This is a genomic window from Halotalea alkalilenta DSM 17697 (assembly GCF_000621205.1).
In the GTDB taxonomy this organism is placed as follows: domain Bacteria; phylum Pseudomonadota; class Gammaproteobacteria; order Pseudomonadales; family Halomonadaceae; genus Halotalea; species Halotalea alkalilenta.
Genome location: NZ_KK211235.1, coordinates 37870 through 92886, shown reverse-complemented (window position 1 = coordinate 92886; position 55017 = coordinate 37870). Strand labels below are relative to the sequence as shown.

At 64.7% G+C, this 55017-nt stretch carries 58 protein-coding genes (1 of these 58 only partly in view); 30 read left to right on the top strand and 28 right to left on the bottom strand.

Annotated features, from left to right (window positions below; genetic code table 11):
* Together mtgA and pcsA are read left to right on the top strand one after the other, a co-directional pair.
* A protein-coding gene (gene mtgA, locus Q376_RS0120365; RefSeq protein ID WP_043449148.1) for a monofunctional biosynthetic peptidoglycan transglycosylase crosses the window boundary here: on the top strand, window positions 1–537 show its 3' portion. The gene continues 195 nt to the left of window position 1, outside the view; only the last 537 of its 732 coding nucleotides appear in the window; the start codon falls outside the window, past its left edge; the stop codon is at window positions 535–537.
* A 125-nt stretch (window positions 538–662) separates the two neighbouring features.
* Entirely contained in the window at window positions 663–1388 is a 726-nt protein-coding gene (gene pcsA / locus Q376_RS0120360; protein WP_245599014.1) for a phosphatidylcholine synthase, read from the top strand.
* Window positions 1389–1598: 210 nt separating this feature from the next.
* Here pcsA and Q376_RS0120355 read toward each other — a convergent pair whose 3' ends face one another.
* The 3 genes from Q376_RS0120355 to pyrB form a co-directional block, all read right to left on the bottom strand.
* A complete protein-coding gene (locus Q376_RS0120355) occupies window positions 1599–2003 on the bottom strand; it encodes a pyridoxamine 5'-phosphate oxidase family protein (RefSeq protein ID WP_027351852.1) in 405 nt (134 codons plus the stop codon).
* Window positions 2004–2161: 158 nt separating this feature from the next.
* Entirely contained in the window at window positions 2162–2941 is a 780-nt protein-coding gene (locus Q376_RS0120350; protein ID WP_027351851.1) for a TSUP family transporter, read from the bottom strand.
* Between the two features lie 56 nt (window positions 2942–2997).
* On the bottom strand, window positions 2998–4029 hold the full coding sequence (gene pyrB, locus Q376_RS0120345; protein WP_027351850.1) for an aspartate carbamoyltransferase: 1032 nt from the start codon (window positions 4027–4029) through the stop codon (window positions 2998–3000).
* A 360-nt stretch (window positions 4030–4389) separates the two neighbouring features.
* Here pyrB and Q376_RS0120340 point away from each other — a divergent pair, with 360 nt between their 5' ends.
* The 3 genes from Q376_RS0120340 (at window position 4390) to tusA (ending at window position 6402) form a co-directional block, all read left to right on the top strand.
* Entirely contained in the window at window positions 4390–4782 is a 393-nt protein-coding gene (locus Q376_RS0120340) for a DUF4168 domain-containing protein (protein ID WP_027351849.1), read from the top strand.
* Window positions 4783–5027: 245 nt separating this feature from the next.
* The gene (gene rlmM, locus Q376_RS0120335) at window positions 5028–6107 is read left to right on the top strand and encodes a 23S rRNA (cytidine(2498)-2'-O)-methyltransferase RlmM (protein ID WP_043449196.1); all 1080 of its coding nucleotides are present in this window, start codon (window positions 5028–5030) and stop codon (window positions 6105–6107) included.
* A 55-nt stretch (window positions 6108–6162) separates the two neighbouring features.
* Window positions 6163–6402: a sulfurtransferase TusA gene (gene tusA, locus Q376_RS0120330; RefSeq protein ID WP_027351847.1), complete on the top strand. Its 240-nt coding sequence runs from the start codon at window positions 6163–6165 to the stop codon at window positions 6400–6402.
* Window positions 6403–6487: 85 nt separating this feature from the next.
* Here tusA and Q376_RS0120325 read toward each other — a convergent pair whose 3' ends face one another.
* Together Q376_RS0120325 and Q376_RS23790 are read right to left on the bottom strand one after the other, a co-directional pair.
* Entirely contained in the window at window positions 6488–7186 is a 699-nt protein-coding gene (locus tag Q376_RS0120325) for a hypothetical protein (protein WP_027351846.1), read from the bottom strand.
* Between the two features lie 503 nt (window positions 7187–7689).
* Complete coding sequence (locus Q376_RS23790) at window positions 7690–9123, bottom strand: MATE family efflux transporter (RefSeq protein ID WP_052365612.1); 1434 nt, start codon at window positions 9121–9123, stop codon at window positions 7690–7692.
* Between the two features lie 191 nt (window positions 9124–9314).
* Between Q376_RS23790 and Q376_RS0120315 the strand changes: the two genes are divergently transcribed.
* Window positions 9315–9911 carry an elongation factor P hydroxylase gene (locus Q376_RS0120315; protein ID WP_052365603.1) on the top strand — a complete coding sequence of 199 codons (597 nt, stop codon included), beginning with the start codon at window positions 9315–9317 and terminating at the stop codon, window positions 9909–9911.
* Between the two features lie 2 nt (window positions 9912–9913).
* On the opposite strand, the gene rutR is transcribed toward Q376_RS0120315, so the two are convergent.
* The gene (rutR, locus tag Q376_RS0120310; RefSeq protein ID WP_027351844.1) at window positions 9914–10567 is read right to left on the bottom strand and encodes an HTH-type transcriptional regulator RutR; all 654 of its coding nucleotides are present in this window, start codon (window positions 10565–10567) and stop codon (window positions 9914–9916) included.
* Window positions 10568–10908: 341 nt separating this feature from the next.
* Between rutR and rutA the strand changes: the two genes are divergently transcribed.
* From rutA to Q376_RS0120280, 6 genes are all read left to right on the top strand, one after another.
* On the top strand, window positions 10909–12021 hold the full coding sequence (gene rutA / locus Q376_RS23785; protein ID WP_052365601.1) for a pyrimidine utilization protein A: 1113 nt from the start codon (window positions 10909–10911) through the stop codon (window positions 12019–12021).
* The gene (gene rutB, locus Q376_RS0120300) at window positions 12018–12758 is read left to right on the top strand and encodes a pyrimidine utilization protein B (RefSeq protein ID WP_043449141.1); all 741 of its coding nucleotides are present in this window, start codon (window positions 12018–12020) and stop codon (window positions 12756–12758) included. The genes rutA and rutB overlap by 4 nt, the downstream gene beginning before the upstream one ends.
* 38 nt (window positions 12759–12796) lie before the next feature.
* Window positions 12797–13198, top strand: coding sequence for a pyrimidine utilization protein C (gene rutC / locus Q376_RS0120295; protein ID WP_027351842.1), 402 nt, complete (start codon window positions 12797–12799; stop codon window positions 13196–13198).
* Window positions 13198–13974 (top strand): pyrimidine utilization protein D, encoded by a 777-nt coding sequence (gene rutD, locus Q376_RS0120290; protein WP_027351841.1) that lies wholly within the window; start codon window positions 13198–13200, stop codon window positions 13972–13974. The genes rutC and rutD overlap by 1 nt, the downstream gene beginning before the upstream one ends.
* Window positions 13975–14016: 42 nt before the next feature.
* Window positions 14017–14544 carry a flavin reductase gene (locus tag Q376_RS0120285; protein WP_052365599.1) on the top strand — a complete coding sequence of 176 codons (528 nt, stop codon included), beginning with the start codon at window positions 14017–14019 and terminating at the stop codon, window positions 14542–14544.
* Window positions 14545–14626: 82 nt separating this feature from the next.
* A complete protein-coding gene (locus Q376_RS0120280) occupies window positions 14627–16132 on the top strand; it encodes an NCS1 family nucleobase:cation symporter-1 (RefSeq protein WP_043449138.1) in 1506 nt (501 codons plus the stop codon).
* 21 nt (window positions 16133–16153) lie between these two features.
* Here the strand turns inward: Q376_RS0120280 and Q376_RS23780 are convergent, their stop codons facing one another.
* Together Q376_RS23780 and Q376_RS0120270 are read right to left on the bottom strand one after the other, a co-directional pair.
* Entirely contained in the window at window positions 16154–16678 is a 525-nt protein-coding gene (locus Q376_RS23780) for a hypothetical protein (RefSeq protein ID WP_052365597.1), read from the bottom strand.
* Window positions 16675–17547, bottom strand: a complete 873-nt coding sequence (locus Q376_RS0120270; protein WP_027351838.1) for a TatD family hydrolase — start codon at window positions 17545–17547, stop codon at window positions 16675–16677. The genes Q376_RS23780 and Q376_RS0120270 overlap by 4 nt, the downstream gene beginning before the upstream one ends.
* Before the next feature lie 171 nt (window positions 17548–17718).
* Here Q376_RS0120270 and Q376_RS0120265 point away from each other — a divergent pair, with 171 nt between their 5' ends.
* The 3 genes from Q376_RS0120265 (at window position 17719) to Q376_RS0120255 (ending at window position 20351) form a co-directional block, all read left to right on the top strand.
* A complete protein-coding gene (locus Q376_RS0120265) occupies window positions 17719–19647 on the top strand; it encodes an ATP-binding cassette domain-containing protein (RefSeq protein WP_027351837.1) in 1929 nt (642 codons plus the stop codon).
* Window positions 19648–19797: 150 nt separating this feature from the next.
* Window positions 19798–20034, top strand: coding sequence for a type II toxin-antitoxin system ParD family antitoxin (locus Q376_RS0120260; protein ID WP_027351836.1), 237 nt, complete (start codon window positions 19798–19800; stop codon window positions 20032–20034).
* Window positions 20031–20351, top strand: a complete 321-nt coding sequence (locus tag Q376_RS0120255) for a type II toxin-antitoxin system RelE/ParE family toxin (protein ID WP_027351835.1) — start codon at window positions 20031–20033, stop codon at window positions 20349–20351. The genes Q376_RS0120260 and Q376_RS0120255 overlap by 4 nt, the downstream gene beginning before the upstream one ends.
* Window positions 20352–20646: 295 nt before the next feature.
* Here the strand turns inward: Q376_RS0120255 and Q376_RS0120245 are convergent, their stop codons facing one another.
* The 5 genes from Q376_RS0120245 to leuS form a co-directional block, all read right to left on the bottom strand.
* Window positions 20647–21105 (bottom strand): universal stress protein, encoded by a 459-nt coding sequence (locus Q376_RS0120245; protein WP_027351833.1) that lies wholly within the window; start codon window positions 21103–21105, stop codon window positions 20647–20649.
* Between the two features lie 165 nt (window positions 21106–21270).
* The gene (gene slyA, locus Q376_RS0120240; protein WP_043449133.1) at window positions 21271–21699 is read right to left on the bottom strand and encodes a transcriptional regulator SlyA; all 429 of its coding nucleotides are present in this window, start codon (window positions 21697–21699) and stop codon (window positions 21271–21273) included.
* Between the two features lie 108 nt (window positions 21700–21807).
* Window positions 21808–22872 (bottom strand): DNA polymerase III subunit delta, encoded by a 1065-nt coding sequence (holA, locus tag Q376_RS0120235; RefSeq protein ID WP_027351831.1) that lies wholly within the window; start codon window positions 22870–22872, stop codon window positions 21808–21810.
* A gap of 7 nt (window positions 22873–22879) precedes the next feature.
* Complete coding sequence (locus Q376_RS0120230) at window positions 22880–23437, bottom strand: LPS-assembly lipoprotein LptE (RefSeq protein WP_052365594.1); 558 nt, start codon at window positions 23435–23437, stop codon at window positions 22880–22882.
* A gap of 111 nt (window positions 23438–23548) precedes the next feature.
* Window positions 23549–26128 (bottom strand): leucine--tRNA ligase, encoded by a 2580-nt coding sequence (leuS, locus tag Q376_RS0120225; protein WP_027351829.1) that lies wholly within the window; start codon window positions 26126–26128, stop codon window positions 23549–23551.
* A gap of 282 nt (window positions 26129–26410) precedes the next feature.
* Between leuS and Q376_RS23775 the strand changes: the two genes are divergently transcribed.
* Window positions 26411–26977 (top strand): zinc ribbon-containing protein, encoded by a 567-nt coding sequence (locus Q376_RS23775; protein ID WP_043449130.1) that lies wholly within the window; start codon window positions 26411–26413, stop codon window positions 26975–26977.
* Window positions 26978–27061: 84 nt separating this feature from the next.
* On the opposite strand, the gene Q376_RS23770 is transcribed toward Q376_RS23775, so the two are convergent.
* From Q376_RS23770 to miaB, 6 genes are all read right to left on the bottom strand, one after another.
* A complete protein-coding gene (locus Q376_RS23770; RefSeq protein ID WP_043449127.1) occupies window positions 27062–27799 on the bottom strand; it encodes a YdcF family protein in 738 nt (245 codons plus the stop codon).
* Entirely contained in the window at window positions 27796–29301 is a 1506-nt protein-coding gene (gene lnt, locus Q376_RS0120210) for an apolipoprotein N-acyltransferase (RefSeq protein WP_052365591.1), read from the bottom strand. Before lnt ends, Q376_RS23770 begins: the two co-directional genes overlap by 4 nt.
* 93 nt (window positions 29302–29394) lie before the next feature.
* The gene (locus Q376_RS0120205) at window positions 29395–30264 is read right to left on the bottom strand and encodes a CorC family transporter (protein WP_027351827.1); all 870 of its coding nucleotides are present in this window, start codon (window positions 30262–30264) and stop codon (window positions 29395–29397) included.
* Window positions 30265–30369: 105 nt separating this feature from the next.
* Entirely contained in the window at window positions 30370–30855 is a 486-nt protein-coding gene (gene ybeY / locus Q376_RS0120200) for an rRNA maturation RNase YbeY (protein WP_027351826.1), read from the bottom strand.
* Window positions 30852–31850 carry a PhoH family protein gene (locus Q376_RS23765; RefSeq protein WP_043449121.1) on the bottom strand — a complete coding sequence of 333 codons (999 nt, stop codon included), beginning with the start codon at window positions 31848–31850 and terminating at the stop codon, window positions 30852–30854. The genes ybeY and Q376_RS23765 overlap by 4 nt, the downstream gene beginning before the upstream one ends.
* A gap of 192 nt (window positions 31851–32042) precedes the next feature.
* On the bottom strand, window positions 32043–33386 hold the full coding sequence (gene miaB / locus Q376_RS0120190) for a tRNA (N6-isopentenyl adenosine(37)-C2)-methylthiotransferase MiaB (RefSeq protein WP_027351825.1): 1344 nt from the start codon (window positions 33384–33386) through the stop codon (window positions 32043–32045).
* A 440-nt stretch (window positions 33387–33826) separates the two neighbouring features.
* Between miaB and Q376_RS0120185 the strand changes: the two genes are divergently transcribed.
* The 3 genes from Q376_RS0120185 to Q376_RS0120175 all read left to right on the top strand — a co-directional run bounded on the left by Q376_RS0120185 (window position 33827) and on the right by Q376_RS0120175 (window position 35696).
* Window positions 33827–34156, top strand: coding sequence for a DUF1820 family protein (locus Q376_RS0120185; protein WP_027351824.1), 330 nt, complete (start codon window positions 33827–33829; stop codon window positions 34154–34156).
* Window positions 34157–34380: 224 nt separating this feature from the next.
* Window positions 34381–35055, top strand: coding sequence for a TIGR04211 family SH3 domain-containing protein (locus tag Q376_RS0120180; protein WP_027351823.1), 675 nt, complete (start codon window positions 34381–34383; stop codon window positions 35053–35055).
* Window positions 35056–35057: 2 nt separating this feature from the next.
* The gene (locus Q376_RS0120175) at window positions 35058–35696 is read left to right on the top strand and encodes a class I SAM-dependent methyltransferase (protein ID WP_043449118.1); all 639 of its coding nucleotides are present in this window, start codon (window positions 35058–35060) and stop codon (window positions 35694–35696) included.
* Here Q376_RS0120175 and Q376_RS23760 read toward each other — a convergent pair.
* The 4 genes from Q376_RS23760 to cysP are packed head-to-tail and all read right to left on the bottom strand — an operon-like array spanning window position 35693 to window position 39590.
* Window positions 35693–36799, bottom strand: a complete 1107-nt coding sequence (locus Q376_RS23760) for a sulfate/molybdate ABC transporter ATP-binding protein (protein ID WP_052365589.1) — start codon at window positions 36797–36799, stop codon at window positions 35693–35695. The two genes, Q376_RS0120175 and Q376_RS23760, sit on opposite strands and share 4 nt — an antisense overlap.
* A 49-nt stretch (window positions 36800–36848) precedes the next feature.
* A complete protein-coding gene (gene cysW / locus Q376_RS0120165; RefSeq protein ID WP_027351821.1) occupies window positions 36849–37673 on the bottom strand; it encodes a sulfate ABC transporter permease subunit CysW in 825 nt (274 codons plus the stop codon).
* A 52-nt stretch (window positions 37674–37725) separates the two neighbouring features.
* Window positions 37726–38559: a sulfate ABC transporter permease subunit CysT gene (gene cysT / locus Q376_RS0120160; protein ID WP_027351820.1), complete on the bottom strand. Its 834-nt coding sequence runs from the start codon at window positions 38557–38559 to the stop codon at window positions 37726–37728.
* Window positions 38556–39590: a thiosulfate ABC transporter substrate-binding protein CysP gene (gene cysP, locus Q376_RS0120155; protein ID WP_052365587.1), complete on the bottom strand. Its 1035-nt coding sequence runs from the start codon at window positions 39588–39590 to the stop codon at window positions 38556–38558. Before cysP ends, cysT begins: the two co-directional genes overlap by 4 nt.
* 392 nt (window positions 39591–39982) lie before the next feature.
* Between cysP and Q376_RS23755 the strand changes: the two genes are divergently transcribed.
* Genes Q376_RS23755 through Q376_RS0120140 form a run of 3 tightly spaced genes read left to right on the top strand, consistent with a single transcriptional unit; the run spans window position 39983 to window position 42052 of the window.
* Window positions 39983–41005 (top strand): asparaginase, encoded by a 1023-nt coding sequence (locus Q376_RS23755; protein WP_052365585.1) that lies wholly within the window; start codon window positions 39983–39985, stop codon window positions 41003–41005.
* A gap of 53 nt (window positions 41006–41058) precedes the next feature.
* Window positions 41059–41772, top strand: a complete 714-nt coding sequence (gene rpe / locus Q376_RS0120145; protein WP_027351818.1) for a ribulose-phosphate 3-epimerase — start codon at window positions 41059–41061, stop codon at window positions 41770–41772.
* Entirely contained in the window at window positions 41762–42052 is a 291-nt protein-coding gene (locus tag Q376_RS0120140) for a GIY-YIG nuclease family protein (RefSeq protein ID WP_043449114.1), read from the top strand. Before rpe ends, Q376_RS0120140 begins: the two co-directional genes overlap by 11 nt.
* A gap of 409 nt (window positions 42053–42461) precedes the next feature.
* Here Q376_RS0120140 and Q376_RS0120130 read toward each other — a convergent pair whose 3' ends face one another.
* The 3 genes from Q376_RS0120130 to Q376_RS0120120 all read right to left on the bottom strand — a co-directional run bounded on the left by Q376_RS0120130 (window position 42462) and on the right by Q376_RS0120120 (window position 45839).
* Window positions 42462–43964, bottom strand: coding sequence for a fumarate hydratase (locus tag Q376_RS0120130; protein ID WP_027351815.1), 1503 nt, complete (start codon window positions 43962–43964; stop codon window positions 42462–42464).
* Window positions 43965–44176: 212 nt separating this feature from the next.
* Entirely contained in the window at window positions 44177–44923 is a 747-nt protein-coding gene (locus Q376_RS0120125; protein WP_027351814.1) for an aspartate/glutamate racemase family protein, read from the bottom strand.
* 187 nt (window positions 44924–45110) lie between these two features.
* Window positions 45111–45839 (bottom strand): GntR family transcriptional regulator, encoded by a 729-nt coding sequence (locus tag Q376_RS0120120; RefSeq protein WP_081803682.1) that lies wholly within the window; start codon window positions 45837–45839, stop codon window positions 45111–45113.
* 357 nt (window positions 45840–46196) lie between these two features.
* On the opposite strand from Q376_RS0120120, the gene Q376_RS0120115 reads away from it, so the two are divergent.
* From Q376_RS0120115 to hydA, 7 genes are all read left to right on the top strand, one after another.
* Window positions 46197–47225, top strand: a complete 1029-nt coding sequence (locus tag Q376_RS0120115; RefSeq protein ID WP_027351812.1) for an ABC transporter substrate-binding protein — start codon at window positions 46197–46199, stop codon at window positions 47223–47225.
* A 9-nt stretch (window positions 47226–47234) separates the two neighbouring features.
* Window positions 47235–48062 (top strand): ABC transporter permease, encoded by an 828-nt coding sequence (locus Q376_RS0120110; protein ID WP_027351811.1) that lies wholly within the window; start codon window positions 47235–47237, stop codon window positions 48060–48062.
* 4 nt (window positions 48063–48066) lie between these two features.
* The gene (locus tag Q376_RS0120105; protein ID WP_027351810.1) at window positions 48067–48837 is read left to right on the top strand and encodes an ABC transporter ATP-binding protein; all 771 of its coding nucleotides are present in this window, start codon (window positions 48067–48069) and stop codon (window positions 48835–48837) included.
* A 1-nt stretch (window position 48838) separates the two neighbouring features.
* A complete protein-coding gene (locus Q376_RS23750; RefSeq protein WP_052365582.1) occupies window positions 48839–49843 on the top strand; it encodes an NAD-dependent epimerase/dehydratase family protein in 1005 nt (334 codons plus the stop codon).
* Window positions 49840–50649, top strand: a complete 810-nt coding sequence (locus tag Q376_RS0120095; RefSeq protein WP_211266740.1) for an SDR family NAD(P)-dependent oxidoreductase — start codon at window positions 49840–49842, stop codon at window positions 50647–50649. The genes Q376_RS23750 and Q376_RS0120095 overlap by 4 nt, the downstream gene beginning before the upstream one ends.
* A gap of 184 nt (window positions 50650–50833) precedes the next feature.
* Entirely contained in the window at window positions 50834–51559 is a 726-nt protein-coding gene (locus Q376_RS0120090; protein WP_027351808.1) for a maleate cis-trans isomerase family protein, read from the top strand.
* A gap of 2 nt (window positions 51560–51561) precedes the next feature.
* On the top strand, window positions 51562–52998 hold the full coding sequence (hydA, locus tag Q376_RS0120085) for a dihydropyrimidinase (RefSeq protein WP_027351807.1): 1437 nt from the start codon (window positions 51562–51564) through the stop codon (window positions 52996–52998).
* 31 nt (window positions 52999–53029) lie between these two features.
* Here hydA and Q376_RS0120080 read toward each other — a convergent pair whose 3' ends face one another.
* Together Q376_RS0120080 and Q376_RS0120075 are read right to left on the bottom strand one after the other, a co-directional pair.
* Entirely contained in the window at window positions 53030–53851 is an 822-nt protein-coding gene (locus Q376_RS0120080) for an alpha/beta fold hydrolase (protein ID WP_027351806.1), read from the bottom strand.
* Window positions 53852–53872: 21 nt separating this feature from the next.
* A complete protein-coding gene (locus Q376_RS0120075) occupies window positions 53873–54724 on the bottom strand; it encodes an alpha/beta fold hydrolase (protein ID WP_027351805.1) in 852 nt (283 codons plus the stop codon).
* A 92-nt stretch (window positions 54725–54816) separates the two neighbouring features.
* Between Q376_RS0120075 and Q376_RS25275 the strand changes: the two genes are divergently transcribed.
* On the top strand, window positions 54817–55017 hold a 201-nt coding region (locus Q376_RS25275; protein WP_027351804.1), incomplete at its 3' end, for a hypothetical protein.

Sequence of the window (55017 nt, the reverse complement as noted above, 5' to 3'; positions counted from 1 at the left end):
TACGACTATCGCTGGGTCGACTACGCCGATATTTCCCCGCAGCTCAAGCTTGCAGTGATCGCCGCCGAAGACCAGCGTTTCCCCGTTCACCATGGTTTCGACCAGCAGCAGATCCAGCAGGCGCTGAGCGCCTGGCGCAGCGGGGGCTCGCTGCGCGGTGCCAGTACGATAAGCCAGCAGACCGCCAAGAACCTATGGCTTTGGAGCGACTCGAGCTGGTCTCGCAAAGCGATCGAAGCCTGGTTCACCCTGCTGATAGAGTTCCTGTGGCCGAAGCAACGGATTCTCGAGGTCTACCTCAATCTCGCTGAGTGGGACGTCGGGGTGTTCGGTGCCGAAGCCGCGGCCAGGCACTACTTCGGGATCGGCGCCGCCGAGCTCGGCACAGGGCAGGCCGCGCGGCTGGCGGCGGTGCTGCCGGCGCCAAGAGTGTGGGACCCGCTGCGGCCTAACGCCCGCGTGGCCCAGCGCATCCAATGGGTGGAGAGGCAGATGCGCCAGCTCGGTGGGGTAGGCTATCTTCAACGTCTGCAATGATGGTGGCTCGGTATCGGATTTCCCTCTCGCCACCGACCTGTAGTAGCGTGCGCGCCCAGTGCAAGCGTTCGCCGCGCTCGCGCAGACCAAACCAAAGGGGGCAAGGCGCCTCCACAGGAGTGAACGTGACTCAATCCCTTTCTCCCGACACCGGGTCCCGCGTCTCGATCTGGAAAGCCTGGAGCGTGCATGCGATCACCGCCAGCGGGGTGGTGCTGGGGATGATGGCGCTGCTTGCGCTGGTCGACGGCAACCCGGTTGCCTGCCTGCTATGGCTGGGTGCCGCGATGATGGTCGACGGCCTGGATGGCACGCTGGCGCGGAAGTACGAGGTCAAGACGGTGCTGCCGCACTTCGATGGCTCGACCCTCGACATGGTGATCGATTACCTCACCTGGGCGTTCATCCCGGCGATCTTCATCTACTACTTCGTGCCGCTGCCGGCCTATCTCGAGCTGCTCTCGGTGGTGATCATCCTGCTCTCGTCGATGTTCTGCTTCTGCAACGTCAATATGAAGAGCCAGGACAATTACTTCGTCGGTTTTCCCGCCGCCTGGAACATCATCGCCGCCTACTTCTACATCCTCGACTTCCCGCCCTACGTCACTTTCGCGATCATCGTGGTACTCGCTGCGCTGACCCTCACCCGGATGAAGTTCCTGCATCCCTTCCGAGTGCGCCAGTTCATGCCGCTCAACATCGCCGTCACCCTGCTCTGGTGCGTATGCGCCACTTCGCTTGTGCTGTCGAGCCCGGTGCACGCCAGCTGGGCGCTGTGGGGATGGGCTGCGACCTCGGTCTACTTCATCGCGATGTGCGTCTGGCGCACCGCGCGTGAATGGGGCGCTTGAGTCAGGGGGAATCTCTCGTTTCCCAGGCACGGACGATCAAGATCCGAGGTGGGTGGAGGTGTGGCTCGGCGCATGCCTACTGGTCTTTTGGGCATTCGCGGCTGATAGGGTTGGGGAAGGCGCTGAGCAAAGGGGAGGCGTGGCTTTTCACCGCGGATGACGCCTCCCCATGTCGCTCGTTCAGGTCAGGTAAGACCGAGCTAGTTCTGCTCAGCCGGCCTGGAGCAGCTTGCCCGCGTCAGGCCCCGAGCGCAGGGTATGAATTTGTTCGATACGGATCAGCACCGCGAACTTGGGCTTTTTCATTCCTGCCATTGCAGCGAAAGCGAGCGCGTCGTCGTAAGGCGCTCCGCTGTCATATATTTCGGCCTGCCCGATGAAGCGATAGCCATCCAGCGCCTCGCGGTCAATCACGGCTACCGCGATCCGCGAGCCAGCGCGCAGATTCTCCAGTGTTTGCCCTCCCGTATTCTCGTTGTAGATCAACGTGTGGTCGTCATATATCCGCAGCGAGCGCTTTGGCCCGATGTCGGGCAGGCCCTCACGGGATACGGTCGACTGAATTGGCAGCTGGGTGGCGAGCATGTGCTTCATTGCTTGGTCGAGCGTCGGCATCTTCAAAGGCTCCTTGGCATGATGATTTGACTGTAGAGAGCCTATTTAAACCAAAACAAAACAAATTAACCATGGTTGTTTTGGCTTTAGTGATGTCGCCGCGCTCTGCCCGATGAAGAGCGACCCGCTGCATCGAGTATGGCCGTGACGCCAAGGATTTAGAACCAGGTCGGTAGCAGGCCGTTCTGCCAGGCGTAGCGGCCGAGCATGGCGAGACAGACCAGTACGATCACCGGGCGGATCAGCCGCGCACCGCCGGAGACCACCGCGCGGGCACCGAGGTAGGCACCGACGAACTGGCCGACCACCATGACGGCGCCGACCAGCCACAGCACTTTGCCGCCGAGGATGAAGATCGCAAGCGATGCCAGGTTGCTGGCGAGGTTGAGCGCCTTGGCGGTAGCGGTGGCGGTGACCAGGTCGCGGCCGCGCAGGGCGACTTCGGAGAGTGAGAAGAACGAGCCGGTGCCAGGGCCGAAGAAGCCGTCGTAGAACCCGATCAGCGGGATCACCAGTCGCCGATGCAGGCGCTCGCCGATGCGCGGCTTGCGTTCGATACTGCCGGCGCCGGGGGCGAGCAGGAAGTAGAGCGCGATCAGCGTGAGCACCACCGGCACCAGGATCTCCAAGGCGCTGGCGTCGACCCACTGCACCAGCACCGCGCCTATCGCCGAGCCCGCCAGCGACCAGATGAACGGGCGCTTGAGCTTGGCGGGATCGATGTGCCCGCGTCGCCACAAGGTCAGGGTGGAGATCAGCGTGCCGAAACTGCCCTGCAGCTTGTTGGTGGCGATCGCGTTGATCGGCGGTACCTGCATGAGCATCAGCGTGGGCACGGTGATCAGCCCGCCGCCGCCGGCGAGTGTGTCGATGAAGCCGGCGACCAGCGCGACGCCGCCGAGCAGTAGGATCAGGTGCCAGTCGAGGGCCAGTTCCATGCAGGGTTCTCAAGGCCGAGGAAAAGGAGACCCGCCATGGCAGGCGGGCCTGTGAGTCAGAACCGCGCGTCGTCCACGCCGATGGCCTCGGGAACCCGCCAGCCGACATCGCGCAGGTCGCGGTCGAAATCGGCTTCGATTCCCATCAGCTTGGCGAAGATCGCCATCCGCACCGGGATGCCATTGTCGGTCTGGCGGAAGATCGCCAGGCGCGGGTCGCCGTTGAGATCGGTGCTGAGATCGTTGGCACCGGGGCGTCCGTCGCGTGGCAGCGGATGCATGACGATGGTACCGGGAGTGCAGCGACGATCGAGGAAGGCGCGATTGACGATGAACTCATCGGAGATGCCCTTGAAACTCTCGATCATCTCTTCGGTGAAGCGCTCTTTCTGGATACGTGTCGCGTAGATCACGTCGATCGGTTCGAACACCTCGTCGAGGCTGTCGCGGAGCTCGAGGCGATGGCCGCGATCGGCCACCAGGTCCAGCAGCGGGGTCGGCATCTCGAGCCCGGTCGGCGCGACCAGGGTGATGTGCATCGGCTCGTGCAGCGAGAGCAGCTTGATCAGCGAGTGCACGGTGCGTCCGTACTTGAGATCGCCGGTCATCAGGATATGCGCGCCGGCCAAGGGTCGCTGGATACGCTCGAACTCGCGCTCGATGGTGTAGAGATCGAGCAGCGCCTGGCTCGGGTGTTCGCCGGGGCCGTCGCCGCCGTTGATCACTGGCACGTTGACGGCGCTGGCGAACTCGGCCACCGAGCCGAGGTCCGGGTGGCGCATTACCAAGGCGTCGCAATAGCCGCCGAGTACCCGGCTGGTATCGGTCAGCGATTCGCCCTTGGCCATCGACGAGAAGGTGAAGCCGGTGGTGTCGCAGACCGAGCCGCCAAGGCGGCAGAAGGCGACGTTGAAACTGATTCGGGTACGGGTGCTGGCCTCGAAGAACAGGTTGCCCAGTACCGCCCCTTCGAGTACGCGGCAGATCTTGCGCCGTCGGGCGATCGGCTCCATCCGCTGGGCGATGGCGAAGAGTTCATCGATCGCATCGCGATCGAGCTGATCGACGGAAAGCAGATGGGGAGTCATGGCGGAGGTCTCCTTTCGCGAGGTCGGACGAGAGCGGTGGCGGGCGGCAGTTTATCACTCGCAGCCGGCTCGCGTGAGCGCACACGATGGGTCAGTTTCGACAGCTGAAATGTGAGCCATTGTAAGGGCGGGTGGTGGAGCGGTGACTCATACCGGCGGTGATAACTCTTCGTTACATTTTTGAAGTCTTTTTTTCGCCATGGGGTTGAAAAGAACTTGGCCCACCAGCAGTGATAGGGCGTCACGGTGTGGATTTTCGCGCAAAAGAAACGAGGAAAATCACTGTGAATGGGGAACTCATGTGCGCGACTGCCGTCGTACTCATGGCAAGCAGCTAAAGTGAAACTCCCGGAGGATGTAATGAAACGGACCACCGCCATCATCTCAGCAACCCTGCTCACCACTGGTGCAGTCGCCGCTCCCGCGGTCTTCGCCCAGGAAGCGGCCCAGCAGGGCGGCGCCGCGGCCCAGTCCGCTCCCGCACAGCAGAACTTCAGCGATCAGCAGTTGCAGGACTTCGCTTCCGCTTCTCAGGAGATCGCCTCGATCTCGCAGAGCTATACCGATCGCTTGCAGTCCGCGGGCAGCGATGAGGACCAGGTTCGCCAGGTTCGCGAGGAGGCCAACGAAAAAATGGTTCAGGCCGTCCAGGACAGCGGCCTCCAGGTCGAGGAATTCAACCAGATCGGCCAGGCCATCCAGCAGGATCCGGAACTGCTTCAGCGCGTCCAGGCCATGGTGCAGGAGCAGTAAGCGTCAGCCGCGCAGCGACATGACTGCGTAGTCGAGACAGCGGCGGCGGCCGGCTTCGGGCCGGGCGTGGTGCGATGACCGCGAGTCGCTGTACGAGGCCCCGATGGAGACATCGGGGCCTCGTTGCATCCGGGCGGTGCCCGATCGCTTGGCTGGGAGGAGCCGGGCCGATCGGCTACACTGCCTTGCTCGAACATGGCGGTATCGATACCGCCGCTTCTTTTCGCCGCACAAGTGTCCCTTCGATGCAAGACCAGGTTTCTCCCTTGGTGGCCAATGAATGGCTGCTCTATTGCCGACCCGGCTTCGAGTCGGATCTTGCCGCCGAGCTTGCCGATCGCCTGGGTGAAGCGCCGCTGCGCTATGCCGCCGAGCCAGGGGCGGGCTATGTGCGTGCGATCAGCATCGACGGCTCGCCGGTCAATCCGCTGCAGCGCAGCCTGCCGCTCGAGGCGACGGTGTTCGCCCGCCAGTCGCTGGTCGCGCTGCCGCCGCTCGAGATGCTTTCGCGCGACGACAGGATCTCACCGATCGTCGCCCAGGTAGTGGCCAGCGGCTGGAGCTTCGAGTCACTGACGTTCGAAGCCCCTGACACCAACGACGGCAAGGCGCTCGCGGGGCTGGGAAAGGCCCTGGCCCGTCCGCTCGAGAGCCTGTTTCGCAAACGGGGGGCGCTGCGCCGAAGCGCCGGAGCCCGTCGCTTGCACCTGTTCTGGACCGCTGGTGACAGGGTCCAGCTGGGGCTGAGCTTCCCTGGCAATCGCAGCGAGTACCCGGGAGGCATACTGAGGCTCAAGTTCCCTCCCCACGCGCCGAGCCGCTCGACGCTCAAGCTCGAGGAGGCGTGGCACCAGTTCTTGCCGCGCAGCCGCTGGGAGGAGGCACTGGCGCCCGGTTCCACCGCCGCCGATCTCGGCGCCGCGCCCGGCGGCTGGACCTGGCAGCTCGTCCAGCGCGGCATGCAGGTCTATGCGATCGACAATGGCCCGATGGACAAAGCGCTGATGCGCACCGGCATGGTCGAGCACCTGCGCGAGGATGGCTTCAAGTGGTCGCCGCCGGGAACGCTCGACTGGCTGGTATGCGATATCGTCGATCGCCCGTCGCGGGTGATCGAGATGGTGTCCCGCTGGTTGACCCAGCGCTGGTGCCGTTTCTCGGTGTTCAACCTCAAGCTGCCGATGAACCGCCGCTGGCAGGAGGTCGACGCCTGTCTCGGTAGGCTGCGCGATCAGCTCGATTCCGCAGGGATCGACTATCGGCTGCACTGCCGTCATCTCTACCACGACCGTGAAGAAGTGACGGTGTTCGTCGAGCTGCGCTGAGGCATGGCCGGTTCGACCTCCAGTGAACGATCCGCGTGAAGCGCAAGGAGATTCGATGAGCGAGCCGTTCGAGGCCGATGATGTGCTCGATACCTCCGGGCTCTACTGCCCGGAGCCGATCATGCTGATGCACAACAAGGTGCGCGACCTAGGCAGCGGCAAGCTGCTCAGGGTGATCGCGACCGACCCCGCCACTACCCGCGACATACCGCAGTTCTGTGCCTTTCTCGGCCACCAGCTGCTCGAGCGGCGCGAAGAGGACGGGCGTTTCGAATACCTGCTGAGGCTCGCCTGAGCGGCGCGCTCTAAATACGAGGTACGCAGCCTATACGCAGCGGGCCCGGCTTTCGCCGGGCCCGCTGGTTTACCGCACCGCCATTTCAGTCGTCGTCGCCGCTGTTGACCATCATCGCCAGCGCCTCGAGGGTCTCGGGATCCTGGCGCTTGATCCGATTGGCGATGGTGCGCTGGAAGAAGTAGAGCGCCGCATGGCGACTGCTGCCCGGATACAGGCAATCGTCGCCCGGTAGCACCGGCGTATCGACCAGCTTGCTTTCATCGAGCAGCAGCGCCTCGATCGCGCCATCGCTATAGAGCCTCCAGCCATGCACCTGCTTGAGCAGCCAGGGCTGGTCCTCGTCATCGAGACACAGCGCATGGGTGCCCTGGGTGTCGGGCAGATGCTGGATCAGGGTAGTCTCGTCGGTCGACTCGTAGTCGAAATAGAGCGAGGCGTGTTCGAGCTCGTGAATCTTGTGTTCAGGGGGGCCTTCGAGTAGCTCCTGGGTCTCGGGGTCGCGAAAACCGACGAAGCTGCCGTGCTCGGGATCGTCGAGCGTATGGCAAGGAGTCAATTTGTCCATCCAGGGCACCATGCCGACTATCTGGCCGTCGTCTTGGAGCGCCCAGGCGAGCACGGGCATGCCATAGAGTGATTCGCTGTCCGAAGCTAGTCGGTAGATCATCTCCAGGCCGTCGTGCTCGGGCGCCAGGCGGATGATCCGCTGTCTGGCGCGAAAGCGATCACGCATGCTTTCGAAATCGATGACCTTGGCGGTTTGGGGGAGCGGTATGCCCATGGTGGCCCTCCTAGGCGGTGTGTCGAACGGTGTGCCGGCCCATCCGCCTGGAAGCTCTTGGCGCGCGATCGTAGAGGCTTCGCCCGTTCGACACCGCTACCGCGGTCGACGATCGGGAAACGCCCGGACCGATCGATGCCGCCTTAGAGTTCCAGGCGCTTCCCGTGATTGCCACTGTGGTCTGGTGGCGCATCGGGGACGACAGGCCCTTCAGCCGGGTCGATCAGCCAAGCAAGGGTTGGAAAAGTTCACGCCGCCTGTGCTTGCGCGCTACCCCTTCGGGCTCACGCTCGCAGCGATTCGCGTCACCTCTCCAACGCCGCTCGCCGGACCGAACCTGGCTCGCTGCACGCTTGCCACGACGCAATTCCGGCCGCCGCAGCCAAGGGCCTTTGACACTCAGCCCAAGGTTGCACCGGCGACCGGACGACTCACTATTAGCATACCCAAAGGGATTCGCACAGAGGGGCGATCGAACTCGTCGCGCATCGATACGCGTGGGTCTACTGCTTGGCTGGGAACGAGGGTGGGGGCGCTGCGGCGGACGGATGCGGGGTCGGGTCATCGAGACGGCGTCGAGAGACCCGGCGCAGGCGCAGGGCGAGCAAGGCCGCTGCGGTGGAGAGGCCGACGATCAGGCCGATCCAGAAGCCATGGACGCCGAGGCCGTCGAACGCCCCCGGCACTCCCCGGCCGAACGCCAAGCCGCTGCCGAGGCCCGCGACCCAGTAGGCGAACAGCGTGATCAGCATCACCGCGCGGGTATCCTTGTAGCCGCGCAGGGCGCCGGCGATGCCGATCTGCAGTGCGTCCGAGACCTGGAACAGCACCGCCAGGTACAAAAGCTCCACCGCCAGCTCGAGCACCGCCGGTTCGGCGGAGTAGAGCGCAGCTACCTGGCGCGCGAACAGCGCCACCACCAAGGCATTGGCGAGCGCTGCGGCCAGCGCGATCCAAAGCCCGTTCCAGGCCTCCTGGCTCGCCGCTCCTGGACGCCCCTCGCCGAGCCGGGTGCCGACCTGGATGGTCAGCGCCATGCCTACCGCCAATGGCATCATGAACAGGATCGAGGTGAAATTGAGCGCCACCTCATGGGCTGCGATCACCACGGTGCCATAGGCGGCGATCAGCAGCGCGACCACCGCGAACATGGTCACCTCGGCGAAGATCGCCACCCCGATCGGCAGCCCCAGGCGCAGCAGGGCGAGGAGCTGGGCCGGCTGTGGCGCGGTCAGCCCGCGCCACAGTGCCACCCGCTGGTAGATTCGCGCGCGCTTGGTGTAGACCAGCATGCCGAACAGGCTTGCCCACATCGAGACCGCAGTGGCGATGCCGCAGCCCAGCGCGCCCAGCGGTGGCACACCGGCGCCGCCGAAGATCAGCCATAGTCCGAGGGGAAGATGGACCGCGAGACCGAGCAGGCTGAACCAGAGCGCGGGGCGGGTGTGGTTGAAACCGTCCGAATAGGCGCGCAGCGCCTGGTAGCCGGCCAGTGCTGGCATGCCGAAGGCGACGGCGAGCAGATAGGCTTCGGCGGCGCTGGCGATCTCCGGCGGTATGCCCATCAGCGCGAATACCGCGGATGGCAGCCAGAAGAGCGCGCAGGCTGCGATCGAGCCCATCGCCAGCGCGATCCAGCCCGCCTGGTGGACCTGTACGCGGATGCGCTCGAGCTGGCCCGCGCCGAGCAGCTGGGCGACCACCGCGGTGAGTCCGATCATGGTACCGCTCATGAACAGCATCAGCGGTACCCAGAGACTCGCGCCGATCGAGACCGCGGCGAGATCGACGGTGCTCGAGCGGCCCGCCATCACGATGCCGCTGGTGCTGACCCCGATCTGCGCCAGCTGGGCACCGCAGATCGGCAGCGCCAGCCGGCACAGTCGACGGCTGGCACGGATGCGATCGATGCGGGGCAGAGCGGGGGAAAGGGACACCAAGGGAAGCTCCGGGTTGGATCGAAGGGAGCGGGATTCTAGGGTGTGTTGATACGCGCTAGCAAACCATTCGGTCAAATGGCGATGACGGAAGGTATAATTCGCGCCGAATCGTGCGCCCCGGGCGCTTCGGATCTCTCGCCCACGGCTCGACCGAGCCTTGGCGGGCGCCATTGACGGATGCTTTTCTGATGAGCTCAACCCAGTCCATTTCCCAGTGCAGCGAAGATCAGCAGATCGAGGCGCTGATCGCGCTGTTCGATGGGATCTTCGCCGACACCTATGCCACCCGCCTGGTTCGCGGCGGCAGCGAGCCGCTCTATAGCCCGAGGGACGCCGAGCACCCTTATCATCGGATCATCTTCGCCCATGGCTTCTTCGCCAGCGCGCTGCATGAGATCAGTCACTGGTGCATCGCGGGACCGCAGCGGCGAATGCTCGAGGATTACGGCTACTGGTACCTGCCCGATGGCCGTGACCAAGACCAGCAGCAAGCCTTCGAGGCCGCCGAGGTCGCTCCTCAGGCGGTGGAGCTTTTGTTCACCGAGGCTTGTCGGCGACGCTTCAACGTCAGCGCCGACAACCTGGGCGGCAGCGTCGAGGTCGATCGGGAGGCATTCCGGCTGCGTGTCGAAGCCCGTGCGGCCTGGCTACGCACGCATGGTCTCTCTCCCCGTGCAGCCGCGCTGCACCGTGCGCTCGACATCGGATTCGGCCAGGGCGGCAGCTTCGAGCGCGCTCGCGACCAGGCACGGGCGATACTCGAAGCGGCAGGGATGCCGGCCTGAGTTCAGTCCGCGCGCGGCTTCAGCCCTTCGAGCACGGCGCGGCGCAGGGTGGCAAGCGCCGTGGCGAAGAAAGCGGGGTCTTCGAGCCCACTGCCGGATAGCGCCCGGACCTGGGTCGCGAAGTCTGCGTAGTGCTGGGTCGCCGCCCAGAGCAGATAGAGCAGTTGACGCGGGTCGACCGGTGCCAGCCGGCCCTGCGCGATCCAGCCCGCGATCACTTCGCTCTTTTCATCGACCAGCTGTTTGAGCTCTCCAGCGAGCACCGGCGCGATCAGCGGCGCGCCTTGCATCATTTCCAGGCAGAACAGCCGCGATGCCTCGGGCTGGTCGCGGGCGGCGGCGAGCTTGGCGCTGAGATAGGCGTCGATCGCGTCGAGCGGCTCCTGTTCGGCGCTCATCGCCTTGAGCGGGGCCAGCCACTGATCGAGGATCCGCTTGAGCACCTCGACGTAGAGGATCTCCTTGGAGGCGAAGTAGTAGAGCAGGTTGGTCTTCGAGACGCCGGCCAGCTCGGCGATGGTCTCGACCCGGGCGCCATGGAGACCGTAGCGCGAGAACTCCGCCAGCGCGGCGTCGACGATCGCGGCGCGCTTCAGTTCGCTGGCGCGCGGGCGGCGGCGAGCGCTGCGCTGGGGGAGGGGAGGAAGCTCGTTCATGGCCTGGATGTCCGCTACTGGAGAACGTCGGTATGGTCGGGAAGCGCCGAACGAGCGCGCGCGAAGGCTCGCCAAGCGTTCCCCTAAGCGTGGCCCAGCATAGCAGAGCCAGGCCGGTAGGGGCTGCACACCTGGAGTGCATCGCCTGCGCCAGGATGATGCATTCGTTTGACCTTACGGTTCATTTTTGACCTTTGGGTCAAACGAAAGCGATCGCAGGCGATTGATTCATCGGCTCAAACGGCGTTCTGGCATCGGGATTGATAGCGAATTGGGCTGAGAACGGCGCTTATGGCGCCACCCCCAATATTGGAACGCTATCGACGCGAGAGGTATCCAGGATGAAAGTTGGTGTCTTCATTCCGATCGGCAACAACGGCTGGCTGATCTCCGAGAACTCTCCCCAATACAAGCCGACCTTCGAACTCAACCGGGAAGTGGTGCAGCGTGCGGAAAAACACGGCCTGGACTTCGCCCTGTCGATGATCAAGCTGCGTGGATTCGGCGGCAAGACCGAGTTCTGGGACCACAATCTCGAGTCGTTCACGCTGATGGCTGGGCTCGCCGCGGTCACCTCCAAGATCCAGCTCTACGCCACCGCCGCCACCCTGGTGATGCCGCCTGCGATCGTCGCACGGATGGCGGCGACGATCGATTCGATCTCCAACGGCCGTTTCGGCCTCAACCTGGTCACCGGCTGGCAGAAGCCCGAGTACTCGCAGATGGGGCTGTGGCCGGGCGATGACTACTTCTCCAAGCGCTACGCCTATCTCGATGAGTACGTCCAGGTGCTCAAGGAGCTCTGCCGCGATGGCAAAAGCGACTTCAAGGGTGAGTTCTTCGAGATGGACGATTGCCGGCTGAGCCCGCGTCCGCGTGAGGACATGAAGCTGATCTGCGCCGGGCAGAGCGAGGCGGGAATGGCTTTCTCCGCCCGCCACGCCGATTTCAACTTCTGCTTCGGCAAGGGCGTCAATACGCCGACCGCCTTCGCTCCCGCCGCCGAGCGCATGCACGCCGCAGCCGAAGCGTCCGGACGCGAGGTGAAGAGCTTCGCGCTGTTCATGGTGATCAGCGCCGAGACCGACGAAGAGGCGCGGGCCAAGTGGGAATACTACAAGGCGGGGGCCGACGAGGAGGCGCTCGCCTGGCTCACCGACCAGGCCAGCAAGGATACCCGTTCAGGTGGCGATACCAACGTACGCCAGATGAGCGATCCGACCTCCGCGGTCAACATCAACATGGGCACGCTGATCGGCTCCTACGAGCACGTCGCGCGGATGCTCGACGAGATCAGCGAGATGCCGGGAGTCGAAGGGGTACTGCTGACCTTCGATGATTTCATCGAAGGGGTAGAGACCTTCGGCCAGCGGATCCAACCGCTGATGCACTGTCGCCAGGGCACCGTCGCTGCGGCGCGGGCCGAGGCACCGGTCGAGGAGGCCGCGCAATGAGTGAAGCAGTCCGTCCCGAATTCATCCCCGCCGGCCGTGGGCTCACGCTCGCTGCCCGTCCCGAGCCGCTGGTGTTCGACCCGGCGAGCACGGCGCTGATCGTGGTCGACATGCAAAACGCTTACGCCACCCCGGGCGGCTATCTCGACCTCGCCGGCTTCGACGTCAGCCATACGGGGCCGGTGATCGAGAAGATCAAGCAGTCGGTCGCCGCCGCCCGCGCCGCGGGAATCACGGTGATCTATTTCCAGAACGGCTGGGACCCCGACTACGTCGAAGCCGGCGGCCCCGGTTCGCCGAACTGGCACAAATCCAATGCGCTCAAGACCATGCGCGCCAACCCCGGGATGGCGCAGAAGCTGCTCTCCAAGGGCGATTGGGATTTCGAGCTGGTCGCAGCGCTCAAGCCCGAGCCCGGCGACATCGTGATGCACAAGCCGCGCTACAGCGGGTTCTTCAACACCCCGCTCGACAGCACCCTGCGCTCGCGCGGCATCCGCACCCTGGTGTTCACCGGAATCGCCACCAACGTCTGCGTCGAATCGACCCTGCGCGACGGCTACTTCCTCGAATACTTCGGCGTGCTGCTCGAGGATGCCGCTCATCAGGCGGGCCCGCGTGCCGCCCATGAGGCCGCGGTCTACAACGTCGAGACGTTCTTCGGCTGGGTCTCCAACGTCGAGACCTTCTGCAACGCCTTAGTCACTTCGCCGCGGCTGGAAACCCAGCAGGCCTGATCAGAACCTACCCACAGCGCTGAAAACGGAGTCGCTCCATGCCCAAGCAGGTCGTCATTCCACCAGGTACCACTACGCCGATCGCTCCCTTCGTCCCCGGCACACTGGCCGATGGCGTGGTCTACGTCTCCGGTACCCTGCCGTTCGACGCAGACAACAACGTGGTTCACGTCGGTGACCCAGCGGCTCAGACGCGCCATGTGCTCGAGACGATCAAGACCGTGATCGAAACCGCCGGCGGCAACATGTCGGACGTCACCTTCAACTCGATCTTCATCACCGACTGGACGCATTACGCGGCGATCAACCAGGTCTACGCCGAGTATTTTCCCGGCGACAAGCCGGCGCGTTTTTGCATCCAGTGCGGCCTGGTCAAGCCCGACGCGCTGGTCGAGATCGCCACCATCGCCCACATCGGCACCGCCGGGAGCGGGGCCTGATGCTCCACTATGAATGGCTCGGCAGTCGGGATCCCGAGGCGCCGGTGGTGGTGATGTCGGCCGGCCTCGGCGGTGCCGGCGCCTACTGGCTCCCGCAGGTCGAGGCGCTCGGGGCCGGCTTCCGGGTGCTGCTCTACGATCAGCTCGGCACCGGACAGAGCGCTGCGGTACTGCCTGAGGGCTACAGCGTCGAGAACATGGCCGAGGAGGTGGTCGAACTCGCTGAATCGCTCGGTCTGGAGCGGTTCGACTTCGTCGGTCACGCCTTCGGCGGGCTGGTCGGGCTGTGGCTCGCGCGCAAGCGCCCGGCGCTGCTCAGGCGGCTGGTGGTGGCTGGCGGCTGGGTGAGCCTGGACAGCCACAGCCGGCGCTGCTTCGATGCGCGTATCGCGCTGCTCACCAAGGTCGGTGCCAGGGCCTACCTGGCTGCGCAGCCGATCTTCCTGTTCCCGGCCGACTGGCTGTCGGCCAACGCCGAGCGGGTCGATCGCGAGCAGGCCAGCCACCTGGCCCATTTTCCCGGTGCCGGCAACGTACTCAAGCGGATCGAGGCGCTGGCGGGATTCGACGCACGCAGTTGGATCACGGAGATAGAAACGCCGACGCTGGTGATCACCGCTCGCGACGACGTGCTGGTGCCGTGGACTGCCTCCCGGCGCCTCGCCGAACTGATGCCGCAGGGGCGCTTCGAGTGTCTCGACTATGGCGGCCACGCCTGCAGCGTCACCGCGAGCGACGAATTCGACCGGCGGCTGGTCGAGTTCCTTCAATCCTGATCGATCCGGCGCCACGTGGTGGCGCCACCCATGGAGACAAGCATGCAGCAGAGCGTTCTCGAGCAGCCGTCCCCCCGTCTGACGGGGCCCGACCGACAGCACTTTCGCGACGCGATGGCGCAGCTTGGCGCTGCGGTCAACCTGGTCACCAGCGACGGTGAGATGGGTCGCGCCGGTTTCACCGCCACGGCGGTGTGCAGCGTCTGCGACACGCCGCCGACCCTTTTGGTCTGTCTCAATCGAGCCGCCTCGGCGCATCCGCTGGTGATCGGCAATGGCAAGCTCTGCGTCAACGTGCTCGCCGCCGGGCAGGTGGCACTGGCGGAGCGCTTCGGTGGCAGGACACCGATGTCCGAGCGTTTTCTCGAAGGGCGCTGGCGCGTGCTCGACAACGGCACGCCGGCGCTCGAGGGCGCGCTGGTCAGCTTCGCCTGCAGGATCTCTCGGGTCATCGCCGAGGGCAGCCACGACGTGCTGATCTGCCCAGTGGAGGAGATCCATTCGCAGGCTGCGCCCGCGGCCTCGCTGCACTATTTCCAGCGGCGCTTCCATCGGCTCGAGGCCGAGTAGCCGGGCCACTGCGTTCAGGGCTGGGTATACACAACGACAACTCTCCAACGGACGCCAGCGTCCGCCCAGATGAGGACCCCGCATGAGCACTTCGACTTCGCGGCAGCCGGTCTCCACGCTGATCGAGCGAGATGGACAGGTCGAGCTGCACCCTGGTGACGATCTGTTCGACAGCCCGCGCTACAGCCTCGATCTGGCGCCGACCCGGATCAGCGAGCGGCGCTGGAATACCTGGCACGTCGCGGCGCTGTGGACCAGCATGGCGATCTGCGTGCCGACCTACACCCTCGGCGGCGTGCTCACCGCCTATTTCGGGCTCAGCGTGTTCGAGGCACTGATGGCGATCCTGCTCGCCAACCTGATCATTCTGATTCCGCTGACGCTCAACGCGGTGGCGGGCACTCGCTACGGGGTGCCTTTTCCGGTACTGCTGCGCAGCTCCTTCGGTATCACCGGCTCCAACGTGCCCGCGCTGATTCGCGCACTGGTCGCCTGTGGCTGGTTCGGCATCCAGACGATGTTCGGCGGCATGGCGATCAGCCTGCTGTTCGGTGCGCTGTCCGAGAGCTGGCGCTCGCTCGGCTCCGCCGGCGACGTGATCGGCTTCGTGCTTTTCGGTGCGATGAATCTTTACGTGGTGATCCGCGGCTTCGAGTCGATCAAATGGCTGGAGACGCTCTCGGCGCCGGTGCTGCTGCTGGTCTCGCTGGCGCTCCTTTGGTGGGCGCTGGGCAAGGTCTCGGTCGCTGAGCTTTTGGCCTCGCCGCCGACCCGGCCGGCAGGGGAGAGCACGGTGGGGCACTTCCTCGCCGGGGTGACTGCGATGGTGGGCTACTGGGCGACGCTTTCGCTGAACATTCCCGACTTCAGCCGCTACGTCAAAAGCCAGCGTGCCCAGGTGGTCGGGCAGATCTTGGGGCTGCCGCTGACGATGTTCGTGTTCGCGGCGCTCGGGGTAGTGATGACCGCTGCCTCGCCGACGCTGGTCGGCTATACGGTCTCCGATCCGGTCACCCTGATCGGTGCGATCGGTGAGCCATGGCTCGTGATCGTCGCGATGATCCTGATCGTGCTCGCCACGCTCTCGACCAACACCGCCGCCAACGTGGTGTCGCCGACCAACGACCTGCAGAACCTCGCGCCTCGGCTGATCAGCCGCAGCCGCGCGGTGATGCTGACCGGACTGATCGGCTTGCTGCTGATGAGCCACGAGCTGCTCAAGCGGCTTGGCGTGATCGTCTCCGACGTCAGCGTCGAGGCGATCTACTCCAACTGGCTACTGGCCTACTCGAGCCTGCTCGGACCGATCGCCGGGGTGATGGTGGTGGACTACTTCGTGGTGCGCAGGCAGCGCCTGGACGTGATCGGGCTCTATCGCGACGGCGTCTACCCGGCCTGGAATGCCGCCGGTTTCATCGCTTTCTGCATCCCCGCCGGGCTCAGCCTGATCGCGATCATCACCGGCCGGCTCGGCTGGTTCTATGACTACGGCTGGTTCACCGGCTCGATCAGCGGCGGACTGCTCTACTGGGTCTGCGACAAGGTATCGCGCCGGCGCGCGGTGTCCGGGCTTGCCTCGAACGCCTGAGCGCGCCGGCGCCGAAGCGCGCTAGCCGAAGCTTTCGTCGTCGAGGGCGAAATCGTCCGGCAGCTGGTCGGCGAATCGCTGGTGCAGCAGCAGCATCACCTCCACTTCGTGCTCGGCGTTGAGCGGCGTCAGGCCGCGCTCATCGAGCAGTCTTCGGCGCTCGTCCTCCCACTGGGCGGCGTCGAGTTCAGCGTAGAGCTGGTGGGCGGGCGCGAGCTCGACCATCGGGTCGAGCGAGTACTCATCGAAGAGCCTCTCGAGCGCCTCGAACTCTTCGCCGACGCCGTTGACGTAGAGCGTTGCGCCATCGTGATCGGCCTCGAGTTCGCGGATCACATCGAGCGGTCGCACACCGAGGGTGTGCAGCGTCTCTTCGTCATAGTCGCCAAGGGCGATGTCTTCTTCTTCCAGCCAGCTTTCGAGCGGCTGGATCAAGGTGTGCTTGACCCGGCCATCGGCGAGTGTCCACGCCACCGCCACGGGTAGCGCACCGTCGCCCGTCTCGATGCAGATGAAGCTCGGCAGGGCATTGGATGTCTGGCTCATCGGCTTGCTCCTATCGCAGCGGGCTGGGCGGTGTCGTCCAGGCGGAAGAAGCGCTGCGTGGTCCGGGTGGCGGCGCGGGCGAGAGTCGCCTCGTCGAGGCCGCGCAGCGCCGCGACCTCGCGAGCGATCCACGGCAGCAGCGCCGGTTCGTGCCGGCGTCCCTTGAGCTTGGCCGGCAGGTTGCGCGGCAGCAGGTAGGGACAGTCGGTCTCTATCATCAGCCGTTCGAGGGGAATCTCGCCTACCAGTTCGCGCAGCTGTAGACCCCGCCGTTCGTCGCACAGCCAGCCGGTCAGGCCGATGTGCAGGTCGAGATCGAGATAGGCGTAGAGCGTCTGCCGGTCGCCGGTGAAGCAGTGGACCACGGCGTCCTCGATGTCGTCGCGCCAGCTACGCAGCATCTCCAGCATCGTCGCGCTGGCGTCCCTTTCGTGCAGGAACAGCGGCAGGCGCCGCTCGGCGGCGATCTCGAGCTGCGCTTCGAAGGCACGGCGCTGGGCATCGCGTGGGCTGAAGTCGCGATTGAAGTCGAGCCCGCACTCGCCGACGGCGACCATGCCGGGCCGGTCGAGGGCCTCACGGATCAGGTCGGCGTAGTCGTTTCCCCAATCGGCGGCGTGGTGGGGGTGGACGCCGGCGGTGGCGAAGAGCCGCGGGGAGGGAGTATGGCGGGCCTCGATCAGCGCCAGCGCGCTTTCGATGCTGTGGCGATCGGTTCCGGTCAGCACCAGTGCTTCCACCCCCGCTTCTAGGGCGCGGGCGAGCACGGCGTCGCGATCCTTGTCGAAACTTTCATGGGTCAGGTTGGCGCCGATGTCGATCAGCGGCTCGGGCGAGCAAAAGCGCAAAGCATCCGGCAGCGGGTGCATGAATGTCTCTCCTCGACTTGCAAGGCGCCCAGGATAATCGCATCCCCGTTCCAGGGTCACGCCCTCGGTGGAATGCCCTCGCGGTTTACTCCGGATGACCGGCACGATGCGCTACAATGCGCGTTTGGTATCCATCCACGCCATTTTTCCATAAGAGGTGAGCGCAGACCCATGAGCTTGCTCCAACTCGAAGGCCTCCAGCTCGCCTACGGTAACCAGATCCTGCTCGACCGCGCCGAGCTTTCCATCGATCGCGGCGAGCGCTTGGCCCTGGTCGGCCGTAACGGCGCCGGCAAGTCGACGCTGATGTCGTTGATCGAGGGCGAACAGCTCCCCGACGACGGTGTGGTGCGCAGGGTGCCCGGGCTGCGCCTGGGCGTGCTTTCGCAGCGCCTGCCTGCGGCCGAGGGGCGGCGGATCTTCGATGTGGTCGCCGAGGGAATGCCCGAGACCGGCCGGCTGCTCGCCGAGTACGACGCCTTGGTCGCCGCTCCCGAGCCCGACATGAAGCGTCTGGCCACGTTGCAGGAGCGGCTGGAAGCGCTCGATGGCTGGTCCTTCCACCAGCGTATCGACCAGGTACTCGAGCGCCTGGGCCTGCCCGCCGAGACCTTGATGGAAGGTCTCTCCGGCGGCTGGCGCCGGCGCGTGGCGCTGGCCCGCGCGCTGGTCGCCGATCCCGACCTGCTGCTGCTCGACGAGCCGACCAACCATCTGGATCTCGACACCATCATCTGGCTCGAGGAGCAGCTGCTGGCCTTCAGGGGCGCGGTGCTGTTCGTCACCCACGACCGCGCCTTCCTCGATCGGATCGCGACGTCGATCCTCGAGCTCGATCGCGGCCAGCTGCGTCGCTATCCGGGCGATTTCGCCGCGTACCAGGAGCAGAAAACGCACGAACTCGAGGTCGAGGCCCGCGAGCAGGCATTGTTCGACAAGAAGCTCGCCCAGGAAGAGGCGTGGATTCGCCAGGGAATCAAGGCACGCCGCACCCGCAACGAAGGGCGGGTGCGAGCGCTCAAGCGGCTGCGCGAAGAGCGCTCCCAACGCCGCGAGCGGCTCGGTAGCGCGAAAATCGAGGTCGATAGCGGCGAGCGCAGCGGCAAGCGGGTGGTCGAGCTCAAGCACGTCAGCCATCGCATCGCTGGTCGCGCCGAGGGGGAGTACGTGATCCGCGACCTGAGTCTCGAGGTCCAGCGCGGCGACCGGATCGGCCTGATCGGCCGCAACGGCGCGGGCAAGACCACGCTGCTCAAGATCCTGCTCGGCGAGCTCGAGCCGAGCGAGGGCGAAGTCAACCTCGGCACCAAGCTCTCGGTGGCCTACTTCGACCAGCTGCGGGCCGGCCTCGACATGGACGCCACGGTGTACGACAACCTCGCCCTCGGACGCGACCACGTCAGCGTCAAGGGGCGGGATCGCCACGTGATGAGCTACCTGCAGGATTTCCTATTCAGTCCCGAGCGAGCGCGCCAGCCGGTCAAGGCACTCTCCGGCGGGGAGTCGAACCGGCTGCTGCTGGCCAAGCTGTTCACCCAGCCGGCCAACGTGCTGGTGCTCGATGAGCCGACCAACGATCTCGACGTCGAGACCCTCGAACTGCTCGAGGAGCTGCTGCTCGATTTCGATGGCACGCTGCTGCTGGTCAGTCACGACCGCGCGTTCATGGATAACGTGGTGACCAGCGTGCTCGCCTTCGAAGGCGATGGGCGGGTACGCGACTACGTCGGCGGCTACAGCGACTGGCAGCGCCAGGGCGGTCGGCTGCCGCCAGCGCCCGGCCAGCTCGGGGGAGAAAACCCCACGCCGGCGAAGGATCCAGCGCCGCTTCCCGCCGCCGCCGAACCAGTGAAGCCGGCGCCGCGGGTACAGAAGCTCTCCTACAAGCTGCAGCGTGAACTCGATGGACTGCCGGGGGAGATCGAGAAACTCGAACTCGAGCTGGCCGCGCTCGAAGCGAAGATCGGCAATCCGCGCTTCTATCAAGGCGACGCAGCGGAGATCGAAGCGACCCTGGCCGAGCTGGGCGCGGTGCAGACGCGGCTGGACGAGCGGATGGAACGTTGGATGGAGCTCGAGGTGGCGCAGCAGGGCGAGTGACGTTCGAAGCCATGGATGTTCTGCGCCTCCTGCGTCATGGCCAAGCCCCTTCGGCTTGTTTCGTCGCAAATCGGCATGGTGATTCCGATACTGGCGAGGTGGGGACGGGGGTGTATACTTTGGCAAATTTTGTCAAAGGCGGACAGCGCCATGAGTACCATGAACATCTCCCTGCCGGACGCCCTCAAGAGCTTCGTCGATGACCAGGTCAGCCAGCGGGGCTACAGCACCAGTAGCGAGTATGTGCGGGAGCTGATTCGCAAGGATCAGGATCGGCAGCACCTGCGTGGTCTGCTGCTGGCTGGGGTAGAGTCGGCTCCCGCCGCTCCTGTGGATGATGCCTACTTCGAATCCCTGCGCGCCAGGGTTCGCAAGGCTCGAGGGTGAAGGGTAAGCCCGTCGTTCCGCGAGCCCTTGCCAGTCAGGATGTAGAGGACGCTGTCAGCTATTACCTTGGCGAGCAGGCTGCACTCGGTTTTATCGATGACTTGGAAAACGCCTATACCCACATCAGCCGCCACCCGGCGTCGGATATGCCTCGGTACGCCCATGAGCTGGCTTTACCAGGGTTGCTCTACTGGCCGCTGAAACGCTATCCCTATCTGGTGTTCTACGTTGAACGCGATGAGCATGTCGATGTATGGCGCGTTCTACATGGCGTGAGGGACATTCCTGGATGGCTGGTTGAAAGCGCCTCTCATTAGTCGTCGGGATTGTGGCTGGGGGCATCTGGCAGCGGTAATGGACTCGTACTCACGCAAGATCGTATGCCAACCATGCAGCGGCAATGACGGATATCGCCGACTACATCGTTGGTTTTTACAACAAGGTGCGCCTGCACTTCGCAGGGTCCGAAATTAGTTGCCCACTACATACCTTCATCAAAACGAAGCTCTGGCTGCAAGGCCAGGGCTTCGTCAGCATGAGGGGTCCCAGGGGGCACCCCTTTTCATCGATGATTCGATTCGCTCGGTGAGCGGCGTCTCCCTCCCTCGGCGCTCACTCCTCCGCGTCGTCGCCTTCCTGACCGACGCGCACGGCGAGTACATCGCACTTGGCACCGCGAAGCACACCGGATGAGGTGGAGCCGAGCAGCAGCGCGAAGCCGGTGCGGCCGTGGGAGCCGACGACGATCAGATCGACGCCGTGCTCTTCGGCGAAACGGTGGATCTCGGAGTCCGGCATGCCGACGATGATGTGCTGGCGCTCGCGCGGGATGTTGCTGGGATCGGCGATTTCGGCGAGACGGGTGCGCGCATGCTCATCGAGCTGGTCCTGCAGCGTGGTGACATCCATCGGGATGTCGCCGCCGTAGGCGAAGCCGAGCGGCTCGAGCGCGTGGATGATCGAGATGGTCGCGCCGTTGCGCTCGGCGATCGGCAGTGCACGTTCGAGTACCAGATGCGAATCCCGCGTCAGGTCGACGGCGACAAGTACGTGACGGTATTCGTGGCTCATAGTCCTGCTCCGGCGGTTGGGTTAGGCATACTCTAGGCGCCGATACGGATGGCGACAACCTTGACGGCCTCTTCGAGGCGGGGATGCGTCAAGATACCGCGTTCGGCCGGAAAAGCGCGCAGGAACGGCTGAAATGAGCCTGCACGGCGAGCGATGAATCGCGGCTCAGGATTCACTCTGCTGGGCGTTCAGCAGACGCTGGCTGTTGTGCTCGATCTTCTCGAGGGTGGACGAAAAATGATCGACTTCCTCCTCGCTGAGCCCTTCGAGCATTTCGGCGCGGGCCTGGTTGACCACGAAATCGATCTGCTCGATCAAGGGGGCCGCCTTCCTGGTCAGGTGGATGCGCTTGGTACGCCGGTCATGGCCGCATGGGCGGCGCTCGATCAGGCCTTGGCGCGCGAGCTGGTCGAGCGTGCGGACCAGCGAGGGAGCCTCGACGCCGATGCTGCGGGCCAGGTCGCACTGAGCTTGGCCATCACCGCTCTTCCACAGGTTGTAAAGCGTGATCCATCTGGTCTGGGTCAGGCCCAGTGGCGCCAAGCGGTGGTCGACGACGGCGCGCCAGCTGCGTGGCAGCCTGGCGAGCCTCATTCCGATGTCGTCGTACTTGGACGGAGGATGTTGGAATTTTATGTTCATCGATGCCGAATTATGCGTGCGTAATTGTAGAGTGTTTGAGTGTAACGATTCGTGCGCAGGTCAGCCTGACTGAATTCGATAGGCGCCCGCCCATTCACACAGTGGCCCCCTTCCGCCGGCAAGCGTCAACGCCAGGTCGGACAGCGCAGCCCAGGTAGGCAGGGGAGCCGCGCCCTTGATCGAAAGATCGATCCGTTGGGCGAACAGCAACAGCTTGCTCAGCCGAGCATGGGGCAAGCGCTTGGTGGCAGCCTGATAGCCAGGGCGGCGCTTTTCCATGATCGAAGGTTTCTGCGCCTTGCAAGCATGATCGAAACTTTGGCCCTGGTCGAGATGTTGGCGAAGCGAAAGCAGCGTTCGCAGTTCGCGGGTCAGCGCCCAGAGCACCACCGGCGCTTCGACCCCTTCCGCGCGAAGGCCCTGGACGATACGCAGGGCCCGCTCGCGCTCGCCCTGGACACAGGCGTCGGTGAGGTTGAAGACATCGAAGCGGGCGCCGTCGCCGGAGCTCTGTTCGATGCTCTCGAGATCGAGCCGGGTGCCCGCCGGATGCAGCAGGCGCAGCTTCGCCAGGGTCTGGTCGAGGGCCAGGAGGTTGCCCTCGAAGCGCTCCGCCAGCGCCTGGCTCGCCTGGGCATCGAGCTCGAGCTGGTGGCGGGCGGCGCGGTCGCGTACCCAGAAGTGCAGCCGCTTGTACTCCACCGGCCAGACCGGCACGAACACGCCCACCGCATCGAGGACCTTGAACCACTTGCTCTGCTGGGTGCGGTAGTCGAAGCGCGCGGCGCTGATCAGCAGCACATCGTCGCTGTGCTTCGCGTTGGCCGCATAGGCCTCCAGCGCCTTGGCGCCTTCCTGGCCGGGGGACTGGCCGCCGAGGCGCAGCTCGAGCAGGCGACGGCTGGCGAACAGCGACAGGTTGCTGGCCGTCTCGGAGAGCTGGGCCCAGTTGAAGTTGGCCTCGACGTGCAGCACCTCGCGCTCGTCGAAGCCGCGCTCGCGAACCGCGGCTCGGATTGCGTCACACGCCTCCATGTGCAGCAAGGGCTCGTCGCCGGAGACGATGTAGACCGGTGACAGGCGCTTGCCCAGCTGGTCGCCGAGCTTGTCGGGAAAGACCTTCACCCAAGCCTCACTGCTGTTCGGCCAGCGGGCTGGCGGAAAGCGCCCGCATCCGCTCTATCAGCTGCTGGGCCGCGTCGCCGGCCAGACGCAGGCGCAGCTGGGTGCGTTCGTCGTCGCGCTGGAGCAGCTGGCTGGTGCTGGTGCTGTAGGAGCCTCGGCTCTCGACGTACTGCTGGTCGACTAGATAGGCGCCGTCGGAGACGCGCTGTACCGAGTAGGGCACCCGCAGGATCAGCTCGCGTTCCTGGTTGCCGCCAGAGCCCCCGTAGCCGAGCTGGCTCTCGTCGTAGGCGGCCACACCGAGGTTGAGCTGCAGGCGCGCACTGGGATCGATCGAGACCCCGGCGCTTTCGAGGCGCCGGCGCAGTTCGCGAGCGAGCTCGTTCTGCGGCGTGTCGTCGGCGACCTGGAGCAGCAGGTGCTGCATGATCGGCCCGGAATCATTGCCGGTGCCACGCAGCTGGAAACCGCAGCCGGCCAGCGCCAGGCTGGCGCCGAAGACGGCGATCAGCAGGCCTGTGCGTAGCCTGCACCCGAGGCGATTGCTGTGTGAAGGGAGCGTCAAGCGGGTCTCTCCTTGTCATCCGGCCTCGGCATGAGGCCTGGTCATGGCGCTGCGTGACTACGCCCGTGCATTGCTTGGCCCCCGGCGGCCCGGGCCGGCCGGGGTTTCGGTTCAGGAGGCGACGATGTTGACCAGCTTGCCCGGCACCACGATCACCTTGCGGATCGTCTTGCCTTCGAGATGGCGCTGGACGTTCTCGTTGGCCAGGGCCTCGCATTCGACCGTGACCCGGTCGGCATCCGCAGGCAGTACCAGCTGGGCGCGCAGCTTGCCGTTGATCTGCACCACCAGGGTGATGCTGTCGCGCTCGAGTGCTTTCTCGTCGACGCTGGGCCAGCGTGCGTCGATCACCGCTTCCTCATGCCCGAGCGCCTGCCACAGCGTATGGCAGACGTGCGGGGTGATCGGGGAGAGGACCAGCACGCAGGCCTCGATCGCCTCGCGCGCCACCGCCAGCCCCTGAAGGCTATCGTCATCGAACTTGGCGATCGCGTTGGTCAGCTCCATCACCGCGGCGATCGCGGTGTTGAAAGTGGTGCGCCGGCCGATGTCGTCGGTGCACTTCTTGATCGTCTCGTGGGTCTTGCGGTGCAGGTCCCGCTGGGCTTCGGTCAGCTCGGAGGCGACGATGTGCCCCGGCTCGCCCTGGGCCAGGTGCTCGTGAGCCAGTTTCCACAGCCGCTTGAGGAAACGATGGGCACCCTCGACGCCGGCGTCCGACCACTCGAGCGACTGCTCCGGCGGGGCGGCGAACATCATGAACAGCCGCACGGTGTCAGCGCCGAAGCGATCGATCATCGACTGGGGGTCGACGCCGTTGTTCTTCGACTTCGACATCTTCTCGATGCCGGCCATTTCCACCGGCTGACCGTCGCTTGCGAGCACCGCGGATACCGGACGGCCCTTGTCGTCGCGGGTCACTTCGACCTCGAGCGGATTGAACCAGCTCTTGGCGCCGTTGGGCTCCTCGCGATAGTAGGTCTCGGCGACCACCATGCCCTGGGTGAGCAGGCGCTGGAACGGCTCGTCGCAGTCGACCAGGCCGAAATCGCGCATCAGCTTGTGGAAGAAGCGTGCGTAGAGCAGGTGGAGGATCGCATGCTCGATGCCGCCGATGTAGATATCGACCGGCAGCCAGTAGCGGGCGCGCTCGTCGAGCATCGCTTCCATATTGTCGGCGCAGCAGAAACGGGCGTAGTACCACGACGACTCCATGAAGGTGTCGAAGGTGTCGGTCTCGCGGGTCCAGCCGTCACCGAGCTCGTAGAAGGAGCGCAGCCGCTTGAGCGGCGAGCCGGTGGCATCGATCTCCACTTCGGTCGGCAGCCGGACCGGCAGCTCGTCGTCGGTCAGCGGCACGGTCTGGCCTTCGGGGCCGTACTTGACCGGGATCGGCGCGCCCCAGTACCGCTGGCGTGCCACACCCCAGTCGCGCAGGCGGAAGTTGATCCGCACCCGGCCGCGTCCCTCCTTCTCGAGGCGCTTGGCGATGGCGTCGAAGGCCTCGTCGAACAGCATCTCGTCGAACTCGCCCGAGTTGATCAGCTGGCCGTGTTCGGTATAGGCGCCCTCGCTGAGGTCGGGCACGTTGCCGTCGAGGTCGCTGACCACCGGCTCGATGGGCAGGCCGTACTTGGTGGCGAACTCCCAGTCGCGCTGGTCGTGTGCCGGTACCGCCATCACCGCACCGGTGCCGTACTCCATCAGTACGAAGTTGGCGACGTAGATCGGCACCTGCCTGCCGGTCAGCGGATGGCGGGCGCGATAGCCGGTATCCAGCCCTTTCTTCTCCATCGTCGCCATGTCGGCTTCGGAGGTGCCACCGGCACGGCACTCCTCGCGGAAGGCGAGCAGCTTGGGGTCGAGCTCGGAGGCGAGCCGGGCGATCGGATGGTCGGCGGCCACCGCGAGGTAGGTGACCCCCATCAGCGTGTCGGGGCGGGTGGTGAAAACGGTGAGCTTGGAATGCTCGGCCGCGACCTCGGCGACCTCGAAATCGAGCTCCACGCCCTTGGACTTACCGATCCAGTTGCGCTGCATGGTCTTGACCTGCTCGGGCCAGGCGACCTGGTCGAGATCGGCGAGCAGCTCTTCTGCGTAGTCGGTGATCTTCAAGAACCACAGCGGGATCTCGCGACGCTCCACCTTGGCGCCGGAGCGCCAGCCGCGCCCGTCGATCACCTGCTCGTTGGCCAGAACGGTCTGGTCCACCGGGTCCCAGTTGACGCTCGAGTTCTTCTTGTAGACCAGTCCCTTCTCGACCAGCTTGGCGAAGAACCACTGTTCCCAGCGGTAGTAGTCGACGTCGCAGGTGGCGAGCTCACGGTCCCAGTCGTAGGCGAAGCCGAGCGCCTTGAGCTGGGTGCGCATGTAGTCGATGTTGTCGTAGGTCCACTTGGCCGGGGGCACGCGATGCTTGATCGCGGCGTTCTCCGCCGGCATGCCGAAAGCGTCCCACCCCATCGGCTGGAGCACGTTCTTGCCCTGCATGCGCTGGAAACGGGCGATCACGTCGCCGATGGTGTAGTTGCGCACATGCCCCATGTGCAGCTTGCCGCTAGGGTAGGGGAACATGCTCAGGCAGTAGAATTTCTCGCGGTTGGCATCCTCCACCGCTTTGAAGCAGCGGTTCTTTTCCCAATACTGCTGCGCGCTGCGTTCGACTTCGAAGGGGGAGTACTGTGCATCCATCGCTTGATCTTGACACCTTGAGGTTTGGGGGCCGGCCGGTGGCGCGTATGGCCCGCGAGAGGCGGGTGGGGTCGGGCCGGGGCCGTTGAGCGGCGCCGAGGAGCGCACGCTGCGCTGCATGGCCGACGCGGCCAGAGCGCGAAAATAGTGGGGAACAAGCATACCTTAGACGACCCGCGACAGGTAGCGCCGTCCCGCTATACTGCGAGTGGATGAGGCGGGATGGATTCGCTCTTGCGCGAGTGCCTGACCAGATCGATCAGTTGAAGAAGGAGCCATGCGATGAACGAAGTGAAAGGCGGCGACTCGAAGCCAGAGGTCGAACCGCGGCCAGCACGGCTCGAAAGCGGCTATCAGCGTATCCTCGAGCGGCTTGGGGTGAGGCGTGACGCCGGTGAAGTGGAGCGCGGGCGCGAGGGTTTCGAGCGCCAGCTCGATGAGGCGGTGAACTTCGAAGCCGAGCTCACCGAATACACCAAGGATGAGCTCGCGCTGCTGCGCGAGTGGGTTCGCCGGGACGTCAGCGAGCTCGGCGGCTATCTGGCCAGCGGGGGCGGCAGCGTCGCCCAGTGGCTGGGCATCGATGTCGATGTGATTTCCGAACAGGTACGCAATGCGCTGTTCGGCGTGGCTGATCGCACCACGCTCGATCTGCAGCGCTTCGACGAGCAGCTCGAAGCGGCCCAGGCCGACTACTGTGAAGGCGAAGTGATCGCTCCCGGTCGGTTAGGCTGCGTCCACTGCGGCGAGCGCGTGACGATCACCGCGATCAGCCGGCTCGAGCCCTGCCACAGCTGTGGCCACCGCTTCTTCAAGCGGGCGCCGATGACCGCCGAGGAACTGGAGTAGCCGCGGGGTACGGCCCGGGTCCCACCCAGTTCGTTCACCCCTGCGCAAGGCGGCCCTCGTGGCCGCCTTGCCGTTTTGCGCCGCTCAGCGCCCGGCGATCCAGCCGAGATACTCGTGCAGCGCTCGCTGGCTCTGGGCCAGGCCCAGGGAGGAAGGCAGCCAGCCTCGCAGCCCTGGTGGGGCGCTCGAGAAGCTCACTGGCGCGGGCACCACTTCGAAGCCGAGACGCTCGAAGTTGCGCTCCGCGCGGGCCATGTGGAACGCAGAGGTGACCAGGATCACCTTGCGCACCTCGTGCTCGCGCAGGATCAAGGCGCTGTAGAGCGCGTTTTCCCGGGTGTTGTGGCTGTGGTTCTCGAGCCAGCGCGGCGGCATGCCGAAGGTCTCGATCAGCGCGTCGTTCATCAGCTGCGCCTCGGAGCGCCGCTCGCCGCCGGGTCGGCCGCCGGTCACTAGGATCGGCAGGCGGGTATGGCGGGAGATACGCGCCGCCTCGGCGATCCGGGCGAAGGTGTCCAGGTTGACCCGCTCGCGAGATCGCCCCGGCAGCGCCGACGCACGTCCGCCGCCGAGCACCACGATCGCCTGCGCTCCGCGCCAGTCGCTGGCCGGTGCCGGAGCGATCCGTTCGATCGGTGCGCTGAGCCACAGGCTAACCCGTGGCATGCACAGGGCGATGAACGCCAGGGAGACGGCGAAGGCGAACGCGATCGCTGCTCGTGGCCACCAGCGCCACAGCAGTGCCGCGAACAGCAGCGCGGTGACCAGCCCCCCCGGCGGCAGTACGATCGATTTGAGCACCGCGAGCAGCGAGGTGCTCATCGAGAGGCACCACCGCGCCGGCGTGAGAGCAGCGCGCCGGCGGCGACCAGCACGATCGATACCAGTACGATCGGCAGGCTGCCGGTGCGGGTGAATGGCGTCAGCCCTTCGACCGCATGGGCCTCGAAGGTGAGTACCCCGGGTTCGAAGCGGGCGATCTGGGCAAGAATCCGTCCGTCCGGGCCGACCACTGCGGTCAGGCCGTTGCTGGTCGCGCGCAGCAGGTAGCGATTGTTCTCGAGCGCGCGCATCTGCGCCATCTGCATGTGCTGGAGCGGACCGATCGAGTGGCCGAACCAGGTGTCGTTGGAGATCGTCACCAGGATGTTCGATTGGCGCGCCTGGTCGCGCACCAGGTCGGGATAGACGATTTCATAGCAGATCGCCGCGCCCAGGCGCAGCCCATCGGCGCGAAGTGGCTGCTGATCGGCGGGGCCAGGCGACATGTGCGAGGTGGGCATGTCGAAGAACGCCAGCAGGCCGCGCAGCAGCCCCTCGAGCGGCACGTACTCGCCGAACGGCACCAGTCGATGCTTCTGGTACTCGCTGCGGGTCATGCCGCCCTCCGTCTGCTGGTCGAGGGCGATCATGCTGTTGTGGAACAGTCCATTGCTGCGCGTCAGTACGCCGGTGACCAGGCTGCTGCCCGGGCGCATGTTGGCCTGGGCGAGCTGGTAGAACGGCATCGCCTGCTCCTCGAACATCGGCAGCGCGGTTTCGGGCCAGATCACAAGCTCCGCCTCACCGGCCTGTTCGCGGGTCAGGCGCAGATAGGTGTTGACCGCGGTGCGCTGGCCTTCAGGGCTCCACTTGGTCAGCTGCGGTAGGTCGCCCTGGACCAGCGCCACCGGGATCGGTCGCGGATCGGGGCTGAGCCATTGGGTTGGCAGCGCGCTGCCGGCCAGCCAGATCGCCGCCAGCGGTATCAGCGCGAGCGCACGGCGACGCACGGCCAGGTGCCAGAGCAGGGCGCCGGAAAGCGCGACCAGGAAGCTGATCAGGTAGACGCCGCCGATCGGCGCGAAGCCTGCAAGCGGGCTCTCGACGTGGGCGCTGCCGAGGTAGAGCCAGGGGAAGCCGGTGAGGAACCAGCCACGGAACACTTCGCCAAGGGTCCAGGCGGCGGCGAAGGTCAAGGGCTCGACCACCGACGGTCGTGGAGAGAGTAGGCGGTAGAAGGCCGCGCCGATCAGGTAGAAAAGCGCGAGGCCGAGGGCGAACAGCAGGGTCAGCACCGCCGCCAGCGGCATGCTGGTGTAGCCGTAGTCGTGGATCGAGACGTAGACCCAGGAGGCGCCGGCGCCGAACAGCCCGAACCCGTAGCTCCAGCCGATCAGCATGCCGCGGCGCGGCCGGGTGCCTCGCAGCAAACCATAGAGCGGTGCGCAGATCAGAGGGCCCAGCCACCAAAGTTCGAACGGGGCGAAGGTCAGCGTGGTGAGCGCACCCAGGGCTAGGGCTGCGAGGGCTGCGAGCCAGCCGCGATGGAGGATCGAGGACATCGGACTTCCTTGTCGGCGGCAAATGCCGCCGGGCAGCTGAAACGCCGGGCCGCGATGCTCGCGGCCCGGTTGGAGCTTTGGTTCAGGCGCTGATCACGCTTGATCGGGATCGGCGATCCTTTCGGCTTTCAGCCAGCGCAGCCGGCGATTGTCGGCGTTGGTCACGGTAAAGCGCCAGCCTTCGAGGTCGGTGCTCTCGTTTCGCTCGGGGAGGTGGCCGAAGCGCTGCATCACCAGCCCGCCGATGGTATCGAATTCCTCGTCGGGGAACTCGGTGGCGAAACGCTCGTTGAAATCCTCGATGCTGAGGATCGCCTTGATCGCATAGCTGCCGTCGCCGAGCTCGCGGATTTCATCCTCGTCGTCGACGTCGTGCTCGTCTTCGATGTCGCCGACGATCTGCTCGAGGATGTCTTCGATGGTGACGATGCCCGCGGTGCCGCCGTATTCGTCGACCACCACCGCCATGTGGCTGTGGGTGTCGCGAAACTCCTTGAGCAGGCTGTTGAGGCGCTTGGACTCGGGAATGAAGGTCGCCGGGCGCAGTACGCTTGAGAGATCGAAAGCATCGCGTTCGCTCTCGGGGCGCATGATCAGCGGAAGCAGGTCCTTGACCAGCAGGATGCCGAGTACGTCGTCGAGGTCGTCGCCAATCACCGGGTACCGGGAGTGGCCCGATTCGTGGATCATCGGCAGGTACTCGCTCGGCGCCTGGTTGATCCGGATCACCTCGATCTGGGAGCGCTGGATCATCACTTCGCGGACCTGCTGGTCGCTGATCTCGAACGCTCCTTCGATGATCGACAGCCCGTCGGAGTCGAGATCGAAGCGTGGCGCGGTCTGGCGGAGAAACTGGAGAAGTTCGGCGCGGCTGGTCGGTTCTTCACTGTCGCTTGAAAAAGCACCGAGCAGTCTTTCGAGCCAATTCTTGCCGTTCTGCTCAGCCGATCGGTCATCGCTCATGGCGGTGGTCTCTTGTCCTCGTGAGGGAGTGCGCATGGTGGAGCGCGGGGTGGAAGGCCCGCCGGCGTCGGGATGATCGCCGCGGGCGTGGAAATCGTTGGTAGGTCATGCGTCGTCGCGATAAGGGTCCGGGATCGACAGGCGCGCGAGCAGCTCACGCTCCAGTGTCTCCATCCTTTCGGCCTCATCGTCCTCGATATGGTCGTAGCCCAGCAGGTGCAGGGTGCCGTGGATCACCATGTGGGCGAAGTGGTGCGCCAGCGGTTTGCCCTGTTCGAGCGCTTCGCGCTCGACCACATGGGGGCTGATCACTAGGTCCCCGAGCAGCGGCAGGTCGATGCCAGGGGGCGCTTCGAAGGGGAAGGAGAGCACGTTGGTCGAGGCATCCTTGCCGCGATAGTCGCGGTTGAGCTCGCGGCTCTCGGCCTCCTCGACGAAGCGCACGGTGAGCTCGTCGCGGGTTTCGGCGGGGTGCGCCATCAGTACCAGACCCACCCAGCGGGCCAGATCTTCCTCATCGGGCAGCGGCTCGAAAGCCACCGCCAGCTGCAGGTCGACCTGGCCCGATCGTAACTCTGCGTCGGCGTTCAAGATGGCTGCTCGCTCTGCTGTTCGAAGCTGTCATAGGCCTCGATGATGCGCTGTACCAGAGGATGGCGCACTACGTCCTTCGACAGGAAGCGGGTGAAGCTGATGCCCGGGACGCCGTCGAGCACGCCGAGCACGTGGGTGAGCCCTGAGCTTATCCCGCGCGGCAGGTCGATCTGGGTGATGTCGCCGGTGATCACCGCGGTCGAGCCGAAGCCGATGCGGGTGAGGAACATCTTCATCTGCTCGCGGGTGGTGTTCTGGCTCTCGTCGAGGATGATGAAGGCGTTGTTCAGCGTGCGTCCGCGCATGTAGGCGAGCGGGGCGATCTCGATCACCTGGCGCTCGATCAGCTTGCCGACCTGCTCGAAGCCGATCATCTCGTAGAGCGCGTCGTAGAGCGGGCGCAGGTAGGGGTCGATCTTCTGTGCCAGGTCGCCGGGCAGGAAGCCGAGCTTCTCGCCGGCCTCGACCGCGGGGCGCACCAGCAGGATGCGCTGCACCCGCTGCTGGTTGAGCGCCTCGACCGCGGCGGCCACCGCCAGATAGGTCTTGCCGGTACCGGCCGGGCCGACGCCGAAGTTGATGTCGTGGCTGCGCACCGCGTTGACGTAGTTCTGCTGGTTGTGGCCGCGGGGTTTGATCATCATTTTCGAGGTGCGGATGATCACCTCGCTGCTGGCCAGCTCCTGGGTTTCGTCGCCGCTCGATTTCATCCCCGACTCCTGGAGGAACAGATGCACGGTGTCGGGCGGCAGCTCGCTGCCGTCGGTCTCGCGGTAGAGCTGCTCGAGCACGTTCGCCGCCGCCCTGACCTGCGGCTGGGGCCCGGCGAGCTGGAAGGTGTTGCCACGGTTGCGGATGGTGACGTCGAGACGATCTTCTACCAGCTTCAGGTTCTCGTCCTGCTGGCCGCACAGGGTGGCGAGGCGCAGCGGATCGTTGGGTTCCAGGGAGAGTTGCAGGATGCGATGACTCGTTGCGGCGTTTTGGCTCAAGGGGCGTCGTCCTGAACGAGGAAGTAGGGTGTCAGATTACTGCGGCGGGCCGGCTTTGCAAACGCACGCTTTTAGTCGCATCGCGCAAGCCCGGTCGACGATTTGAATGTGGTGGCCCGAGCGGCGAAATACAAGCGCCATTCGGACCGCCTGAAGGTGCATGAACATTCAACGATCGTCGGGCGGGGTGGCTCAGAAACGCTGCGGTGAGGCGAGCTCCCCGCGCAGCGAGTTGGCGTAGGCCTCGGTGATCTCGACATCGACGAAATGGCCGATCAGCTCGATCGGATTGGCCGCCTTGAAGTTGACCACCCTGTTGTTCTCGGTCCGCGCCGACAGCTCTCCCGGGTCGCGCGGCGAGAAGCCCGTCACCAGCACCCGTTCGAGCCTGCCGACCATGCGCCGGGAGATCTGCATCGCCTGCTGGTTGATCCTCGCCTGCAGCCGTGCCAGGCGCTCCTTCTTGACCGCCTCGGGCGTGTCGTCGGGCAGCGCGGAGGCGGGGGTGCCCGGGCGCTTGGAGTAGACGAAGCTGAACGAGTGGTCGAAGCCGATTCGCTCGATCAGGTCCATGGTCTGCTCGAAGTCCTCCTCGGTCTCGCCGGGAAAGCCGACGATGAAGTCGGAGGAGAAGCTGATCTCCGGGCGCAGGGCGCGGATCCGTTCGAGCTTGGCGATGTACTCCTCGCGCCCGTGGCCGCGCTTCATCAGGGTGAGGATCCGATCCGACCCCGACTGCACTGGCAGGTGCAGGTGGCTGACCAGCTCGGGCACCTCGGCATAGGCCTGGATCAAGCTGTCGCTGAACTCGACCGGATGAGAGGTGGTGAAGCGGATCCGGTCGATGCCCTCGATCCCGGCGATCGTGGCGATCAGCTCGGCGAGATCGACCTCTTCGTCGAGCTGGTCGAGGCCGCGATAGGCGTTGACGTTCTGGCCCAGCAGGTTGATCTCGCGCACGCCCTGCTCGGCGAGGTGGGCGACTTCGTCGATCACGCTCTCGAACGGACGGGAGATCTCCTCTCCCCGGGTGTAGGGCACCACGCAGAACGAGCAGTACTTCGAGCAGCCCTCCATCACCGAGACGAAGGCGCTGGCGCCGTCGCTCTTGGGTGCCGGCAGCCGGTCGAACTTCTCGATCTCGGGGAAGGTGACGTCGACCACCGAGATCTGCCCGCTCTGGCGGCTGTCGATCATCTCCGGTACCCGGTGCAGGGTCTGGGGGCCGAACACCAGGTCGACGTGGGGCGCGCGGCGGCGGATGTTATCGCCTTCCTGGCTCGCCACGCAGCCGCCGACCCCGATCACCAGGTCGGGCTTGGCGGCCTTGAGGCGCTTCCAGCGGCCGAGCTGGTGGAACACCTTCTCCTGCGCCTTCTCGCGGATCGAGCAAGTGTTGAGCAGGATCACGTCCGCCTCGTGCTCGTCATGGGTGATCTCGAGGCGGTGGGATTCGCCGAGCAGGTCCGCCATCCGCGCCGAGTCGTACTCGTTCATCTGGCAGCCGTGGGTCTTGATGAAGAGCTTCTTCGCCATGTCGTGCAAGCCTGGTCGTCGGAGTCGGGCACGCCTTGCTTACCGCATCGCCGGCGCGCCATCAGTGATAAGGGGTCTGTATCGGTACTGAACGGGAAACTGGGCCTGAAAGTGTACCAGCCCCAGGGCGCGCCATTATACGTATGGCGCTCCCCTGCGACCAGCACGGCCAGCATGATAGAATCGCGGCTCGAGCCCGGCGTTACCCGATGCTTGGATGAGGCTTGCCTGGTCGAAACATCCCACGTCACATTTGATTTCGAACTCGTTACAAGCCGTTGCGCGAAGCCCCACTGCGCCGGCGCCGGGCTCCGTTAGAATCCTTCCGGCCGATGCGTCCTGTTTTCCGCAGGCGTGGTCGACGCCGGTCTGGTCAGACTCACCCTGCGCCCAGGGCCATCTCGAGGCCCGTCGTGCCCCGAAAAATCTTGAAGGAAGCAATGGCCTCGAAGCCCATTTATCGCGTCGTCGTTCATCAGCAAGGTGAAGTCTGGGAGCTCTACGCCCGGGAGATCTATCAGAGCGATCTCTGGGGATTCGTCGAGGTCGAGGAGTTCGTCTTCACCGACGCCTCGAAGCTCGTGATCGATCCAGGGAACGACAAGCTGCGTCGCACCTTCGATGGGGTCAAGCGCAGCTATCTGCCGATCAACGCCATCCTGCGCATCGACGAGGTCGAGCGCGAGGGCGAGGCGAAGAGCTTCAAATCGGACGGCAAGATCGCCAACTTCCCGATGCCCAGCCAGTGGCCGCCGCGCGGGCAGGAGTGAGGACGCAGGCATGAACGTTTTTTGACCAAAACGTGACCGGGCCCCAGGGGAAGGCAGGTCGCACGCTTCCGCCCAGTGCTTGTCCAGGATGTTATCCACAGCTTCTGTGGATACGCGGTCGCCGGTGGCGTGGTCCGTTGGCGGTCGATCATGGACAGGACGTATCGATGCGACCCCGTGGCCTTTCCGTTCACATTCACTGAATTCGAGCACGATAGTCTTCCATGTCCACGATCCGAGATACCCGACCTCTCCACGCCATCCGCGGCCTTCGTGGCCTGCTGCTGGCGCCTGCGCTCTGCGCGGGGCTCATCCTCTCCCCGGCCCACGCCCAGCAAGCGCCCTCCGATGAAAGCCAGCGCTGGGTGAGCGATCAGCTCACCACTTTCGTACGCAGCGGGCCGACCGATGGCTATCGCATCGTGGGCGCGCTGCGCGCCGGCCAGCGGGTCGAGCTGGTCGCCACCCAGGGCGACTACAGCCAGGTGCGCGGCGCCAACGGTGACACCGTATGGATTCGCAGCGACGAACTGCAGGACCAGCCGGGCCCGGCCGAACGCGTGCCCGAGCTCGAGCAGCGGGCGAACGAGCTCAGCGAGCAGCTCGCCAACATCAACCAGACCTGGGAAGCCAAGGTCGAGGGCATGACCGAGACGCTGGAAGCGCGTCGGGCGAGAATCGACGAACTCGAGGCCAGCCGCAGCCAGCTCGATCGCGAACTCACCAGCACCCAGTCCGAGGTCCGTGAGCTCAAGGCGCAGCTTGGCGATGAGCGCCAGCAGGTGCTGATGCGCTACTTCGTCTACGGCGGCGGCGTGGCCGGCGCGGGCCTGCTCGCCGGTTTGATCCTGCCGGCGCTCACCGGCGGTCGCAAGAAGCGGCGTGACCGCTGGTTCTGAGCATGGACGACGCCGGGGACGAATGGCAGGCGCGCTGGAGCGAGGGGCGGATCGGCTTTCATCGGGACGCAGTGCATCCGATGCTGGCCGGGTACTGGCCGAGCCTCGGCGTGGCTCGCGATAGCGACGTGCTGGTGCCGCTTTGCGGCAAGTCCGTCGACATGCGCTGGCTCGAGGGGCGTGGCCATTCGGTCACAGGTGTCGATCGGGTCGCGGCCGCACTGGCAGGCTTCGCCGCCGAAGACCCACGGGTACCCGAGCGTTTGCGCCATGAAGGGATCGACGGGCTGAGGCTCGGGCGCATCACCCTGTGGCGTGCGGATATCTTCCATCTGCCGCTCGGCAACCATGGTCGCATGGCCTTCTACGACCGCGCCGCCCTGGTCGCGCTGCCGGCGCCGACGCGCATGCGCTACGCGGTGGTCCTGGCGCAGCTCTGCGCGCCGGGGGCGGTCGGTCTATTGATCACCGTGCATCGACCAGGTAGGGCGGGCGAGGGCCCGCCCTACCTGGTCGATGAGGAGGAGCTCGCGCGGCTGTTCGGCGCCAACTTCAGGCTCCGCGCGCTCGGCCGGGGAGTCGACGCCGCCGGGACCGAGGAATTCGCCTGGCGGCTCGAGCGCAAGGGGAATCGGGGCTAGGGCCGGTCGCTGCCTTGGTTCGGCAGCGGCATGTCGACCAGCGCGCCGCTGGCCTCGTCGACGCGCCGCAGCTGCTGCGGCAGTGCATAGCAGCGCGTGCCGCGCGTTATCCCTGCGCGCTCGAACTCAGCGTGGGAGAGGGTGGCCTGCCAGGGCTGCGTGCTCCACGTCACCTCGAGCTCGAGGCGTACCTCCGCGCCCACTGGGGCGATCGCGCTGACCGTCACCGGCAGCCGCGCGCCGGCGCTCGGTGAGGTGGCGAGGGCGACCTCATGGGGGCGCAGCAGCAGTTCCACCGGCCCGTCCGCCACGCCTGGCAGGTCGAGTCCGGCGTTTTCCCCCAGCGCCAGGTGGCCATTGCGCACCTCGCCACTCAGCGCATTGGTCTCACCGAGGAATTCGAACACGAAGCGGTTGATCGGACGACGATAGAGCCGCGTCGGCTCGTCGACCTGCTCGATCCGCCCCTGGCTCATCACCACCACGCGATCGGAGAGCTCCAGCGCCTCTTCCTGGTCATGGGTGACGAACACGCAGGTGAAGCCCAGCTCCGCATGCAGATGGCGCAGCCAGCGACGCAGCTCTACGCGGACCTTGGCGTCGAGCGCCCCGAAGGGTTCATCCATCAGCAGCACCTCGGGCTCCACCGCGAGTGCCCGAGCCAGCGATACCCGCTGCTGCTGGCCGCCGGAGAGCTGCGCCGGCAGGCGCGAGGCGAGCTTTTCGAGCTGCACGCGCTCGAGCAGCGCGAAGACACGGCGCTTGATCTCTTCGTTGCTCGGGCGTTCGGCGCGTGGGCGAGCGCGCAGCCCGAAGGCGACGTTCTCGAACACGCTCATATGGCGAAACAGCGCATAGTGCTGGAATACGAAGCCGACCCGGCGATGGCGCACGTGGAGGCGGGTGACGTCGCGTTCGCCGAACAGCACCCGTCCCTCGCTTGGCTGTTCGAGGCCGGCGATGATCCGCATCAGGGTGGTCTTGCCCGACCCCGAAGGCCCCAGCAGGCCGACCAGCTCGCCGTTGCCGATCGAAAGCGTGGTGGGATGGAGTGCGGTGGTGGTGCCGAAGCGACGCGACACCTGGTCGATATTGATGCTCATGAAGACGAACCTGTGAATGGCGAGCGCTGGGCGTTCGAGAGTGGCGCGGTCATGGTGCGTGCTTGCGCGCGGCGTAGGTGTCGAGCAGCGCCTTGACCACCAGCGTCAGTACCGCCAGCACCGCGAGCAGCAGGGCGGCGACGAAGGCGCCGACGGTGTTGTAGTCCTGGTAGAGCTGCTGGACCATCAGCGGCAGGGTCAAAGTCTGGCCGCGAATCGCGCCGGAGACCACCGACACCGCGCCGAACTCTCCCATCGCCCGGGCGTTGGTGAGGATCACGCCATAGATCAGCGCGGTGCGCACGTTGGGCAGGGTGACCCGGCGAAACAGCGTCCAGCCGTTGGCACCGAGGGTTACCGCGGCTTCCTCTTCGCGGCTGCCCTGCGCCTGCATCAGCGGGATCAGTTCGCGAGCGACGAACGGGCAGGTGACGAATATCGTCACCAGCAGCATGCCGGGCCAGGCGAACATCAGCTGCACGTCATGGCCGTCGAGCCACTGGCCGAGCCAGCCGTTGCGGCCATAGAGCAGCAGGTACAGGAGCCCCGCGATGACTGGCGAGACCGCGAACGGGATATCGATCAGGGTCTGCAGCAGCCGCCGGCCGGGAAAGCTGAACCGCGTCACCAGCCAGGCGAGGAAGATCCCGAACACCAGGTTGACCGGCACGGTGATCACCGCGATCAAGAGCGTCAGCCAGATCGCCTGGACGGTGAAGTAGTCGGTCAGGTTGGTGATGAATGGACCGATCCCCCGGGCGAAGGCTTCGAACACGATCGCCACCAGCGGGACCAGCAGTACCAGCGCTGAAAGCACCACCGCGAGCAGGATCAGCGTCACCCGCACCGGTGTCGAATCGCCTATGCGGCGCATGGGCAGCTCTCCTCGTCGATCCTCGGTGGCTGGTTCTCGACACGTCCTTGGCTCATGCGCCGGTACTCCCGTGCAGGCGGCGGAAGAAGCGTGCCTGCCAGAGGTTGATCGCCAGCAGCAGCGCCAGCGAGGTGAACAGCACCAGCGAGGCGATCGCCGCCGCCGCCGCGTAGTCGTACTCCTCGAGCCGGGTGACGATCATCAGCGCGGTGATCTCGGTCTGGTAGGGCATGTTGCCGGCGATGAAGATCACCGCCCCGTACTCGCCGAGCGAGCGGGCGAAGGCGAGGCCGGTACCGGTCAGCAGCGCCGGCCATATGTGCGGGAAGATCACCCGGCGAAAGGCGTAGAGGGTGCCCGCGCCGAGGGTCATCGCCGCTTCGTCGACCTCGTTCGGCAGCTCCTCGAGCACCGGCTGCACCGTGCGCACCACGAACGGCACGCTGGTGAATGCCATCGCCACCACGATCCCTAGCCAGCTGTAGGAGACCTGGAAGCCGAGGAACTGGCCGATCGCGCCGTTGCCGGCGTAGAGCGTCGCCAGCGTGATCCCGGCCACCGCGGTGGGCAGCGCGAAGGGCAGGTCCATCAGCGCGTCGAGCAGGCGCTTGCCGGGGAACTCGTAGCGCACCAGCACCCAGGCGCAGAGCAGCCCGAACACCATGTTGAAGGCCGATGCCACCAGTGCGCTCAGCACCGTCACCTGGTAGCTGGCGAGGTTGCGTGAGTCGGTGATGATCGTCCAGTACTGCGCCCAGGAGAGGGTCGCGAGCTGGCCGAACAGCCCGCTGAGCGGTAGCAGCAGGATCAGGCTGACATACAGCAGGGTGATGCCGAGCGAGAGGGTGAAGCCCGGCAGCACCCGTTTGGGAGCACGTGCGATCATCTGCGCAGCAGCTGGTCGAGTTTGGCGCCGGAGGCGAAATGGGTGCGGGTGATCGTATCCCAGTCGCCGAACTCCTGGTTGACGTCGAGCAGTTCGGTTTCGGGGAAGCGATCGGAGAACTCCCGCGCTACCTCAGGATCGCGCACCCGGTAGTTGTGCTCGGCGATGATTCGCTGCGCGGCCGGCGAGTAGAGATACTCGAGGTAGGCGCGGGCCAGATCCTCGGTCTGGTTGCGCCGCACGCTGTCGTCGACCCAGGCGACCGGGAACTCGGCGAGCAGGTCGACCGGCGGTACGACCACTTCGTAGCTGTCATCGCCATATTCGCGGCTGATGCTCTGCACTTCGGATTCGAAGCTGATCAATACGTCGCCGATACCGCGCTCGACGAACGAGGTGGTGGCGCCACGTCCGCCGGTGTCGAACACCGCCACGTTGGCGAGCAGTTTGCGCATGTACGCTTCGGTCTGTACTTCATCACCGCCGTTTTCACGTGCCGCCGCCGCCCAGGCGGCGAGATAGGTGTAGCGCGCGTTGCCGGAGGTCTTGGGGTTGGGGAACACCACCCGAACGCCGTCCTCGGCCAGGTCCTGCCAGTCCTCGATGCCTTTCGGATTACCCTTACGGACCAAAAACGCCATGGTCGAATAGAATGGCGAGCTGTTGTCCGCCAGCCGGCTCTGCCAGTCCTCGGCCACGAGTCCCGCGTTGGCTAGCACATCGATGTCGGTGGTCTGGTTGAAGGTCACCACGTCCGCGCGCAGCCCTTCGATGATCGAGCGCGCCTGGGTCGAGGAGCCAGCATGGGACTGCTGGATCTCGACCTCCTCGCCATGCGCCTCGCGCCACTGCTCGATGAAGGGCGGGTTGAGCGCGGTGAACAGTTCACGCGAGACGTCGTAGGAGGCGTTCATCAGGGTGCGTTCGGCGGCGCTTGCGGACAGGGGCGCGGTAAGGCTCAGGCCCAGGGTCGCGGCGCCGAGCAGTCCTGCGCCGAGCCGCAGGGTCGAGAGCTTGGATAGGATGTTCATCGGTGACCTCGAAGAAAAGGGGAAGCACGCGGGCGGCTGCGTGCTATCTGGTGCGATAGGCTAGTGACTACCAAGTGTCATGACAATCCAAGGTTTTATTCCGGTTTGGAATATATGAAGAAGCGCCGTCGATGAGGGCGCAGGCCCAGGCACATTCATCATTGGTCAGAGCAAGCAGGTATTGGGCTGGGTGTCATCGCGACGATGGTCACGGTGCCGCTCCCAGTCCGCTGGCGCTCTGCCTGGTCCTGGATGAAGTTAAAAAAAGATTAAGATAAATGTCTGTGCGCTCGGAGCCCGCATGCCGATTGGCTGGTCGCCGCGCGCCCGCCTGCCGGGCTATCCTGCGCTCTTCGACCTGCCAAGACGTTCAGCAACAGAGAAACCCGGACATGCCTGACTCCCCATCCTCCTTCGTCGAGGTGCTCTACACCGGCGGCACCATCGGTATGCAGCCCTCGAACACTGGCCTGGTGCCGGCCAGCGGGTTCGAAGCCCGCGCCCGTGAGGCACAGCGCGAGCGAGAGGAGGCGGGGATTCCGCCTTGGCGGCTGCGCGAGCTAGCGCCGCTGATCGATAGCGCCAACATGACGCCGGGGCATTGGCGGCGGTTGGTCGAGGCGACTCTGCTGGCGATCGACGAGGGCGCGTCCGGGGTGCTGATCCTGCACGGCACCGACACGCTCGCCTACAGTGCCGCGGCGCTATCGTTTCAGCTGCTCGGCATCGAGGTGCCGGTGGCGATCACCGGCGCGATGCTGCCGGCCGGCGTGGCCGGCAGCGACGCTTGGGAGAACTTCTTCGACGGCCTTCGCACAGTGGCGGTGGCCTCGCCCGAGCGGCTGACGGTGCAGTTCCATGGCCAGAGCTTCGCTGGTGTCTCGTGTCGCAAAGTGATGAGCCATGGACGCGAGGCGTTCCTGCCCGCCTTTGCCGCGTCCGGACGCCTGCAGTGCCCGCCGCTGCCGGATGCGCTGCGCGCCCGCGCCGAGCGTCGTCCGGCACGGGTGGCGGTGGTGGAGCTGTTCCCGGGCATCACCGCGGCCCAGCTCGAGGGCATGCTCGCGGGTGGCGTCGAAGGCCTGGTGCTCGAGTGCTACGGCAGCGGCACGGCACCTAGCGAAGACCAGGCGCTGATCGCGGTGCTCGAGCGGGCCTGCGCGCGCGGTGTGCTGGTAGTGGCGATCAGCCTGTGCCATGGCGGTGGTGTGAGCCTTTCCACCTACGCGGCCGGATCGAGGCTTGCGCAGATAGGGGTCATCGGCGGCGGGGCGATGACCCGTGAAGCTGCGCTGGGCAAGCTGCATTGGCTGTTGGGCAGCGAGCTGGACGCCGCGCAGCGTCGCGATTGGCTGGCGCGCGATGTGCTCGGCGAACGCGGGGAGAGCATCCAGCCTGCGGGAGTTAGCTGCTAGAATCGAAGCCTCGCATCCCTTTTCCCCCACCATTGCCTGATTCGGAGACGCCGATGGCCGCAGCTTCCATGGATCACAAGATCGCTCCCTCGATCCTTTCCGCCGATTTCGCGCGACTCGGCCAGGAGGTCGAGGAGGTGATCCAGAGCGGCGCCGACCTGATCCACTTCGACGTGATGGACAACCACTACGTGCCGAACCTGACCATCGGCCCGGCGGTGTGCAAGTCGCTTTACGCCCACATGCAGCGCACCGGTATCGAAGCGCCGATCGACGTGCACCTGATGGTCAGCCCGGTCGACCAGCTGATCGAGCAGTTCATCGACGCCGGCGCCAGCTACATCACCTTCCACCCCGAGGCCAGCCAGCACATCGACCGCTCGCTGTCGCTGATCCGCGATGGCGGCTGCAAGGCTGGGCTGGTATTCAACCCGGCGACGCCGCTCTCCTATCTCGACTACGTGATCGACAAGCTCGACATGGTGCTGATCATGAGCGTCAACCCCGGTTTCGGCGGGCAATCGTTCATCCCTGCGATGCTCGACAAGCTGCGCGACGCACGCCGGATCATCGACCAGAGCGGCCGCGCGATCCGCCTCGAGGTGGACGGCGGGGTCAAGCTCGACAACGTGGTCGAGATCGCGCGCGCCGGCGCGGACACCTTCGTCGCCGGCTCGGCGGTGTTCAGCGCCCATCGTAGCGACGATCCCCACGGCTACGACAGCGTCATCCGCGGGTTCCGCGAGCGCCTTGCGGATGTCGGCTGAAAAAGCCTCGGAAGGCTGGTGGCTCTATGTGGTCGAGACCTCGGAAGGCAAGCTCTATACCGGCATCACCACCGACGTCGCCCGACGCATCGAGGAGCACGCCTGCGGCCCGCGCGGTGCCCGGGCACTGCGCGGCAAAGGCCCGCTGTCGCTGCGTTTTAGCCAGGCGGTGGGGAATCGCTCGCAGGCGCTGCGTCTCGAGTGCGCGCTCAAGCGGCTGAAGCGCGCCGACAAGCTCCAGGTGGTGGAGGGGCGGCGCCCGCTCGACTCGCTGCTCTGATGCGAGACCTCGGGGTCGAACGCATGCCCCAGACTGCTGACAAAGTATTTGAAGACGCCACGATGACTTCCAGCCGCCTCCGAGAGCGCGCTGGCCGGCAATTGCTTGCACCGGGGTTTGCGACATGGATGTCGCAAAAGGCGCGCCCGGACAGGGACGTCCATGCGCGCCGACCCGAGGGCAAGCGATTGATCGGCCAGGGTTTCGCGATCTCGTGGCGGCGCGTCCCCTTTCAGGGGGAGCGCGAGGGGACCGCCCCTCGCATTTAAGCGAGCAAGAGGTGCGTTGGGATCCAAACGGTTCTCGACTCGCCAGGATCGAAAGCGTCGCTGGGTCAAAAGGGGTTTGTCATTAATCTGCGATCGCCCGCCGGAGGGCGGGCGATCAGGGCATGATTCTAAGTGCGAGCTCAGCGCCGGGCGATCAGCTCCTTCCACTTCGCCGGGCCGCTCTGGTGGACGCTGTCGCCGAGGCTGTCGACCGCGACGGTGACCGGCATGTCCTCGACCTCGAACTCGTAGATCGCCTCCATGCCCAGGTCCTCGAAGGCCAGCACCCTGGAGGCCTTGATCGCCTGGGCGACCAGGTAGGCCGCGCCGCCCACCGCCATCAGGTACACCGCGCCGTTGTCCTTGATCGCCTCGATCGCCACCGGGCCGCGTTCGGCCTTGCCGACCATGCCCAGGAGCCCTGCGCGTTCGAGGATCACTCGGGTGAACTTGTCCATCCGCGTCGCGGTGGTCGGGCCGGCGGGGCCGACCACTTCGCCCTCGACCGGGTCGACCGGGCCGACGTAGTAGATGAAGCGCCCGGTGAGATCGACGGGCAGCGGCTCACCGCGATCGAGCATCTCGACCATGCGCTTGTGGGCGGCGTCGCGGCCGGTCAGCAGCTTGCCGGAAAGCAGCAGGGTGTCGCCCGGCTTCCAGCTCGCCACCTCTTCCGCGGTGATGCCGTCGAGATCGACCCGCTTGACGCCTTCGCCGGCCTCCCAGGTGATTTCGGGCCAATCGTCGATGTTCGGCGCCGGCAGCCGCGCGGGCCCAGAGCCGTCGAGGGTGAAGTGGACATGGCGAGTGGCGGCGCAGTTGGGAATGATCGCCACCGGCTTGTTGGCCGCATGGGTCGGGTAGTCCTTGACCTTGATGTCGAGCACCGTGGTCAGGCCACCGAGGCCCTGGGCGCCTATCCCCAAGCGATTGACCTTGTCGAACAGCTCGAGCCTGAGCTCCTCCGCGCGGTTGGAGGCGCCGCGCGCCTGCAGCTCCTGGATGTCGATCGGATCGAGCAGCGACTCCTTGGCAAGCTCCATCGCCTTCTCGGCGGTACCGCCGATACCGATACCGAGCATGCCCGGCGGGCACCAGCCCGCGCCCATCTTCGGCACCTGCTCGAGCACCCAGTCGACCACGCTGTCGGAGGGGTTGAGCATCGCGAACTTGGTCTTCGCCTCGCTGCCGCCGCCTTTCGCGGCGACGTGGATCTCGAGCTTATCGCCCGGCACCAGCTTGTGATGGATGATCGCCGGGGTGTTGTCCTTGGTATTGCGCCGCGCGCCATCGGGATCGGCGAGGATCGAGGCGCGCAGCACGTTGTCCGGGTGATTGTAGGCCCGGCGCACGCCCTCGTTGATCATCTCATCGAGGCTAAGCTCAGCCTCCCAGCGTACGTCCATACCGACGTGCACGAATACGGTGACGATCCCCGTATCCTGGCAGATCGGCCGGTGGCCGGTGGCGCACATGCGCGAATTGATCAGGATCTGGGCAATGGCATCGCGAGCGGCGGGGTTCTCCTCGCGCTCGTAGGCCTGGTTCATCGCCTGGATGAAATCCTTGGGGTGATAGTAGGAAATGTACTGGAGCGCGTCAGCGACGCTCTCGATCAGGTCCTGCTGGCGGATCACGGTCATGATCTCTCTCCGTTCGTTCTCGGCGACAAACGTGGTTATGGGTCATCCTGGAAGGCGAGGGTGGCTTGGCCTTCCAGGCCGATGCGGTAGCTTCGACGCATCGGTCGGTGCGCTCTGTCAGGGAGCGCGGTGAGCTGACGCGGACATTGTACGTCTTTCTCGTTCGGCGATGGTGAGCCAGACCATCCAAGCGATAGGTAGATAGACGTGGCTCAAGCGTCGCGCTGCAGCAGCGCGGCCAAGCCGTCAGCCAGTCCCGCATGGGGCTTTTTCGGAGGGCGGGCGAAACTGCCTTGGAGGGCTTTTCCGGCGTTCAGCCGGACCAGCACTTGAGCCTGACAGACGCCGCTCGAAACCCCGTCCACCACCGGCACCGGCAGTTGCCCGGCGAGGGTTCGCGCCAAGCCGGCCAAGGGCGCTCCGGCGAGGATCAGTACATCGGCACCGTCCTGCTCTACGGCCAGCCGGCTGAGCTCCAGCAATCGGGCTGCGTGGTCGGCCTGCACGCTGCCCGGATCGCGCAGCGCCGCATCGAGATGGCGAATCGTGGCGAGGCGGCCCAGCAGGCCACATTGGTCGACGCACTCGCGATACCAGGCGGTGATACGCCGGGAAATAGCGATGATCGAGATGCGCTGGCCCAGCTGTGCCGCTGTCATCAGCGATGCTTCGGTCATGCCGACCACTGGCACCTCGAGTGCCTCCTTCAACGCTGGCAGTCCCGGGTCGCCGAACGCAGCGATCAGCACGGCATCATAGTGGCCCACCCGCTCACCGGCGAGGGTCGCCGCGGCGTGCGCGCCTAGAAGGGCTTCGAAGCGGGTCTCGATGTAGGCCACGCCGCTGCGGGCGGTGGCCATCTCGATCAAGGTGTCCGCAGCGGCCACGCGTCGGGCTTCTGCCTCGATCAGGTCGGTGACGCTCTGGGAAATGTTCGGATTGATGATCAGCAATTTCATCTGGACTCCAGCGTGGGTGGGCAGCGGTATAAGGGTGATGAACGACCGATTATCGGGCGGTTTGGGTTGAACCGTCTTGGACACGGCACTCTGTCATCGATCGGGTGTGGTTCGGCGAGCCACGACATTCCACCTTCTGATGGTGGCGTTGGCCTGCCGGTCGCTGCCGGGTCGTAGCCTGGCCGGGTCAGCTGAAGATCGCTTCGAGATCTACCTCGGGATCATTCGGAACGGACAGATCCAGAGTCGCCTCGATATGATCGAGGTGGCCCAGCATCAGTGCGATCGCGGCGTCCGGGCCCTTTTTCTCCATGGCCTCGATGATGTCGGTATGCTCGTGGTTGGGGCAGGCCGGCACATGCGGCGAATCGTAGAGCAGGATGATCAAGCAGGTCAGCGACGCCAGTTCACGCATCAGCTTGATCAGCGGCGGGCTGCCGACCATCTCTGCGATCAGCAGGTGAAACTCGCCCGACAGGCGGATCACCGTGCGCTTGTCGTCGCGCTCGCGCGCGGCGCGCTCCTCCGCCACATGGGCATGTAGGCGCCGGAACTCTTCGGCGCCGGCTTGGTCGGCCAGGCTACGGATGAGCGCCGGCTCGAGGATGCGCCGCGCCTGGAAGATATGCCGGGCTTCCTCCACCGTGGGACTGGCGATAAAGGCACCGCGGTTGGGAATGGTCGTCACCACGCCCTCATAGGCCAAGCGCGCCAGCACTTCGCGAATGCGCGTGCGGTTTACGCCGAAGACGCCAGCGAGCTTTTCTTCCACCAGTTTGGTACCTGGAATCAGCCGGTGCTCCATCACTGCGGTCAGGATGCGTTCATAGATGGCGTCCAGCTTCTCTATCGTCCCCAGGGTCTGCCCGGGGCTGCGAGGTTGGCGGGTACGGGAAGGTTCTTTTTCGCTAAGCACGGGGATTGTCCTCGTTGACCGTGCACGGGAGGGCTTGTGCAGTCGTAGGCATGATTGTCACAAAACAGTCCGTGTTTGTCCAAATGCGCACCACCGCTGATCGCCATCATTCCTGCTGCACCCTCATCGCGCACGATTCCGGTGGAGGAGCGCTCTTTTGCTAGGTTGGGGCGTTATCGCGACGGTGCCCCCGCACGTGACGTTTCTGGCCGGATAGCCGCGTTTGGTAGACATTTCCCGCTGCCGTTCGCTTGGCGAAAAGTAGTTGATATGAAGATTGGCACAAGTGTGGCATGGCCATTGCAGGTGTTTTGTCACAATTATGCAAATATCTAGTGACAATCGGAGAGCTTAGAGATGCCTACCGCCCGCCTGCTGTATGTCTTGCTCAAGCATGTCGCCGGTCTATTGCTGCTGACCACCGCTTTTTTGTTCTCCTTGGCCCAGGCCGCCGACGAGCCATCGCTGAAGCTTGGCTACGCGAAGTGCGCGCACTGCACACCGTTGTCGTTGACCCCGCAGAATGCAACCGGCGTTGCGCTCGAGGCGATCGAATTCAATACTGGTAACGACGTTCTGACGGCCCTTTTATCGAAGAGCATCGACGTTGCCCAGGTTACCTACCTGCACTATGCCACCGCGCTCGATAGAGGTTTTGATGTGATCGCTATTTCCGGCCAGATCAATGGTGGCTCACAGGTGCTTGTCGCCAATGATTTGCCGGTGGTCGAGAACGATTGGGATGGCATGAAGGCGCTGATCGACCAATACAAACAGGAAGGCAAACCCTTCCGAGTTGCGGCCTCGCGAGGAAATGCCCAGGACATCCATATGCGTGGTGCTTTCGCGAATCATGGCATCGACATCAATGAGGATGTCCAATTCGTCAACATCCCCAATCCTTCGGATCATCTTCAGGCGCTGCGTCGTGGTGAGGTCGAACTGATCACTTCGGTAGATCCATTCGCGACCCAGATTCGCGAAGTCGGGGCTGCAAAGTTCTTCACGTTCCCGTATGACCAAGCAGCGGGCAAGCTCACTAATCTCATCGTGACGCGCTCGGACGTCATCGAATCGAATCGCCAAGGCGTAGAGGAGGCGGTACGGGCCATCGTCAAGGTGAATGACTTGATGATTAACGACAAGGCGCTGTTCATCGATACCATCGAGCGTGTCACCGGCCTGGATAATGCGATTGCTACTGGCGCTGTCGAGAATCTCTATCCGGACTATCGGATGCATCGCGCATCCGCCGTGGCTATTGCAGACATGATGCGTGACTTGAGATACATCGGTAATGACGTGTCGGCGGCGGTGGAGGAGAACTTGGACTACAGCTTCCTCGAAGCGGTCACCAACAAGCCCAAGACCGAACTCGGCTACTGAGACGGGACCATGATGAGTTTTCCTTCTTTGCTGGTAGCCATCTATAAGCGGATCGAGCGGGGCATCGTACCCATCTTGTTGATTGCCGGTTGGGAGACATTCTCCCGGTCGGGCATTCTTCCCCCGGCCCTGCTGCCGGCGCCATCGCAAGTGGTGGTTGCCTGGGCGGACTGGGTCTTCGGCACCGATGGCAACACACAGAGCTATTCAGGGCGTTGGATCTTCGACTCGGCGGCGAGTGCGTTTCGCGTATTTTCCGGGTTCCTGCTCGCAATGCTACTCGGCGTCACCATTGGCATGGCCATTGGCTGGTCACGCACCGTGGAGGCTCTGATCGAGCCGGTGCTGCAGATCCTCCGCCCCGTCCCACCGGTATCGTGGATTCCATTGGCGATCATTTGGTTTGGGATTGCGGATAAACCTGCGATCTTCCTGGTGTTCATGGGGTCGTTCTTCCCGGTCCTGCTAAGCGCCATTCATGGTGTGAAGGGCTGCGACCGTGATCTGCTAAGAGCCGGCGCGATGACCGGTGGAACGACTGTGAAGTTACTGTGTCACATCGTGTTTCCGGCAGCGTTGCCGAGCATCTTTTCAGGATTGCGTATCGCGATCGGCTCCGCCTGGATGCTGACCGTGACCGCCGAAATGGTGGCGGTCAAGAGCGGTGTGGGTTATGTCCTTTGGGACTCCTACTATTTTCTGCGCTACGACATCGTTATCGCTTCGATGATCAGTATTGGCTTGCTTGGCTTTCTAAGCGATTTCGTCATCAAACGTATCGCAGCGCACGTTTTGCGTTGGCAACGTGGATCCACTCTGCAGACCAAGGGGGGATGAGCTCATGGCGCTGATCAGTATAGATCACGTATCGCGCATATTCGGCGATTCCAATCGCAAGACGGGCATCGTCGCGCTGGATGATGTAAGCATCGACGTGGGCCGCGGTGAGTTCATTTGTCTGCTCGGTCCAAGTGGATGTGGAAAATCGACGCTGCTCAACTTGATTGCTGGATTCGATGAGCCTTCACAAGGCACGGTTCGAGTCGGCGGCCAGGTCATCAGGCGGCCTGGCGCCGACCGGGGCGTGGTATTTCAGCAGCCGACTTTGATGCCCTGGCTGCCGGTATGGGAAAACGTCGCTTTCTATCTGAAGATGCAAGGCATCGGCAAAGCGATTCGTCGGGAAAAAGCGCAACGTTTCATCGAAATGGTCGGCTTACAGGGGTTCGAGAACCATTTTCCCAGCGAGCTGTCCGGCGGCATGAATCAGCGTGTGGGAATTGCCCGAGCACTGTTGATGAACCCGGAGGTCATTCTCATGGATGAGCCTTTCGGGGCTCTGGACGAACAGACCAAGATGGATATGCACGGAGAACTGATACGTATCTGGCGTGAAAGCCAGAGCACCATCGTATTCGTTACCCACGGTATCGATGAATCACTTGCGCTGGGTACCCACGTTGCAGTCATGTCGGCTCGTCCTGGACGGATACGTGAACTGATTCCTATCGATCTCGACCGCCCCCGTGACCCGACTAGTACTGCTTTCAATGACTACAAGCGCCATATCCTTTCCTTGTTGCGGCCCGAGCCTGTCAAGGATTGGGCTTGAGATGACGACTTTCATCACTGGTAGCAGCGGTTTCGTCGGGTTGGCGCTCACTGAGCACCTGCTGGCCTGCGGTGAAGAGGTGATCGGGTACGACCTGTCTATGCCGCCGGACGTCGCTTTGAGAATTTTCGCGCGGTTGCCGGGACGGTTCGTGATCGAGACCGGCGATGTACGCGACGCGAAAGGCTTGCACCAGTGCATGGATCGTCATCGCCCCGACCGCCTCATCACGCTCGCAGCCATCACCGCCGACGTCACGCGCGAGCGATTGGGGCCCCAGGCGATTTTCGACGTCAATGTGGGCGGTACCCTGGCTGCCGTGGCGGCGGCGGTGGATTGTGGTGTCGAGCGCGTGCTGCAGGTGAGCTCCGGATCGGTGTATGGCGAGAGTGGGCGCTACCCTGAGCCCTTGCGCGAAGCAACGACGCCCTTGCTGCCCGAAGGGCTGTACGGCATGTCCAAGCGAGCTGCGGAGGAAGCCGCTCAGCGATTGGCTGCGTTGGCGGGAATCTCACTGGTGACCGGTCGGTTGGGCACCTGCTTCGGGCCTTGGGAAGCCGACACTGGCGTGCGCGATACGCTCAGCGCCCCGTTCCAGGTGCTGAGTTTGGCGCGGCGGGGGGCCGCGGTAATCATTCCTCGAGCAGGAAAGCGAGACTGGTTGTACGTGCGCGACGCGGCCAGCGCCATCGCCACGCTGCTCGCGCAGTCTAGGTGGCGCTGGCCCATCTACAACATCGCCGCCGGCTTCGAATGGAGCATCGAACAATGGTGCCAACGAATCGCACCCCGCTATCCGGGATTTTCCTGGCGACTTGCCGCGGCTGGTGAGATGGCCAACATCGATTATTTCGCGCATTACGACCGAGCCTCGATGGATGTCACAAGGCTCATCGCCGACACGGGCTTCGTACCTCGCTTTGGTCTGGTCGAGGCGGAAAAAGACTTCCATGCCTGGATAGCACGCCATGGCGTCGACGTCTTCGAATCTGGAGTGTGGACATGACGGATATTTCGCCCATCCCTTCGGTCGCCGTCGAGATGAGCATGGCCGGAAAGGTATGCATCGTTACGGGCGCTGCTTCCGGTATCGGCAGAGCCATCGCGCGGCGGCTTGCCGCGCAGGGCGCACGAGTGGTGATCGCCGATCTGACCACTGATGTCATCGAGGGTGGCGAACCGACCGCGGAGCTGATCGCTCGTGATGGTCATCTTGCAGTATTCCATCGCACCGATGTCGCGGTTACCGCGCAAGTCGATGGGTTGATCGCTGATACCGTGGCCCGTTTCGGTCGGCTCGATGTGCTGGTCAACAATGCCTGCATTCGACATCCGCGGCCGCTACTGGAGCTTGAAGAACAGGACTGGTGGCGGATTCTCGACGTCAATCTGTCTGGCGTCTACCGCTGCTGTCGCGCCGCGATCCGCCAGATGGTGCGCCAAGCACCGGTCAACGAAACCCGTGGCCGGATCATCAATCTCTCCTCCCAACACGGCCTGATTGCCGCGCCGGATGATTTGGCCTATGGCGTCAGCAAGGCTGGTGTCGACTATCTGACCCGCCAGATCGCGACCGACTACGCTGGGCGGAAAATCGTCTGCAATGCCGTCGCGCCGGGCAAGATCCACACCGGTCAAGGCGGCCGGGCGACCGACCCAGCGGTCGTCGAACGGGCTTTGAGGCGCACGCCGTGGCGGCGCCTTGGTCGCCCCGACGATGTCGCTCGTGCCGTTCTCTTTCTAGCGAGTGATGACGCGAGTTTCATCACCGGCGCCACGCTGATGGTCGATGGTGGCTGGATGGCGGCATGACTCGCTGGTTCGCCACTCCATCGAACGTCAGTCATCGCAGGGCTGCTCATGCGCTCTCCGGCCACTTTTGACGCACCTTGTCGGTTGGATTTGCCACCTGGGCCCTGAGCCGATCAGGACGCGTGCATTGGCAGCACTGCTCGAACCAGATACGCACCCCTTCAACTGCATGTGGATTCACCCGATGACCCTACCCATTCGCCTCGGCGTGCTCACGCCTTCTTCCAACACCGTGTTGGAACCGCTGACTCAGGCTCTGGTGGCACGACTGCCAGGCGTCAGTGTGCACTTTGCGCGTTTTCCGGTGACGCGGATCGCGCTCAGTGCCGATGCCCTCGGCCAGTTCCAGCGCGAGCGCATACTCGCTGCCGCAAGACTGCTCGCCGACGCTCGTGTCGACGTGATCGGTTGGAGTGGAACCTCCGCCGGCTGGCTCGGTTTCGCCGAGGACGAGGCACTGTGCGCGGCTATCACCGATACCACTGGAATTGCGGCGACCACCTCAGTGCTGGCTCTGAACAAGGCCCTGCAGGCGTTCGGCGTCCAGCGGCTGGGCTTGGTTTCACCATACCTAGGCAATGTCCAGGCAAAGATCATTGCCCACTATGCCGCCCTCGGTATCGATACCAGTAGCGAGAGCCACCTTTCGCTGGAAAACAACTTCTCCTTCGCCGAGGTCGAGGAAGCGACCCTGGATCGTCAGGTCGCAGAGGTCGCCGCCGCCGGTGTGGAGGCGGTCACTATCTTCTGCACCAACCTTCGCGCGGCGCATCGAGTCGAACTATGGGAGGCGCAGTTCGGCGTTCCGGTATTCGACACCATCACCACGGTGGTCTGGGACATGCTGCGTAAGGCGGGTGTCGACAGCCGCTGCGTCAGCGGCTGGGGCCGGCTGCTTCAGGAGGCTTGAACATGCATTCTTTCGATACGGTCATCCGCAATGCTCGAGTGGTCACCGCGGCGGATGTCTTCGCCAGCGACATCGGTATCCATGAGGGGCGTATCGTCGCCCTCGGTTTCGATCTGCCTACCGGGCGCAATGAGATCGATGCCGCCGGCCGTCATGTAACGCCGGGCGGGATCGACGGCCACGTCCACTTCGATCAGCCCACCGGCGACGGCTCGGTGATGGCCGACGACTTCTTCAGCGGTACCGCCTCTGCGGCCTGCGGTGGCACCACTACGGTGATTCCTTTCGCCTGTCAGCAGAAGGGCCAGAGCCTGCGGGCGGCGGTAGACGACTATCATCGTCGCGCCGCCGACAAGCCAGTGATCGACTACGCTTTCCATTTGATCGTCACCGATCCGACGCCAGAGATCCTGCATCACGAGCTGCCAGCGCTGATCGCTGAGGGCTACACCTCGTTCAAGCTCTACATGACCTACGACGCGCTCAAACTGGACGACAGGCAGATCCTCGAGACCCTCTCTGTTGCTCGCCGAGAAGGCGCGATGGTGATGCTGCACGCTGAAAACAGCGACTGCATCGCTTGGCTGACCGAGCGACTGCTCGCCGCGGGGCATACCGCACCGCGCTACCACGCTTACTCGCGACCTATGCTGGTGGAGCGAGAGGCGACCCACCGTGCGATCGCTCTGGCTGAGTTGGTCGACGTGCCGATCGTCATCGTCCACGTCTCCGGCCGCGAGGCCGTCGAGCAGATTCGCTGGGCGCAGGGACAAGGACTCAAGGTCTACGCTGAAACCTGTCCTCAGTACCTATTCCTGACCGCCGATTCGCTTGGTTGCGACGACAGCTTCGAAGGCGCCAAGTGCATCTGCAGCCCGCCGCCACGTGACGCCGCCAACCAACGCGTGATCTGGGATGGACTGGAGAATGGCTTCTTCGAGTTGTTTTCCTCGGACCATGCGCCGTTTCGTTACGGTGGCAGCGACGGCAAGCGCGCCCATGGAGAGGATGCCTCCTTCGATCGGATCGCCAACGGCATCCCCGGGGTGGAAACGCGAATGGCGCTGCTCTGGTCGGAAGGCGTGCGCACTGGCCGGATCACTGCGCAGAGCTTCGTCGCTCTTACCTCGACCAATGTCGCCAAACTCTATGGCCTCTATCCACGCAAGGGCAGTATCGCCATCGGTGCGGATGCCGACCTGGTGATCTGGGACGAAGGGCGGCCCTTTCAGCTCGACAACGACCGGCTCCACCACAATGTCGACTATACCCCCTATGCCGGCATGCGGCTGAGCGCTTGGCCAGCACTGACCCTATCGCGCGGCGAGGTGGTCTGGGACGGTGAATTTCGCGGCCGCGCCGGATGGGGACGGTTCTTGCCCGGTGCGCTTCCGCTACCGGCCAGGATCCGTCGGCGCGATACTGAGCTACCACTGTGAGTTCGCCTGCTTCCGGTCGACTATCCGAGCCTCAGCCGCGTTGCGGACGCGCGGCGAGGAAGTCGAGCAGCACGCGGTTGACTCGCCGAGGGTGGGTGACGGTCAGCGCATGGGGTGCCCTGGTGATCACTTCGAGCCGCGCATCGGGAAGTTTTGCTAGGCTCGCTTCGGCGCAGCCGACCAGTGGCGCGAGCTCGTCGGCTTCGCCGTGGACCAGCAGGGTGGGGCGGGTGAGATGGCCCAATGCTCGATGGAGCTCGGCCTCGCACCAATGGCGGGCCCGCTCGCGCAGCGCACGTGGCATGCAGCGCCGTGCGATCGCGTCGAGATAGGCTGAGCCCTGTGGACCGAGCCGATCGCGATAGTCGCCGAACGCGCGCTGCTGGCACCAGGCGATGGCTCGGAGCAAATCTGCATCGAGACGGGCCATCAGCTCACCGAGCGGTGCATCCTCGCTGAGCTGGGGCGTGGTGGTACCGATCAAGACCGCGCGGCGCACACGCTCTATGCCGTGCCGGGCGGCGTGGCTCGCCACGATCGCAGCGCCCAGTGAGTAGCCGACCAGCGCGACTTGATCGAGTTCGAGCGCCCGCAGCAGCGCATCGAGATCGTCCGCCTGGCTTGCCAGATCATGGCCGTGCCACTGCTGGCTCGATGCCCCGCAGCCGCGCTGGTCGTAGGCGATCACCTGATGCCCCGACGCGACCAGCGCTTCGATCTGGGGCTCCCACATTTCCAGGCCAGAGGCCCAGCCATGCAGCAGTACCACCGGTGGTCGGTCTGAACTTCCGGCGCGGCGATAGTGCAGATTGATCACCTCGCCGTCGCGGCGCTGGATATTGACGTAAGGCATCGTCGCTCTCTCGACCCAGGCTTACGCCTTGATGAAATCGAGCAGCTGCCGATTGGTATGCTCGACATGGGTAAGGTTGAAGCCGTGAGGTCCACCTTCGATGAGCTCGACCTGGGCATGGGGAACGAACTCGGTCACCCGCTTGCCGCTGACTTCGAACGGCACGGTCTGGTCGCTGTCGCCATGGAGCACCAAGGTCGGCAGCTTGATGCGCTTGAGGTCATCGCGGAAGTCGGTGGCGGAGAACGCCTTGATGCATTCGAGGGTCCCGTGCGGCGAGGCGAACAGCGCAATGATCCGGTTGTAGTCGAGCCATTCGGGGGAGACGCTCGGCTGCTCTTCGCTCCAATTGAGGAACGCCTTGCCGAACGGCGCGAGGAATGCCGGGCGATCCTTGCGCACGCCGTCGAGCATCTGCTCGAACACCGAGCCATCGACGCCCTCCGGGTTGCTCTCATCCTTCAGCAGGTAGGGGGTGACCGCACCGAGCAGCGCCAGTTTCGAGATTCGCTGCTCGCCGTGACGCGCGATGTAGCGTGCCACTTCACCGCCGCCCATCGAGAAACCGACCAGTACCACCTGCTCGAGGTCGAGCGCCTCGAGCAGGGCGTGGAGATCGTCGCTCAGGGTGTCGTAGTCGTAGCCACTCCAAGGTTTGCTGCTATCACCGAAGCCTCGGCGATCGTAGGCGATCGCCCGATGGCCGGCCTGGTAGAGCGCCTCGAGCTGCGGCTCCCACATTCTATGGCTCAACGGCCAGCCGTGAATCAGCACTACCGTTGCGCCGGGCGCGGTGGGGTCCTTGAATCCGGTATCGACGAAATGGAGGTTGAGTACATCCTGATTCGGATGAGTGACGTTCAGATAAGGCATCCTGTCCCCCTTGGTCGTCCACGAAAAGATCTCCGCGACGGCGGAGTGTTCACCCAGCGTAGCTCATCGCCTGGGGTAGAGCGTGCGGAGAAATGATAGCGCGTTTCAAGTTCGTTCATGCCTTTCGACTCGTCGCGCTGGCTAAAGTGACGGGTGTCGGAGTCAAACCACATCTTGGGCTGCAAGGCCCGGTCTTTTCTCCGTTCGTGGTAAGCCGGGCCTTCATCGAGCTGGGCCGCGAGCGAAAAGAGATGGGGCCCGAGTCGAACCACGGCCTTGGCGCCGAGGCCCGG

Excerpts from the sequence above, each read along its gene's own strand:
- Q376_RS0120340 (WP_027351849.1), top strand. The coding sequence starts at position 4,390 with ATGAAACGGACCACCGCCATCATCTCAGCAACCCTGCTCACCACTGGT.
- Q376_RS0120175 (WP_043449118.1), top strand. The coding sequence starts at position 35,058 with ATGGACGACGCCGGGGACGAATGGCAGGCGCGCTGGAGCGAGGGGCGG.
- Q376_RS0120260 (WP_027351836.1), top strand. The coding sequence starts at position 19,798 with ATGAGTACCATGAACATCTCCCTGCCGGACGCCCTCAAGAGCTTCGTC.
- leuS (WP_027351829.1), bottom strand. The coding sequence starts at position 26,128 with ATGGATGCACAGTACTCCCCCTTCGAAGTCGAACGCAGCGCGCAGCAG.
- Q376_RS0120280 (WP_043449138.1), top strand. The coding sequence starts at position 14,627 with ATGAGCACTTCGACTTCGCGGCAGCCGGTCTCCACGCTGATCGAGCGA.
- rutB (WP_043449141.1), top strand. The coding sequence starts at position 12,018 with ATGAGTGAAGCAGTCCGTCCCGAATTCATCCCCGCCGGCCGTGGGCTC.
- rutR (WP_027351844.1), bottom strand. The coding sequence starts at position 10,567 with ATGAACGAGCTTCCTCCCCTCCCCCAGCGCAGCGCTCGCCGCCGCCCG.
- pyrB (WP_027351850.1), bottom strand. The coding sequence starts at position 4,029 with ATGACTCCCCATCTGCTTTCCGTCGATCAGCTCGATCGCGATGCGATC.
- Q376_RS0120285 (WP_052365599.1), top strand. The coding sequence starts at position 14,017 with ATGCAGCAGAGCGTTCTCGAGCAGCCGTCCCCCCGTCTGACGGGGCCC.
- slyA (WP_043449133.1), bottom strand. The coding sequence starts at position 21,699 with ATGAGGCTCGCCAGGCTGCCACGCAGCTGGCGCGCCGTCGTCGACCAC.
- tusA (WP_027351847.1), top strand. The coding sequence starts at position 6,163 with ATGAGCGAGCCGTTCGAGGCCGATGATGTGCTCGATACCTCCGGGCTC.
- Q376_RS0120185 (WP_027351824.1), top strand. The coding sequence starts at position 33,827 with ATGGCCTCGAAGCCCATTTATCGCGTCGTCGTTCATCAGCAAGGTGAA.
- Q376_RS23760 (WP_052365589.1), bottom strand. The coding sequence starts at position 36,799 with ATGAGCATCAATATCGACCAGGTGTCGCGTCGCTTCGGCACCACCACC.
- Q376_RS0120350 (WP_027351851.1), bottom strand. The coding sequence starts at position 2,941 with ATGGAACTGGCCCTCGACTGGCACCTGATCCTACTGCTCGGCGGCGTC.
- lnt (WP_052365591.1), bottom strand. The coding sequence starts at position 29,301 with ATGTCCTCGATCCTCCATCGCGGCTGGCTCGCAGCCCTCGCAGCCCTA.
- Q376_RS23755 (WP_052365585.1), top strand. The coding sequence starts at position 39,983 with ATGCCTGACTCCCCATCCTCCTTCGTCGAGGTGCTCTACACCGGCGGC.
- Q376_RS0120355 (WP_027351852.1), bottom strand. The coding sequence starts at position 2,003 with ATGCCGACGCTCGACCAAGCAATGAAGCACATGCTCGCCACCCAGCTG.
- Q376_RS23770 (WP_043449127.1), bottom strand. The coding sequence starts at position 27,799 with ATGAGCACCTCGCTGCTCGCGGTGCTCAAATCGATCGTACTGCCGCCG.
- Q376_RS23775 (WP_043449130.1), top strand. The coding sequence starts at position 26,411 with ATGAACGAAGTGAAAGGCGGCGACTCGAAGCCAGAGGTCGAACCGCGG.
- Q376_RS0120325 (WP_027351846.1), bottom strand. The coding sequence starts at position 7,186 with ATGGGCATACCGCTCCCCCAAACCGCCAAGGTCATCGATTTCGAAAGC.
- Q376_RS0120125 (WP_027351814.1), bottom strand. The coding sequence starts at position 44,923 with ATGAAATTGCTGATCATCAATCCGAACATTTCCCAGAGCGTCACCGAC.
- Q376_RS0120090 (WP_027351808.1), top strand. The coding sequence starts at position 50,834 with ATGACCCTACCCATTCGCCTCGGCGTGCTCACGCCTTCTTCCAACACC.
- rutC (WP_027351842.1), top strand. The coding sequence starts at position 12,797 with ATGCCCAAGCAGGTCGTCATTCCACCAGGTACCACTACGCCGATCGCT.
- Q376_RS0120180 (WP_027351823.1), top strand. The coding sequence starts at position 34,381 with ATGTCCACGATCCGAGATACCCGACCTCTCCACGCCATCCGCGGCCTT.
- rutA (WP_052365601.1), top strand. The coding sequence starts at position 10,909 with ATGAAAGTTGGTGTCTTCATTCCGATCGGCAACAACGGCTGGCTGATC.
- rpe (WP_027351818.1), top strand. The coding sequence starts at position 41,059 with ATGGCCGCAGCTTCCATGGATCACAAGATCGCTCCCTCGATCCTTTCC.
- Q376_RS0120265 (WP_027351837.1), top strand. The coding sequence starts at position 17,719 with ATGAGCTTGCTCCAACTCGAAGGCCTCCAGCTCGCCTACGGTAACCAG.
- cysT (WP_027351820.1), bottom strand. The coding sequence starts at position 38,559 with ATGATCGCACGTGCTCCCAAACGGGTGCTGCCGGGCTTCACCCTCTCG.
- Q376_RS0120245 (WP_027351833.1), bottom strand. The coding sequence starts at position 21,105 with ATGAGCCACGAATACCGTCACGTACTTGTCGCCGTCGACCTGACGCGG.
- Q376_RS0120205 (WP_027351827.1), bottom strand. The coding sequence starts at position 30,264 with ATGAGCGATGACCGATCGGCTGAGCAGAACGGCAAGAATTGGCTCGAA.
- Q376_RS0120115 (WP_027351812.1), top strand. The coding sequence starts at position 46,197 with ATGCCTACCGCCCGCCTGCTGTATGTCTTGCTCAAGCATGTCGCCGGT.
- Q376_RS0120315 (WP_052365603.1), top strand. The coding sequence starts at position 9,315 with ATGAGCTCAACCCAGTCCATTTCCCAGTGCAGCGAAGATCAGCAGATC.
- Q376_RS23750 (WP_052365582.1), top strand. The coding sequence starts at position 48,839 with ATGACGACTTTCATCACTGGTAGCAGCGGTTTCGTCGGGTTGGCGCTC.
- Q376_RS0120105 (WP_027351810.1), top strand. The coding sequence starts at position 48,067 with ATGGCGCTGATCAGTATAGATCACGTATCGCGCATATTCGGCGATTCC.
- Q376_RS0120140 (WP_043449114.1), top strand. The coding sequence starts at position 41,762 with ATGTCGGCTGAAAAAGCCTCGGAAGGCTGGTGGCTCTATGTGGTCGAG.
- miaB (WP_027351825.1), bottom strand. The coding sequence starts at position 33,386 with ATGGCGAAGAAGCTCTTCATCAAGACCCACGGCTGCCAGATGAACGAG.
- rutD (WP_027351841.1), top strand. The coding sequence starts at position 13,198 with ATGCTCCACTATGAATGGCTCGGCAGTCGGGATCCCGAGGCGCCGGTG.
- cysW (WP_027351821.1), bottom strand. The coding sequence starts at position 37,673 with ATGCGCCGCATAGGCGATTCGACACCGGTGCGGGTGACGCTGATCCTG.
- cysP (WP_052365587.1), bottom strand. The coding sequence starts at position 39,590 with ATGAACATCCTATCCAAGCTCTCGACCCTGCGGCTCGGCGCAGGACTG.
- hydA (WP_027351807.1), top strand. The coding sequence starts at position 51,562 with ATGCATTCTTTCGATACGGTCATCCGCAATGCTCGAGTGGTCACCGCG.
- rlmM (WP_043449196.1), top strand. The coding sequence starts at position 5,028 with ATGCAAGACCAGGTTTCTCCCTTGGTGGCCAATGAATGGCTGCTCTAT.
- Q376_RS23780 (WP_052365597.1), bottom strand. The coding sequence starts at position 16,678 with ATGAGCCAGACATCCAATGCCCTGCCGAGCTTCATCTGCATCGAGACG.
- Q376_RS0120110 (WP_027351811.1), top strand. The coding sequence starts at position 47,235 with ATGATGAGTTTTCCTTCTTTGCTGGTAGCCATCTATAAGCGGATCGAG.
- Q376_RS0120075 (WP_027351805.1), bottom strand. The coding sequence starts at position 54,724 with ATGCCTTATCTGAACGTCACTCATCCGAATCAGGATGTACTCAACCTC.
- Q376_RS0120270 (WP_027351838.1), bottom strand. The coding sequence starts at position 17,547 with ATGCACCCGCTGCCGGATGCTTTGCGCTTTTGCTCGCCCGAGCCGCTG.
- Q376_RS0120130 (WP_027351815.1), bottom strand. The coding sequence starts at position 43,964 with ATGACCGTGATCCGCCAGCAGGACCTGATCGAGAGCGTCGCTGACGCG.
- Q376_RS0120095 (WP_211266740.1), top strand. The coding sequence starts at position 49,840 with ATGACGGATATTTCGCCCATCCCTTCGGTCGCCGTCGAGATGAGCATG.
- Q376_RS0120080 (WP_027351806.1), bottom strand. The coding sequence starts at position 53,851 with ATGCCTTACGTCAATATCCAGCGCCGCGACGGCGAGGTGATCAATCTG.